The sequence below is a fragment of the Ruegeria sp. HKCCE4148 genome, from assembly GCF_017872495.1.
Taxonomy (GTDB): Bacteria; Pseudomonadota; Alphaproteobacteria; order Rhodobacterales; family Rhodobacteraceae; genus Ruegeria.
In genome coordinates, this window is record NZ_JAEDOS010000005.1 from 1 (window position 1) to 56,550 (window position 56,550).

Genomic DNA, 56,550 nt, shown 5'->3' on the forward strand with positions numbered 1-56,550 from the left:
TCTGCAATCGCGCTCGCCGCACTCGTTATCTTTTGGCTATGAGTCCTGAGCCTAGTTTCTGAGAGTTCCGATAGAGTCAGCGCTATGATAACCAAAACGAGCATCAGAGCTGCTAGTCCAATTGGCCCGTAAGTAAGAAATCTCTCTAATGCCGAAATCTGATCAACTGGCACGATAATCTCCTTTAAAAAAAGAAAAAGTTTATCACAGACTGAATTTATTTCCAAATTGTGGAGCAAGCTTAAACTTAGGACTCAATAAATTCCACCAATTACGTATATGGGAGCACCAAGGGTAGGGTAGGTTTCCAAACCATTGCTCCGAAGCGACCCAAACGCATGATGTGTTAAAACCCCATTCTGCACTACACAAAAAAATGGGCGGGTAACTCCCCGCCCTAACCTTTACCCCTTATCCCAATGGGCAATCACATCGTATCCGACCGGTGAGGGCGGGCCTTCCATGAATTCGGCGAAATGGCCCCACAGCTCGGCCACTTTGGGCGCGTTTGCGTTCGAGGTCTCTTCGCTTTCCACCACTGAGATCACATAGCCCGATCCGTCCTCGTTCATCACGTTGGTAAAGCAATGCATGCCGGGCATGCCCATGATCTCGGATTTCAATTCGTTCATTTTTGCCGTGGCGGCCTCGCGCGTGCCAGGCTTCATTTTGAATTGGGTAATACGTGCAAACATTACTTTCCTCCCTCACGTGACAGAACTGTCATGCGGCGCACCCAGAACGGCCACGCCGCGCGCATCCTAGCACAGGGGACTGGAATCTCAGATTGATACGTGGGATTTTCGGCCATTTTCAACCAAGCGCCTCACTGCGCGCAAGCATCTGACACTTCAGGGTTGCAACCTAGAGCCCCGCGGAACTTGCCTTGCCCTGTTCGGCGGCTATGTCCCCTCTCATGCGTGCAATCCTGACCTCTCTGATCTTTGCCACCCCAGCCTTGGCATGGGAGGCGACGGTGGGCGATATCTGCACGCTTTCGCATGACACAGGTGCCGCGACGATTTTCCTGACCTATGACCCGTCTGCGCCGCTCTACACGCTGACGGTCACTCGGAAAGATCAGGTCTGGGCCCAATCCCCGTGGTTTGCCATGCGGTTCGAAGGACGAAACCCCATCGAAATCGCCACCCCACGCCATGTCTTGTCCGACGGAGGGTCCGCGTTGACGGTGACAGATACCGGCTTTGGCAATGTGCTGGATGGGCTGGAGTACAATCAGGTCGCCTATGCGTTCACGCAAGACGGGATCGCAGAGTTTCCCCTGAACGATGCAGCGCCGCAGGTACGTATCTTTCGCACCTGTGCAGGCGCACAATTGTCCTGAATGCGTTGAGTAAATCCACTAAGGACGCACAAACTTGGCATTGCCGACCGCACGTTGTTGCGGCTCTGGGCGGCTTTCTGATTGCGCGGCCTGAGGTGCAGGCGTCTCGGTAAACCCACAGGCAACGCCGTCTCCGTCCGGGTCATTGCGCGTGTGGTACCCCGGCTGGCCTTCACGGAACGGCCCGATTCCCATGGCCTGCGTCGCGTCGCACCCCGCCAGCGCGATCAGGTGTATCACGGCCTCGTCCCTATTATACTCGGACACCCGTATGAAAACGCCCACCGCGATCAGTACAGTCGTAAGGGGCAGCAATAGTACCATAACCAGAATGCGCACCGGGGACAGTGCCTGTCGGCGCGCGGCCTCGGCCCGCTGGTGCCGACGGGTTGATCTTGGGTTGAGGTCAGGCGCGCCCTGCGTGGGTTTCTTGAACAGCATGACTGGGTCTTACGATGGATATGTGGCAAAGCCGAGGCAATCGGATCGAAAGGTTGGCGGGCCGCCGACTTACGCTCTAGTGTCACTGCGAAACCCTGACTGTGAGGTCTAGCCAAACCGTGACCAGTCCCTACCAAACCCCAGACGAAACGGTCCGCGCGCAGGCCAGAGAGCTTTTGGAGCAGGCGCGGTTTGCTGCGTTGGCGGTTTTGCACCCTCAGACGGGTTTGCCAACACTGTCCCGTATCGCGCTGGCTACGGATACGGATGGCCGCCCAGTCACGCTGATCTCGTCACTGGCCGAACATACTCAAGCCCTGAATGCCAATCCAAACTGCGCCCTTCTGGTCGGAGAGCCCGAAGAAAAGGGTGACCCGCTGACACACCCCCGCCTGACACTTCACGCGGTGGCGCTTTGGGTACACCGGGACATGCCAGAGTATGCTCCGCTGCGTGAGCGGTATCTAAGCCTGCGGCCCAAGGCAAAGCTGTATATCGATTTCGCCGATTTCAGTTTTGTCAGGTTCACCATCAAGGATGGTTTGCTGAACGGCGGTTTTGGCAAAGCCTATCGCCTAACAACGGTCGATTTCTGATGGTCAACGAACCACGTGGACAGCGCAACTTGCATGTCGCACGACGTGGGAAGCCGTCGAGCCCAGCAAAAGATCCTGCATCCCCGGACGGTGCGACGCCATGATGATCAGGTCGGGTTTATTGGCTTCGGCCCAGTCCAGAATGGTCCGACCAGAATGCCCTTCGATCACCAATCCGCGTGCATTCGGAACCTGCGACGCCAATTCATCCAGCTCTGCCTGAATCGCCTTTCGCGCTTCGGTCAGGTATTCGGGTGGCATGTAGGAAATCGCATAGTTCGGAATATGCTCAACCACATGCAACAACGTCACCTGGGCGTCTGGCGTGGCCAACAGCTGAGCCAGTTTCAAAGGCCCGGATGTGTCTCTTTCAGCGTCGAATGAGATCGGGACAAGAATGTTGTGATACATAGCGTGAGCCTCCGTTTTGCAGGCTCACTTTGAAACATATTGTTGTTGCAGGCTTTGATTCAGGTCAGGAATCTCAGAATGTCTCGGCCACGTCATACATGACCGGCTCAAAGCTTTTGCACAATTCGTTGATCTTGCGATTGCGGTCGCGCATCTCCGGCGTCCTCAACATGGCAAGGAAATCGTCACGACGCTCCCATTGCGAGTAATTGGCGATACGGGTTTGAGCATCGTTCACATGCAACCCTGCAGACACAAAGCCCGGCTGTTTTGAGATGAAATCGGCATAGGCTTCAGTGAGGGCTTCCAACAGATCCTGACAGGTGCCTGGCGTCATTTCAAAGGTTGTGATTACGGTTTGAACACTGGCGTTTTTGGCGATTTTCGGCATTGGGATTCTCCGTTTGTTTTCCTCAGACTAGCACACCCAACAAAAAGGTCGCCTATTTCCTGCCAGCGCAGTAAAGCAACGCCAGTTGTGCCTGGCATAGCACTAAGAATTGACCGCCCTATTCAGGGCGGCCACTGATGTCTTTATTTGTCCATCCGAATCAAAGCAGTGACTTCGCCCTTAACTTGCTCAGGCCATTTAAGGGTCAAATTAACACCAAGAGACCCCTGCTCGGGTAAAACGTGAGGTGCCGCAAAAACCTGGTTATTGAAAACCCCTGTAAGCCCACCGAGCACTGTAACACTATCGCAACTGCGCGCTTTGCCGTTGAACGGCAGTTCGCCATTTGACAAAACCGGCCAAAAACTTGCGGCCGAGTTTTGCTGACGCCGGACTCTCAGAGGATGCGCGGTCTTTTTTGTGACACCGTGATAGGTGTTGTTCTGGAACGTCACATTCGCGTGCTTGTTGTTGTTCAAATCCGCTAAAGACGTGTCGATCCTTTCCGCCCGATCTATTGAACCGCTTGTGGCCCTAAACTTGTTTCCAGTCACAGCCAAACCATTCAGGAAATGCCCGGCCCCATAGGGACGCACAATGAAAAAACTGAACCAGGACGGCGCTTGACTTGAATAAAAGATATTATCGGTGATGCTCATTGCGCTGAACGAGAATCCGCTGGTGAAAGCGGGTGAGGCATCCCGTTCGTTGGTCCATTCGATGAAACAATTGTCGACATAGTTTTCGGCAATAGTGGAACTGTTATACGTGCCGATCATGATCAACCCAGCCGTGCGAACGCCCTGCGGTATGCCATCGCCCTGGAAAAAATGGTTGCCCAAAACCATGTTGTTGTCGCCGCCCAGAACGGCAAAGTGCTTGAAACGCACTGCCTGGTTGTGACGCAGTTTTACGTCATTTGAATTGGTGTTCAGCCCAATCGAAGAACGATCCGTCACATCGAAGGATTCTTCCGCTGACAGGAACTGACAATTGTCGATCAACATCCCCTTGCACCCTGTCGCAATCGAGGTGATCCCCCGGTCTTTGGGGCGACTGACAAAACAATCCTTCAACTGAAATGTGCTGCCCGACGCCGCAAGACGGATGGCGCTGCACCTGCTGTTGCACTGGAATTCAATCTGCTCCATGCCGAACTTGCGCAACGTGTTAAATCCGCTGAAGTCCAGTAGGTATTTGAACGCGTGGAACGTGAAGGTTTGCGTACCCGACGCATCATAGATTGGTGCGTTCAGGATGATCTCACCAGCACCAACGTTTTTTGACCGCACGTAGATTTCGCGGCCAACACCACTGCCCTGCACCAAAGAGCCCACAGGAATATTCGCAACATTGGCGACATTGGTCAGTCGTGTTTTGTCCTTAGGATCATAGGTTGCCACCGATGTGAATGTCTCGGTATCCCAAGCGCTACTGCTTTTGACATCGAACTGACCGTTGCGGATCACGCGGCGTGTGGAAAACCCGCCTTGTTTGTTCGGAACCGTTGCAGCCATGTCAATCGGAGCTGTCACCGAAATTTTGCGACCGCCCAGATCCAGTGATTCATGATCGGTGTTATTCAGCAGCGCCTGAAACGCCTTTTTGAAAGCCAATTCTTCATCGCCAAAGGCCGCTATATAGCTTGGCAGATGGAAGTCTTTGGTCAGCAACAGCATCTTGTCATCTGGCATCGTGACTGTGCCTTCAAATTCCATCTCAGAGGCCATGCTGGTGTTTTCCCCAAGATGATAGGTACCTTGCGGCACATAGACTCGACGACCACCAGCTGCCTGATCTGCGGCCTCAAATGCGGTGGAATCGTCGGTTACACCGTCTCCCACAGCGCCGTAATCCCGAACGTCCACCAGGCTGATCATTTCACGAAGGAAAACACTGGTGACGTCGGTGATCTCAAGATCATCAACACGCACCAAAGCACCATTGGCCCCTTCGATGTCCAGACCGAAATGCCCGTAAAGCGCAGCAAGCTCCCAGGGCATATCAACGCCCGGACGCTGGCCGGTGCCCACAATGGCCGTGATCTCATGTACCGAGCCATAGCCCGATAGCTGCGTAGCCGGTCCTTGCTCGACAACGCCCGCAACGTGCGCGTCCCCCGCACCGCCTGCCCATGCTGCGACCCGTACAGACGGTAACGGGCCGCTAATTGCTTTCACTCGGGCTTTGACCTGCAAATAGCAGCCGGGCAATATCGGCGTCTGCCCCATAAAACGCAGCTGCTGCGTGGTGTTCACCTTCAGAATCTCAAGACATCCGCCAAAATCCGCATCTGATGGTACAAATACGCCGGTGCCGGACCCGCCGTAGGTAGGCGAACCGGGCGTCCCGTCCCCCGCAGACCAGACCGTCAGGCCATTCGCAAACTGAGGTGGCATGAACACGATGCCGTCGGTGATTGCCTTGTTCATAGAAAACCCTTTCTCAATCGCGCCGCGCCAATTTGGCGACGCGTCCAAACCTCGTGTTCAGGTCCGTCCCGAACGCGCCAGTTTGAATACCGAAAGGGGATTAATCACGGTTCATCGCACCGTGACGGTGGTGTTGCGTCAGACCGCAGGATCCGAGTTGCTCAAAAGCTGAACCCCGTTGATCTTCCAGCCACTCTCCAACGGAACCATCTGATAGTCCAGAATATGAACCAGCCCGTTTCCGTCGGTGATCATTACCTTCTGCCACAATGACCCGGCAATCTCGCGCAGTTCCAGAAAGCGTACATCAGCAGGCCGCCAAACCATTGGATACCCATTGCGTACCATCGCTCCGAAATTGTCCGGGTTTCCGAAGAGACGCTGGATATTGGGGCTGGCAAAGGTAAAGGCCGTGGCGAAATCATCCGCCTTGAAGGCCTGCATCTGGGCCGCGATATTGGCCTCGATCTCGGCGCTCTGGGCAAACGCACCTGAGGCCAGACCGGCACTCAAGGACAGGGCAAGTAGTAAACGACGCATGGGGCTACCTCCTGACGGAACGGTAGCCCCTTGCGGGATCAGGTCAAATCAGACCAGCTCTCCGGCCAGGGCCTTGTCGATCAGCGCAATCGTTTCCGGCACGCCATAGAGGGCAATGAAGCCACCAAAACGCGGGCCTTGCGAGGCACCCAACAGCACCTCGTAGAGTGCGGTGAACCAGCCACGCATCGGGTCGAACCGCTCGCGGCCGATCGAGTAGACCACCGACTGCAGCGCCTCATCCTCGGTGGGGCCATCATATGCTTCAAGCGCTGCCTTCAGTGCCTCCAGCGCCTCACGTTCCTGATCTGTAGGCGCGCGATGCTTGCGTGTCGGTTTGACGAAATCGTTGAAGTAGCGCACAGCAAATCCTGCGGCCTGATCCAAATCAGGATGGCTTTCCGCCGTCGCTTCTGGCGCATAGCGGCGAATAAAGCCCCACAGCGTCTCTTTGTCTTCCGCGCCAGACACCGATGCAAGATTCAGCAGCATCGCAAAGGGCACGATCAACGTCGATTCAGGAACGTCACCGCCGTGGATGTGCCAAACCGGGTTGTTCAACTGCGCCTTCAGATCCTGCCCCGGATAGGCCCGCAACTGCTGATGATACTCATCGTAAGCTTTCGGGATCACATCAAAATGCATCCGCTTGGCCGTTTTGGGCTTTTGGTACATGAAATACGCCAAGCTCTCGGTTGGCGCATAGGTCAGCCATTCGTCAATCGACACGCCGTTGCCGGACGACTTCGAGATTTTTTGACCGTTTTCATCCAGGAACAGCTCATAGCTGAAATGCTCGGGCGCACGACCACCCAGCGCACGGCAGATCGAGTCATAGATCTTTTCGTTCGTCGCATGCTCTTTGCCGTACATCTCAAAATCGACGCCCAACGCCGCCCAACGCGCGCCAAAGTCCGGCTTCCATTGCAGCTTCACATGGCCCCCAGTGACGGGAACGGTCCATTCCTTGCCGGTCTCATCGTCAAAGGTCACGGTGTATGTTTCTGCACAGACCTTTTTCATCGGTACATACATGACCCGCCCGCTTTCAGGGTGCAGCGGCAGGAAAATCGAATAGGTCTGCTGGCGCTCTTCACGCAAACTCTTGAGCATGATCGCCATGATCTCATCATAGCGTTCAACCGCACGCTTGAGAATTTCGTCAAACTGCCCGGACTCGTAGAACTCTTTGGCCGAGTAGAACTCGTACTCAAACCCAAATGTGTCCAGGAACCGCCGCAGCATCGCGTTGTTATGCGCACCAAAGCTGTCGTATTCGCCAAATGGATCCGGCACCGAGGTCAACGGGCGTTGTAAATGCTGCTCCAGAATCTCCGGGTTCGGCACATTGCTGGGCACCTTCCGCATCCCGTCCAAATCATCCGAGAAACAGATCAGCTTGGTCGGAATGTCAGAAAGCGCTTCGAACGCACGCTTTACCATTGTGGTCCGAGCAACCTCACCGAAGGTACCGATATGCGGCAGACCCGAAGGGCCATAGCCGGTTTCAAACAACACATACCCCTTTTCCGGAGCACTTTTCTGATAGCGTTTGAGCAACCGGCGCGCCTCTTCAAAAGGCCAGGCCTTGGACGACATCGCGGTTTCACGCAGTTCAGACATTTCAATGTGCTCCATAGGGAAAGGTGCTCTGGTTGCCCCATGCAACCGGACCGGCCCCTCCTATTGTGCCAGTGCAGCATGAGTCAATAAAGCAGTCGCCCGTTTCCTGCCATAACTGACCAGAAACCGGTGTTTCCCCATGCTCAAAGAGCTAAAGTCTCTTGCACTGCTCCGAATACTCGAACGCTTTCTTCAATAGGCCCGAGACGCAGGTTTCACAGCTAAGCCTTACTGAAGCCACAATGCTGGGACGATTGTGCTCTCCGAAACAAAAAAGACACGGGCCGCACGCTCTGGCTTGACCTGCATATTTCACGGGCTTCTCAGGCCATGTATGACTAAGGCAAGATCAGGAAGCTTACCGGACCAGAGGACAGAAGATGCGACGCGAAACCACCAATCTGATCCGCTTTGTGCTTGAGGACATCGTACCGCCAATCTTGCGCGACAGCGCCGCGTTTCACTGGCTCGCACGTCGGGTCTGGGGTGAACATATCACCCGGCTAGCGGCATTCCGCGAACGCGCGCCTTTTCTGACAGACGAAGAATACGAAACCCTGTATCGCGACCATCCGCGCGTTCATGACGGAACCGACAATTCCGAAGCCTGCATAGATCGGATTGCCAAAGACATCATCGGCGACAGCATCTGCGATGTCGGTTGCGGCACCGGCGTTCTTTTGCAGCGTATCCGTGCCCAGCGCCCAGACATAACCGCCATGACCGGCGTGGATTTTGTGGTCGACGACGCGGAAGCTCTGGACAACATCAGCTATGTCGCCGCACGGATCGAGGATCTGCCCTTTGAAGACAACAGCTTCGACACCGTTATCTGCACCCATGTGATCGAGCACCTGTTGGATTATCGCCAAGCGATTGCGGAACTGCGGCGGGTCGCGCGCAAGCGCGTCATCATTGTGGTCCCGCGTGAGAGGGAATACCGCTACAGCTTCAATCCGCACTTTAACTTCTTCCCCTACACCCACAGCTTTTTGCGCGCTGTACATCCCAGCCCGAGCGTACATGTCTGCGAAGATATCGGGCGCGACATCTGTTACTGCGAAGACCGCCCTGTGGATCAAAGCAACGAAAAGCCCGTAAAGGATCAGGCGGCATGAGCGCCACCGCGCCAACGGTTCTGATCTGGACGGGCTTGCTGTTGACGCCTGTCATGATCTCCGCCGGTCAGGTGTTGTTCAAGCTTGCAGGCGGGCGGATCGACGGGCGCGACGCCACAGGCTTAGTGGGCGTAGTACACACCCTTTTTGACCCTTTTTTGCTTGTCGCACTTGCGATCTACGGGTCCGCGACGATCCTTTGGATTTACGTCCTCAGACATGTGCCTTTGTCGCAAGCTTATCCGTTCATGGCGCTTAGCTTTGTGCTGGTTCCCCTCGCCTCGTGGCTGTTCTTTGGCGAAACGCTGGGGCTGCGCTATTGGATCGGGGCCGGGCTTTTACTGAGCGGAATGGCGGTGATGAATACCTGACCGGTTTAACCTGCCACACAAACGCGGCAAACAAGATGTTGAACCTGCCCTGCCCCCCTTCTATCCTGCGCCTTTGAAGAACCCCAAGCAGGATGCACCGAATGACCGAGCAAGTTCCCCACCCGATGTCCCCACAGGATTGCCTTGTGGCGATCATGGTTGCGATTTCGGCATCTGACGAAACGATCCGAACCGCTGAACTGGTCAAGATAGAAGTTGCGGTGAACATGCTGCCGGTCTTCGCCGGGTATGACATCGACCGGATGCGCCATGTGTCACAGATCGTTTTTGATCTGTTCGAACAAGAAGACGGCTTGGATGCTCTGTTTGGGCTGATCCGCGACAACCTTCCTGAACGGCTGAACGAAACAGCTTATGCGCTGGCCTGCGATGTTGCCGCCGCAGACGGATCGCTGGCCGAGACCGAGCTGCGTTTGCTGGAAGAAATCCGGTATGAGCTCAGCATCGATCGCTTGCACGCTGCCGCAATCGAACGCGGTGCCCGCGCGCGTCACGCCGTCTGACAACAGGCGTCGTCGGGTTTCACAGCTTAACTGCCATATAGCGAGCCCCACCGTTCAAGCAGTGCGCGTTGCAGCTTTCGCGACCTTCGGTTCCAGCTGCGCGCGCCATCCGGACGTTCACGCTGAGCACGCGGTATTTTCGCGCGTTTCGCCACGTCTGCCGTGAAGATAGCAAAGGCCAGGTCGACCCCGTCTGCTGTTGTCAGGAAACCGCCCAGCCCGGAAACAAAGTTCAGTGTCCCGGTCTTGGCGTCAACCTTAACTGGGTGGTTCTTGACGACTCGACCATTCCGATCGGTCAAGGCAAAAGGTTTCATCAACGGGCGCAATATCCCCGACTTCTGTGCGACCACCAAGGCCGAAACCAGATCTGCGGGTACAATGCGCGAAGCATCACCAAGACCGGAATGATCGACCATGGCGATACCGTTCACACCAAAGCTCTCCAAAGCCCATCGGTTCATCTCGGCCGCCGACTCTGCCAAGTTCCTGGGATAAACACCCCGTGCCTTTGTCGCCGCCAGTCCGACCATCTCAGCCGTCAGATTGGTCGAGTATTTCAGCATCCCACGCAGAATACTCTCCAGCGGATCACTGCGATGCACCACAAGATCCAAGCTCTGCGGGCGCTCTCGTGTCACCTGCACCCGTCCCAGCACGATCCCGTTTGACCGCGCCAGGGTTCGGAACACATCCCCTGCATAAAGCGCGGGTTTACGTACTGGCAACCAGCGGGCTCCGCCATTCCCCAACGCACCTTTGGCCACGGTCCAGCGATCCTGGCGCGCGCTTGGTTGATAGGTATAGATCGGCAGGCTTCGGCTCTCGACGCGCATCGAGGCTACATCCACCGCAGGCACATAGCGCGCGCTGCGCGCGTCCATGCTTACGTCATATCCTTTGCCCGCGCGCTTCCACTCAAAGTGCACCCGGTTGAAATTCAACGAAATCCCGCTGATGGCAGGACTGTACCCCACATGATCGGGCTGTCCAGGGTCGATGCTGAAAACAAATGGCAGTGCCCCGTCGTAGACCTTGAACGCACCACGCACCTCGGTAATCCCAGCCTCTCGCAGGTTGGCCGCCATCGAGGCTAGTGCATCAGTATCCAACAGTGGATCCCCACCGCCCGCCAGGATTAAATCGCCATGCAGGATGCCGTTTTCGATCGGTCCATCCGCCACCAGACGGGTTTCAAATCGGTGATCCGTGCCCAAAACGTCCAGGGCATAAAGCGCGGTCAACGCCTTGCCAACGCTGGCGGGGGGCAAGGCGGCCCCTTCTCCAAACACCTCCAGCTGCGCTCCGGTCGCTACATCCGCAACCGCAAACACAACCTCGCCTTTTAACCCGGCCGCAGCCACCAGGCGTTCGGCCCCGCTTAGCGGCACACCGCGGATCTGCGGCCTGAGAGAAACTAGCGGGGCCTGTGCAAGACCTGCTGCCGGGATTAGAGATGCCCCTAATCCCCCCAGAAACACACGACGTGAAAAACGATCAGCCATAGCTGAATTAAAATCCCACAGAATAAAATCGCACAACCTCTCGCTGAGATTATGCGCCCATAGGGGCTATTCCGGCAACACTTGTGCGCGCCACTCTCCGCGCGTTCGGATTTCGGTCGAGCTGACATCAACCATTGGCACGTTCACGAAACACCAGGCCGGGGCTTGCGCCTGACCCAAAAGATGTCGCGCCTGCCCATCGATGCGATACTTTGCATAGACCCGAGCCGCAGGTGACATCCGCGCCGAAATCCGATCCCCCGGCCGCGCGACGACGCCGACTGGCACGCTATCCATGATCAACCGCCAATCTTTCCAACGATGAAACTGCGCCAGGTTATCCGCCCCCATCAGCCAGACAAACCGAACCTGCGGGTACAGCCGCCGAAGTGCTGCCAGAGTATCCGCTGTCGCCCGCGTGCCCGTCATCGCCTCGATATCCGTCACGTCGACCTTCGGGTGCTGCATCACGGCTTTCGCGGCTTGCAACCGCCGCGCCATCGGGGCTGGTCCATGCTCCTTCAACGGATTGCCCGGCGAGACCAGCCACCACACCCGATCCAGCCCAAACGCCTTCATCGCCTCGCGCGTGACGTGCACATGGCCTTTGTGCGGAGGATCAAAAGACCCGCCGAACAGCCCGATCACCTGCCCGGGTCGCGCATATGGAATATGATAACGCTCCATCCCCTGCTGATGTTCAGAACTCAAGGGGGTTGTCAATCAACAGGTTGCACCGCATCACCCAGCTTGACACGCCCCGGGCGGAGGACTTCGGCACACCAACCCCCATGCCCGCGCACGGCAGAGTAACCGCCCTGGCCCAGAGCCTCTTCCATCCGACTGCACGGCGCGCAGATCACGGTAAAGCGCAGGATGGCCTCGCCCACCTGCACCTCACGCCCCTTGAGGGCCGCCAGATTGATCCCCGACACCACCAGATTACGCCGCAGGATTTCCGGTGCCACGGGCCTTTGCCCCAGATAAGTGCCAATCGCCGCCAGATGTTCGTGCTGGATCAGAGTCACCGCCCGCGTGCCAGCGCGGCCACGGTCGCCGTCGAGCCCGCCAATGGAGATCACGGCCTCATTCACCTTGACCATTTCCACCCGCCGCTCGGGTCGTAGCCCGATCCATTCGACACGTCCCGGCTGCGCCCAACCGGCAATCAGCTTTGCCAATTCAGACAATTTATACCCCTTGTTTGGTCAAGCCTTTTTAGGTGAAGCCGGCACTAAGCGAAATTCACAAAACCACCAGCTTGCCCCGCACGCCGCGCTCAGATATCCAGCGTTCCAACTCAATTTCCCCGACCCAGAGGACGCGACATGGCCGCCTATCAATATGTCTACCACATGCAGGGTGTCTCCAAGACCTATCCCGGTGGCAAGAAGTGCTTTGAAAACATCCACCTGAGCTTTCTGCCCGGTGTGAAAATCGGTGTCGTCGGCGTCAACGGCGCGGGTAAATCGACGCTGATGAAAATCATGGCCGGCCTCGATACCGATTTCACTGGTGAGGCGTGGGCGGCTGAGGGTGCCAAGGTCGGCTATCTGCCGCAGGAACCGCAGTTGGATGAATCGCTGACCGTCCGCGAAAACGTCATGCTGGGCGTGGCCGCGAAAAAGGCCAAGGTCGACCGCTTCAACGAAATCGCCATGGAGATCGCCGAGAATTACTCGGACGAGCTGATGGAGGAGATGACCACCCTGCAGGACGCGATCGACGCGGAAAACCTGTGGGATCTCGACAGCCAGATCGACGTCTCGATGGAGGCACTGCGCTGCCCGCCGGACGATGCCAACATCGCTAACCTCTCGGGTGGTGAGAAACGCCGCGTGGCGCTCTGCAAGCTGCTGCTCGAAGCGCCCGACATGCTGCTGCTCGATGAACCGACCAACCACCTGGACGCCGAGACTATCGCCTGGCTGCAACAGCACCTGATCGACTACAAAGGCACCATCCTGATCGTCACCCACGACCGGTACTTTCTGGATGACATCACCGGCTGGATTCTGGAACTCGACCGCGGCCGCGGCATTCCGTATGAGGGCAACTATTCCGCATGGCTGGAGCAAAAGGCCAAACGGCTGGAGCAGGAAGCGCGCGAGGACAAGTCCAAGCAGAAGACCCTGCAGCGCGAACTGGAATGGATGCGTCAGGGTCAGAAGGCCCGTCAGGCCAAATCCAAGGCCCGGATCAATGCTTATAACGAACTGGCCGAGCAGTCCGAACGCGAAAAGCTGACCCGCGCTCAGATCGTCATCCCCAACGGCCAGCGCCTTGGCGGCAAGGTGATCGAGGTCGAGGGCCTTTCGAAACACATGGGCGACAAGCAACTGATCGAAGGGCTGGACTTCGCCCTGCCCCCCGGCGGCATTGTCGGCGTCATCGGCCCCAACGGCGCGGGTAAATCGACCCTGTTCAAGATGCTCACCGGTCAGGAACAGCCCGACAGCGGCACCATCACGCTGGGCGACACGGTCGAACTGTCTTATGTCGACCAATCGCGCGACGACCTGAAAGACAACGACACCGTGTGGGAAGCGATCACCGGCGGGGCCGAGATCATTCAGCTGGGCGATGCACAGGTCAATTCCCGCGCCTACTGCTCGTCCTTCAACTTCAAAGGCGGCGATCAGCAGAAAAAGGTCTCGCTGCTGTCAGGGGGTGAGCGCAACCGCGTCCACATGGCCCGCTTGTTGAAAGAGGGCGGCAACGTCCTGCTGCTCGACGAACCGACCAACGACCTGGACGTCGAAACCCTGCGCGCACTGGAAGACGCGCTGGTCGATTTCGCCGGCTGCGCCGTCGTTATCTCACACGACCGCTTTTTCCTCGACCGGATCTGCACGCATATTCTGGCCTTCGAAGGCGACGCGCATGTGGAGTGGTTCGAGGGCAACTTCGAGGACTACGAAGAGGACAAAAAGCGCCGTCTGGGACCGGATGCGCTCGAGCCCAAGCGGTTGAAGCATAAGAAGTTTGCAAGATAGACGTTTCTATAGGCGGCAATTTTGCCGCCTTTTTTCCAACCAAAGAAACAGAAATGCAGAAAAAACTTACAGAACTTCGATTTTGGCTGAAACAAGCCCTTTGGTTTGTTCCCTTTGCCTACTTTCTCAACTTTATTTATGCTGTTTACTCCGATCAATCCGGCGGAACTTTTGGAGACACCTTTGGCGCGGCAAACGCCCTCTTCTCAGGAACAGCTTTACTCTTGTTAGTGCTTGCGGTCAGCCTTCAACGAGAAGAGCTCGAACACGTCAAAAAGGAACGAAATGACACTCTAAAACTCCTTGAAGGGCAAGAAGGTATCAATGAAGCGCAAAGAGTTGCTTTAGAAAAGCAATTGTTTGAAAGCTCCTTTTTCTCTCTATTTTCCATGATCAACGAGGAGAAAGCCCGGTTGCTAGAACAAGAGGGCGCAGCCGGAAAAGAAACAGTTCGCTTAGAGCAGTACCGCAGAGCATCCGAGTGTCTCCTCGAAAAAAAGCCATTGAAAGTGAGTTCCATCCCAGTCAGCGGCACCACTTAGATCTAGAAGCAAACAAGATTTTCAACCTCGTTAACTTAATTTCCGCAGCAGTTGCACTAGTCAAAAGCGCAGAAAACAACGAACGCGACACCGAATTTTATACTTCGTTGATTCGAGGCACAGTAGACTACGATACGGCAATTTGCTTCGCTTGGTTTCACGCTTCGATAAATGACAAAAAATCAACCGTGTCATTGGCTTACGAAACTCTTGATATTGAGCAGTCGTTAGCTCCTCTCCACACGAAATGCGTTGACCAAATTTTACGAAAGGAAGAACCGTAATCACATAGTCAGCGAGCGTAGGGTGGGTACTCGCACTCGTCACTCCTCAATTTCCGATAATTCAACCAAATCAAATGACGGGTGAAATCAACCATCTTGGGGTTCTCCGAACGCCCCTTCGTTCACGCCACTGCTCCACTCCGGCCCTACCCAACCCGAACGAATATCTCGATGGTTTGATAAACAGGGTTACGTCGCTGGACGCCATCCAGCCACTTCGAAATGCATCAAGCCCCCTCGAAGCGACCAAACTCCGGCGTCTCAGTCAAAACTCTAATGGATGATAGCAGTTGCAGGCTTTAAGCTGACTGGTTTCTGCGAAATTTGCCCAGACCAAACAGCCCGGCCAACGCGCCAACCAGCAGCAACCAACTGGCGGGAATCGGGACAGCCGCAAGGTTTGCCTGCGCCACGGCACCTTCCGTTACGCCCTGCTCTTGGTTGGGGCGTTCCCGCAATAGCTCCAACTCTTCAAGATGCCGGTCATGTTCAGAGGGTTCGGGTGCTTGGGTCAAACGGAGATTTTCCCATTCCAACTCTTCACGATGTCTTTCGCTATCAAAGCCTGATAAAAGCTCGGATGTAACTTGATCACCATCCGCAGTCGAACGTTCCGACCCTTCTGAAATGGTCAAAGCTTCTGACGCTCCGGCCCAAAACACAACCGCTAATGTGCAAATAACTCTCATATTGGCCCCCACGACACTGTCTTTAAGCATAGCATCCCAGCGTCATTTTTCAAACATCACAATAATTGAATTAAAATGAAGACTTATGAGATCAAAGGATACCGTCCTATCAAGACACCTCTGATCCTGTGCCTAAAAGGGCCGCAAGCAAAGCTGCGATTCTCAATAGTCTCATTATGCGTTTATTCGGAAACCGGGACGACCACCGGTCGTATGAGCCAGGCACGGCAATTCCCACTCTTTGATCAAAGACCCCTTGAATCACTGCAATATGCTCTGGGGCCGCTGTCCAATTCAGGCGATCATCCCTTGCCACACGGCCACCTCAATGCCATATGAAGGGAGCTTACGTTTTTCTATTTCGACCCACTGTCTCCTTTTACGGCGCTCAGTCTATCGATCCAGACAACGACGCCAGGCTGCCGCATCCACGTGGGCAGCACCAAACAGGAGACAACGGATATGCCTGCAGGCACCGTAAAATGGTTCAACACCACCAAAGGCTACGGCTTTATCGCACCCGAAGATGGCGGCAAAGACATCTTCGTTCACATCTCGTCAGTAGAGCGTTCGGGCCTGACCGGTCTGGCCGACAACCAGAAAGTCACGTACGAGCTGCGCGCTGGTCGTGACGGTCGCGAAAGCGCCGACAACATCCAACTGGCCTAAGCCGGTAAAAGGGTAAGGCGCGTCTTTGCCCTTTTCTATCCGGCCGCCTGCGTGGCGGCCGGAACACATCACGACCACGTGATGTTTGCCCCAGAATTGACCAAATATCATATCATACTGAAACTGTTCTTAAGTTTCCTTGGTCATTCGATGAGGGTTTTCCATGTTTACACGCCGTGTTTTTCTGGCCGGAACAGCAGCCAGCCTGTTGCCGGGAATCGCCAGCGCCAAGAAAGCGGTCGAATATGATCCGACGCCGCAATTCGTGCGCATCAAAAAGCAATTCGTGCCTGGGCAGCTTCTGGTCGCCCCCCGGTCGTTCTATCTCTACTACGTGACCGAACCACGCAAAGCGATCCGCTATGGTTGTGGTGTTGGAAAGGCGGGGCTGGAATTTACCGGATCGGCGACCATCGATGTGAAAAAGGAATGGCCCACCTGGCGTCCGACCGATGAAATGATCGAGCGTGACCCGGTTACCTACGCAAAATTCAAAGACAATGACTATGTGCAGCCCGGTGGCGGAGATAACCCTTTGGGCGCGCGGGCGCTGTATCTTTTCCAGAACGGCGTCGACACATATTTCCGCATCCATGGTACAACGCAGCCGCAAACCATTGGTCATGCAGTGTCAAACGGGTGCGTCCGTATGCTGAACGAACATGTCATTGACCTATACAATCGTGTCCCAATCGGAACAGTGGTCACGGTCGTCTGATCAAAGTCAGGGGGCCGCTGCCTGCCCGACAAGTTCCAGAACGGATGGGCCCAGCGCATCCACGATCCGGGCGACCCCGTCGGCATTTGGGTGAATGCCGTCGGCCTGCATGAACTGTGACACTGCACCAGGATCGCCCTCGGCTGTCAGCCCTTCAAAGAAACTGCTGGCAAACAAGACCCCATAGTCTTGCGCCAATTCGGGGTACATCGCGTCAAATGCCTGTTTGTAGTCCGTTCCGTAATTGCCCGGCGCTTGCATTCCGATCAGCAGAACAACAACGCCGCCATCCCGCGCAACCTCCAGAATTTCGCGCAGGTTGGCCCGTGAGACTGCAGGGTCGATTCCGCGCAATAGGTCATTTCCGCCTAAGGCGACGATCATTCCATCCACATCCGGCGTCAGGGTCCATTCCACCCGCGCAGCTCCGCCTGCCGTTGTGTCACCTGAAACGCCGGCGTTGATCATCTGCACATCCGCGCCCTGCGCCCGAAGCCAACGGTCAAGCTGAGGTACAAACCCGTCTTCTTCCACCAGCCCATAGCCTTGCGTCAACGAATCCCCTAAGGCGGCAATCACCACTTGCTCGGCTGTGGCCGTGAAACCGCAGAAGATAAACAGACCTGTCATCAAAGCCTTGCGCAATGTGGTGATCGCTCCATATCCCAAAGGACCGCTCCTTAATCGGGTAAACCCATGACATCTGCTGTTCTCACCCTCCAAAATGCTGCTTTGTCGCTGGATGGCAATGCCGGGCGGGTCGATATTCTGCATGACATTACGTTGTCTGTGACCAAGGGTGAAACACTGGGCCTGATCGGGCCGTCCGGTTCGGGCAAATCTTCGCTCCTGATGTTGATGGGTGGGTTGGAGCAAGCGACCAGCGGACAGATCACCGCGCTGGATCAGGACCTGACAAGCATGGACGAAGATGCACTGGCCCGCTTTCGCCGCAACAACATGGGAGTGGTGTTCCAAAACTTTCACCTGATCCCGACCATGACTGCGCTTGAGAATGTCGCAACACCGCTGGAGCTGTCAGGGCACAGGGATGCGTTCGACCTGGCCGAGACTGAGCTGGACGCTGTCGGGCTATCGCATCGGCGCGATCACTATCCGGCGCAACTGTCGGGCGGTGAACAACAGCGCGTGGCACTTGCCCGTGCCTCAGCGCCGCGCCCCAAGATTTTGTTGGCAGATGAACCCACCGGGAACCTGGATGAAACCAACGGCGCTGCGATTGTTGATCTCCTGTTTGGACTGCGTCAGAAATTTGATGCGACCCTCGTTCTTGTCACTCACAGCCGTTCCTTGGCGGAACGCTGCGATCGGGTTGTTCGCCTTCGCGATGGACGGATTGCGGAAGAAACTCGGCAGGAGGCCGCCGAATGAGCCTGCGACTGGCGGGGCGGCTCGCCCGTCGCGAGCTGCGCGGAGGCTTGCGGGGGTTTAGGATCTTTCTGGCCTGTCTGGCGCTTGGCGTCGCAGCCATTGCAGCCGTAGGGTCGGTACGGCAAGCCATTCAAACCGGATTGGCGCAAGAAGGTGCTTCGCTTTTGGGCGGCGACGCCCAGCTTGAATTCACCTATCGCTTTGCAGATGAGGCCGAGCGCGCCTGGATGCAGCAAGCATCCGAGCAGGTGTCCGAGATCGTCGATTTCCGCTCGATGGCTGTTGTGCCCCGTGCCGAAGAACCGGAGCGCGCACTGACGCAAGTGAAATCTGTCGACACTGCGTACCCCTTGATTGGTTCGGTCAGACTGGATCCTGACATAACGCTGGATGACGCCCTAAACGGGACATCCGGCTTGCCCGGAGCAGTCATGGAACAAGTTCTGATCGACCGGCTTGGGCTGGCCGTTGGTGATCGCTTCAAGCTTGGGGCGCAGGAATTTGTCCTGACAGCCGCACTGGTGAACGAACCCGACAGCGCGGCAGATGGGTTTGGCCTTGGACCGCGCACATTGGTGAGAACCGAGGCGCTACAGACGTCTGGGTTGTTGGAGCCCGGCACTCTGTTTTCGACCAAATACCGTTTGAACCTGCCAGACACGATCGTCCTTGCCGAAATCGCCGCCGAAGCTGACAAAGCCTTCGACGGCACGGGAATGCGATGGAGCGATGCGCGCAACGGTGCCCCCGGTATTTCCGAGTTTGTCAGCCGCCTGAGCGCCTTTCTGGTTCTTGTCGGCCTCTCGGGCCTTGCGGTGGGCGGCATTGGCGTTTCAGCCGCCGTGCGCGCGTACCTGAGCCAAAAAACAGAAACCGTGGCGACCTTGCGCACCTTGGGGGCTGATCGCGCAACGATTTTTCAAACTTACATGCTTCAGATCGGCGTGCTGTCTGTCATCGGAATTGCGCTCGGCCTGGCGCTGGGCGGGCTGGCTCCGCTGCTTCTGGCGCCTCTGTTGGAAAGCCAGTTACCGGTTCCGGCAGTATTCTCGCTCTATCCACAGCCACTGATTGAGGCCGCAATCTATGGGCTGCTTACCGCATTTCTGTTCACGCTTTGGCCATTGGCCAGAACCGAAGACGTGCGGGCCGCAACCCTGTTTCGCGATGCGCTGAGTACGGCCCGAGCGCTCCCACGCCCGATTTATGTCATCGCCACCGCAATTGGTCTCGCATTGCTTGTCTCCGTTGCCGCCTGGTTCAGCGGTTCCACACGATTGACCCTTTGGACAAGCGGCGGGCTTGTAGGTGCGCTGGTTTTATTAAGCCTCTCTGCCTATGCCATTCGCAAACTGGCCCGGGCCGTAGCTCCTCTGGCACGCGGCCGCCCTGCCCTGCGATGGGCCTTGTCCGCCATTTCAGACCCGCGTGAGGGCGCAGGCTCGGTTGTTCTGTCGCTCGGTCTGGGCTTGTCCGTTCTGGCCGCCGTTGGACAGATCGACGGCACGCTGCGCAACGCAATCTCAGGCAACCTACCAGATGTCGCGCCCTCATATTTCTTTGTCGACATCCAAAAGGATCAGATGCCCGGCTTTTCCGATCGCCTGACCTCGGACCCTGCCGTCAGCCGCATCGAAAGCGCGCCAATGCTGCGTGGGATCATCACGCAGATCAATGGCCGCCCTGCCCGTGATGTGGCTGGTGATCATTGGGTGCTCGAAGGAGACCGTGGTGTCACCTATTCTGCCCGACCCCCGGCAAACGCGAATGTAACCGATGGGGAGTGGTGGCCCGAGGATTATTCGGGCACACCTCAGGTCAGCTTTGCCGCTGAAGAAGCCGCCGAAATGGGCCTGCAACTTGGCGATCAACTGACCGTCAATATCCTTGGTCGCGACATAACCGCAGAGCTGACCTCGTTGCGCGAGGTGGATTTCTCAACCGCAGGAATGGGATTCATCATGTCGATGAACCCCTCTGCCCTGTCCGGTGCACCGCATAGTTTCATCGCCACTGTCTATGCAGAAGAGCAGGCCGAGGCTGCCATCCTCAGGGATCTCGCAGGTCAGTTCCCCAACATCACGGCCATTCGCGTACGCGATGCCATCGACCGCGTTTCAGGGCTGCTGGCCGGTATCGCCGCCGCCACATCTTACGGCGCAGGTGTGTCCTTGCTAACCGGATTTCTGGTCTTGATCGGAGCCGCAGCGGCAGGCGAACCTGCCCGCAGATACGAAGCGGCAATCCTGAAAACCCTCGGGGCCAATCGGGGCCGCATCCTGCGCAGCTTTGGCCTGCGCTCTGTCTTATTGGGGGCCGCCGCAGGCTGCGTCGCCTTGCTGGTCGGCATTCTGGGCGGATGGGCCGTTGCCACCTACATTTTCGAGACGGATTTTGCGATCATCTGGTCTTCGGCGTTGGGCATTGTTCTGGCCGGGATCGGCGTCACGCTTTGCGCAGGTCTTGCCTTTGCTCTGCGCCCGCTTTCGGCCCGGCCAGCCCGCATCCTGCGCGCCAGCGACTAAGCTCAGCGCACACAGGCCACGGGCTGCAAAAGCTTCAGCAACGGATCATTGTCACAAACCAAAGCATCCAGCGAAACATCATCGAGAGAGGCGTAAAACACTTCGGCCGCGTCCTGCAGCGCCAACCGCAACCGGCAGGCATCCGTCAAGGGGCAGGTATTGTCCGCATCCGCAAAACATTCGGCAATGGGCAAGGCGCCCTCAACATGCCGGAACACCGCGCCGATCCGAATTTCTTCCGCCGGGCGCGCCAAAGACATGCCGCCATTGCGGCCGCGTTGTGTGCTTAGATAGTCCAACTGGCTCAGTTGGTTGATCACCTGCGCGAGATGATTTTCCGAAATGTTACACACTTCGGCAATTTCCGACTTGGTGACCAACCTGTCCGGGTGCGCTGCGCAATACATCAAAAGGCGCACGGCAATATTTGTCCGTTTCGTAATCCGCATGAGGGCCTCCCTGAATTCAAGATGCAGCCTTATTGCATGTCCGGGAAAAAAGCGGTTTGACATACATCAATCGATCAAAAGGACGCCTTATCCATGCCTGACCCCTATTTCTTTGGCTATGGCAGCCTTGTGAACCTCGCCACACATGATTTTCCCGACCCGCGTCCGGCAAAACTGAAAGGCTGGAGGCGGGCGTGGCGTCATACCGATCTGCGCCCGGTCGCGTTCCTGACCGCAGTTCCCGACCCCGAGGCTGAGATCGAAGGAATGATCGCGCATGTGCCAAAAAACGACTGGGCCGCACTGGATCAGCGGGAATGGGCCTATGACCGGGTTCCGGCAACGAATTCGATTTCACACACCCTGACGCATGATGTCGAAATCGCGGTTTATGCGGTGCCCCATGACCGGCACACCGCGCCCAGCAATCACCATCCCTTGCTGCTCAGTTATATCGATGTGGTTGTGCAGGGATACCTGAGGGCGTTTGGACCAGATGGTGCGGACCGGTTCTTTGCCACAACCGACGGCTGGGACGCGCCTGTTGTGAATGATCGGGCCGAGCCGAAATATCCCCGTCACCAACTGCTCAAACCTGACGAGACAGCATTTGTAGATAACCGCCTGAAGCGCGCATCGGTAAAGATAATCCAGCCACATCAACAAAAAGAGGCAGACGAATTTCCTGCCTCTTTCAAATTCTAAATTCATACCGTTTCGGTACGGAGCATTCAGCCCCGTGCGCGGATCACCTGCAGCAAGGGCAGTAGAGCCGCCATTTCCGGCCCCCGCTCCATCCCGGTCAGGGCTTTGCGCAGCGGCATGAACAGGCCCTTGCCCTTGCGGCCTGTTGCCTCTTTCACCGCTTTGGTCCAAGTACCCCAGGTCTCGCCATCAAACGGGCCATCGGGCAACAAAGCGACCGCTTCGGCAATAAACTCTCGATCTTCATCGGCAATCAATGGTTCGGCCCCATCGCGGCACAGTTCCCACCAGCCTTTCAGATCAGCCAGAGTGGTGATGTTTTCGCGCGCCATTGCCCAGAAGGGTTCCGCCAAATCAGCCGGAACTCCAGCGTCTTCCACCGCATCAGCTACATCTGTCAGCGGCAGCGATTGCAGGTGCTTTGCGGTCAGAGGGAACAGGTCCTGTACGTCAAACTTGGTCGGTGCCGCACCAAACCGGTTCACATCAAACCCTTCGATCAGTTCCGCCATGTCCGAGCGCAACTCAACCGGGTCAGACGACCCCAGACGCGCCATCAGGCTCAACAAAGCCATCGGCTGCAAGCCCTGTTCGCGCAGGTCGCGCAACGCCAGCGTGCCCAAACGTTTCGAAAGGGCCTCACCCTGCGGGCCGGTCAGTAGCGAGTGGTGGGCAAAACGGGGGCACTGGCCGCCCAGCGCTTCGATGATCTGGATCTGCGTAGCGGTGTTGGTCACGTGGTCCGACCCCCGCACCACATCGGTTACACCCATTTCGGTATCGTCCACAACGGACGCAATCGTGTAAAGCACCTGACCGTCACCGCGGATCAGCACGGGGTCAGAAACTGAAGCAGCATCAATCGAGATGTCGCCCAGAATACCATCAGTCCATTCGATACGCTCATGATCCAGCTTGAAGCGCCATACACCGTTGCCACGTTCGGCGCGCAGGGCGTCTTTCTCGGCATCTGACAGGTTCAGCGCGGCCCGGTCATAGACCGGTGGCTTGCCCATGTTCAGTTGCTTCTTGCGTTTCAAGTCCAGCTCGGTCGGCGTCTCAAACGCCTCATAGAACCGACCCATCTCACGCAGCTTGTCCGCAGCTTCGGCATAGCGATCCAAGCGCTCAGACTGGCGTTCAACCTTGTCCCAGTGCAGACCCAGCCACTCCAGATCCCGCTTGATGGCATCGACATATTCTTCTTTCGAGCGCTCGGGATCGGTGTCGTCAATTCGCAGGATGAATGTACCGCCCGCCTTGCGAGCGATCAGATAGTTCATCAGGGCGGTGCGCAGGTTGCCCACATGGATGTATCCGGTGGGCGACGGGGCGAAACGGGTGGTTGTCATGGGTGTCTCCTGTTGGCGCGGCTCTTGTCATAAGACGCGTGTTTTGTCCAGTCGCAGGCCCGCTCACGCGAACGTGGAGTGGCAGCCGCCCTGTTCCGTCCTATCTATTTGACGCTGGCACCTAAAGGGAGACCCCAAAATGACTTTCAATCTTACACGCCGCGCCGCGTTGGGCGCAGCCGCAGCTTTGCCATTTGCGTCTGCCGCTTCACCGCTTCTGGCTGCAGGCTCGGGCACCAAAGCAAACTCGACCATCGCCAAGTCCTTCACGCTGGGCGACTTTACGGTAACCACACTGCTGGATGGCAGCATTGCACGCGACGGTGCCAAAGAGATCTTTGGCGGTGGAGCGACAGATGAGGAATTCGCCAAGGTTTCAGCGGACAATTTCATTCCGGCAGATGCAGCCCAGTTTTTCTTTACCCCTTCACTGGTCAACACAGGTTCTGAACTGGTTCTTTTTGACACCGGATTGGGACAAGGTGGCATTCAGGCAGCTCTGGCCGATGCAGGCGTGACGCCGGACCAAATCGACGTCGTGGTGCTGACACACATGCATCCTGATCACATCGGAGGCATGACCACCAACGACGCGCCTACATTTGCAAATGCGCGTTACGTGACCGCTGCGCCCGAATATGATTTCTGGGCGGCGCAGGAGGCGGGCAACCGCGTCGGCGATCTGGTGGCCGCCAAGGTAACCCCACTGGCAGAAAAGATGAGCTTTATCGGCGACAGTGGCGAAGTGACGTCAGGCATCACGGCAGTCGCCGCGTATGGCCACACGCCAGGTCACACCGTGTATCATCTGGAAAGCAACGGACAGCGCCTTATCCTGACGGCAGATCTGGCCAACCACTATGTCTGGTCTTTCGCGCATCCCGAATGGGAGGTCCGATTTGACATGGACAAGGCAGCAGCAACAGCCGCGCGTCGCAACGTTCTGGGGATGCTGGCGGCAGATAAGGTACCGATGGTCGGCTATCACATGCCGTTCCCCGGCGCGGGCTTTGTCGAAACCCGAGGCGACGGTTTCCGCTTTGTCCCGGTCAGCTATCAGATGATGGGCTAAGCCGTTAATACCCCGGATCCGGCCTCACTTTCGAGCCGTCGGTGAACCGCGAAAGGCGAAACGCGGCCGGATCCACGCAAGGCGTCGTTTCAGCGACAAGATCGGCGATCAACCGTCCGGCGCCCGGACCAATGCCAAATCCATGGCCAGAGAATCCTGTGCCAATGAATAGGCCCGGCAACTCATCAACACCTGAGATCACCGGAATGGCGTCAGGCGTAACGTCGATCATTCCAGCCCAACTTTGCACAACTTCGCTGTTCATAAGCGCCGGGAACCCTTTGCAGGCGCGGCTCCAAGCGTGCCGCAACACTTTCTGCGATGGCTCAGGGTCCAAATTTCGGCACTGCTCGAACGGGGTCACATCGGTGGGCAGCCAGTGCCGATCGTGTCGCGCTTCGATCGCCCAGCGTCTGGACAGGCGAAAGCGCAAGGATTTCCACTCCTGCGCAAAGGCAGGCAAGAACCGTTTCGCAAGCCGGAAGCTGTCGGGCACAATGTCCACCGTGTTTTCGTGGCCAGACGCAATGGTATAGCCGCCGTCAGCGCGCTTGCGGATCGCAAAATCGTCGGACCACAACGCGGGTCCAGGCCCATCGTGCACGGGGGATGTGCGAAGCACTGTGTTCAAAACCTTGAGTTGCGGCAGCTCGACGCCCGCGTTGCCAGCAAACAACCGCGACCAGGCCCCACCCGCCAGAACGACGCGTCCGCAAACCACTTTTCCACGCTCGGTAAAGACACCGGAAATGTGCCCATCCTTGGTTTCGACGCTGCGGACTGCACATTGCGTCATGATCACAGCGCCCCGGTCTCGTGCAGCCTCGGCAATAGCCGGAGCAGCCCATTGCGGCTCGGCACGACCGTCCTGCGGCATGTAAAGCGCTGTTGTCAAACCTGTTTGGTGCCCTTGCAGCAAATCGGAAAGCTCACCGCCGGACACTATCCTGGCCCCGGTCTGCAATCCCTCAACATGGCGCATCCACTTTTGCAGGTTGGCTGCGTCTCTTGCGCCAGAGGCCCCAAAAAGGATGCCGGATTGGGTATAGCCTGTTTCGCGCCCCAAACGCTCGTCCAGCGTTTGCCAGATGCGCAACGCCTCTTGCATCAGGGGAATTTCCCTTGGGTCTCGCATACCCAGACGCACCCAACCCCAATTGCGCGAACTCTGCTCTGCTGCAATCTGACCCTTTTCACACAAAAGAACAGAAGCGCCGCGTTCAGCTAGCTCCAATGCCGTTGAAACGCCGATGATGCCACCGCCAATAACAACAACATCCACATGTTTGGGCAGAGCCAGATCAGATTCAACTGGGGTCGGTTTGGGTGCGGTCATCAATAGGTCTTACATCGGTCGCTTGGACCAGTATGGAGACCTGCCCGCCGCGTATAGGCAATGTGAATTCCGAGCGTTGTTGCAGTATTTTCGACACCTGTGGCCCAGGTGCCGAAATCGGTGTCAGCAACGAGCGTATTAGGCCGCGCCGGACAACTCTGCCCATTTCTGGCGCAAGATCGCCGACAACCCGTTTTGTTTGGATGCCGCTTGATTTGTTACTTCCTTTTGCGGCAGCAACCTCGGAAACTCGGTTCGGAAATTGAGTGCAGCAAGCTCATCCAATTCTCGCTGTTCCTCCATTAGATTGGCGATCGCCGCATCCAGCTTTTCTTCATCCAATTCTTGCGGCTGCGTCTCTATAGACCGCCATTTCAAAGGTGTATGAAGCGAATTGTCATATTCCTTGTACATTTTACCACCACACCGTTCACTCAGACATCTAACCCGGGATGCGTCGCTCGTACCGCGAACCAATTTTACGCGTACAGATTAAATTGCGTCGCACCCGCCCCACATCGGGCAACTTCTAAGCAAAAATGTGGCAGAAAAATGTCGCGCAGGCAAGCTTGAGGCAGCCGTAACCGCCTCAAATCACAATCAATTTCTCACACTTGGGATACAATTTTGCCTAATCTATAGACACTGTTTCCAAACTGGCCGTCCGGCCCCTGGTTTTCAGGTCCGATCGCGCCATCGATTCACAATTGGATAGCGCCGATCCAGCCAGAACGCCCGCTTGCTGAGGCGCGTACCGGGGGCAGACTGGAACCGTTTGTATTCACTGATGTAAATCAGATGTTCGACCCGCCGGGCCTCGGCTACGTCATACCCGGCAGCGACGCAGTCGGCGATTGAGCCATCCTGATCGACCAAAATCTCAAGGATACCGTCCAGAACCGGGTAGTCGGGCAAGCTGTCGCTGTCCTTCTGGTCTGCGCGCAGCTCGGCACTTGGCGGTTTGTCGATAATGGACGGGCGGATCACCTCGCACTTGGGACCCATCATCCAGTCACGATGATTGACGTTGCGCCAACGGCAGGTTTCAAACACGCGGGTTTTGTACAGATCTTTGATCGGATTATAACCGCCATTCATGTCGCCATAGATCGTGGCATAGCCCACTGCGACCTCGGACTTGTTGCCGGTGGTCAACAGCATTTCACCAAACTTGTTCGAGATCGCCATCAGCAACAGTCCACGCAGGCGAGACTGAATATTTTCCTCGGTCAGTCCTTCGTCCAGCCCTGAAAACAAAGGCGCCAGAGTATTCGTTACCGCGGCCCGGCCCTCGGAAATCGGCACAAAATCATAGTGCACGCCCAGCGCCTTGGCGACGGCCTCGGCATCATCCAGCGAAGCCTGGCTGGTATATTCCGATGGCAACATCACACAGCGCACGTTTTCGGCCCCGATGGCGTCAACCGCGATGGCCGCCACCAAGGCAGAATCGACCCCGCCTGACAGACCAAGAAGCGCCTTTTTGAAACCCGTCTTGCCCATATAGTCCCGCAGCGATTGCACCATCGCGCGGTAATCCTGCTCCCATACATCTGGCTGAGGAACGATTTCGGCCGGCGTAATCCGCCAGCCATCGTCACCACGCTCAAGGTCCACTTGTGAGACAGTTTCGTCAAAAACAGGCATCCGGAAGGCCAGCTCTCCACCCGGGTTCAGGCCAAAGCTAGCACCGTCAAAAACCTGATCGTCCTGCCCGCCCACCATGTTCAGGTAAATCAGCGGCAGACCTGTTTCGACAACCCGTGCCACCATGTGATTTAGGCGCACGTCATACTTGTTGCGGAAATAGGGCGATCCGTTGGGGATCAGCAGAAACTCGGCCCCGGTTTCCTCGAGCGTTTCTGCGACGTCCGGGTGCCAGCCATCCTCGCAAATCGGGCTGCCTATACGGAAGTTTCCAACTGAATACGGCCCACCCAACGGTCCGGCATCGTACAGGCGCACTTCGTCAAAAACGGTTTCGTTCGGCAAATGATGTTTCAAAACCTTGCTGGTGATCCGCCCGTTTTTGAGGATCAGGTAGGCGTTGAACAACTTGTCCTCTTCCGCCCAAGGCGCGCCAATGGCAATCGCTGGTCCGTCTGCGCATGTTTTGGCCAACGCCTCGACCGCCGCCATGGCCGCACGGTGAAACACTGGCTTCTGGATCAGATCCTGCGTGTTGTACCCGGTGATGAACATCTCGGGGAAAGCCACCAGATCAGCACCGGCCGCCTTGCCTTGCTCCCATGCGGAAACGGCCTTGTCTGCGTTGCCTTCGATGTCGCCCACGGTTGGGTTCAGTTGCGCCAAAGTGATGCGGAAACGGTCGGCCATGCTGCCCTCTTGCCTCGTCAGTCCTATTGCCATTTAGCAGATCACCGCGCGAGTAAAAGGCCAATGCGGCAAAAGCCGTTGCCCTGCCTTCGACGGTATCCTAGTTTTGCTTTCAAAGATGCAACCAGCGATGACCCGGCAGGCAGGACCGAAAATGAACGTGATCCGATACTCGATTTTGGCAGCGGGGCTAAGTCTGTCCGCGGCGACAGCGTTTGCGCAGGACGGAACGGTCATCGTCAAAGATGACGAGGTTGGCGGCGTCTATGAAGGCACCTATGAAAACGGTTTGCGTCACGGGACGGGGACGTACAGGCTGCCCAACGGGTTTGAATACACGGGCCAGTGGGTTGAAGGCGAGATTCAGGGTCAGGGCTTGACCCGCTATCCGGACGGGTCGATCTATGAAGGCAGTTTTGCCAAAGGCCAACCCGAAGGGCGCGGTAAGATCGTTTACGCCAATGGCAGCAGCTATGACGGCGAATGGTCCAACGGGTCGATCAACGGTACGGGAGTTGCAGAATTTGCAAATGGCACGCGCTATGAAGGTGAGTTCAAAAACGCCCAGCGGCACGGCAAAGGCATTCTGACTTTTCCCGACGGATACATCTATGATGGCGACTGGGTTGATGGTCAGCGGCAGGGCAAGGCCAAAGTCACCTACGCGGACGGCAGCGTGTACGAAGGCGACGTCAGTGCAGGTTTGCGCGATGGCACGGGCACGCAAACCATTCCCGACGGCATGATATATTCCGGTGAATGGGCGCAGGATCAGATCACCGGCACCGGTCGCCTGACCTATGCCAATGGCGATGTCTACGAGGGCGAACTGGTAGAAGGGCGCCGTCAGGGCAAAGGCAAAGTGACCCACGCGCAAGGCGACGTGTACGAAGGCGACTTTGTCGATGATCGCCGCCAGGGCAAGGGCACGTTCACCGGCACGGACGGCTTTGTGTATACCGGCGACTGGAACCAGGGACAGATCGAAGGTCTGGGAGAGCTGACTTATCCCGATGGCTCGGTTTATGTCGGCGATTTTGTTGCCGATTTGGCCGAGGGTACGGGCCGCATCACCTATCCTGATGGGTCAACCTATGAAGGTGATTGGATCGCGGGCGTGATCGAGGGTCAGGGCACGGCCACTTATGCCAACGGAATGATCTACAAGGGCCAGTTCAAGAACGCGCAAAGCCATGGCAAGGGCGTCGTGACACGCGCGGACGGTTCGGTCTATGACGGCGACTGGGTCGATGGCGTTCGCCAGGGCAAAGGCAAAGCGACCTATTCCGACGGGACCATCTATACCGGTGATTTTCTGAACGGAAAACGACATGGCAAAGGGGAAATCGTGACCCCCGCTGGCTTCAAATACGTGGGCGACTGGTCCGAAGGTAAGATCGAAGGCGTCGGCGTCGCCACTTATTCGAACGGCGATGTGTACGAAGGCAATTTTGTCGATAACAAGCGCCAGGGCAGCGGAACGATGCGCTATGCCAACGGGCAGGAAGAAACTGGTATTTGGGAAAACGGAGTCTTGCCGGGCCGTGCCTCTGACCAGCAAAGCGAGTCAGACACGCCGGATCCACAGCCCGCGCCGGATGATCAGGCCGAAACGCCCGAGGCCTCCGACGGGTAAACGCTCACCAAGGAACGGGTTGCCCGGCCCAATCAAAGAAACCGCCGGTATCCTCTGGCGTCAGTCCATTGATCACGGATAACAGGTTTTGGGCGGCGACCTCCGGCTCGACGGCGGGATGCCGATTCAAGTACTTCTGAGTGAACGCAGTTTTCACGGTCCCTGGATGCAAGGCGACACAAATCGCCTGCTTATGCGTCCGCGACAGCTCGATGGCTGAGGTATGGACAACCTGATTTACCGCAGCCTTGGCGGCCCGGTAGCTGATCCAGCCGCCCATCCGATTGTCCGCGATGGATCCTACACGCGCTGAGAGAACCGCAAAAACCGACCGCCCCTTGCGGGGCAAAAGCCTGTGTGCCCGGCTCAGCACCAAAGCCGGACCTACCGCGTTGAGTGCAAATTGATCCATCATCGCCTTGGCTGAAACCGCACGAATTGTCTTTTCCGGTGCAGCGCCTTCGATCTCCAACGCTCCGGATGCGACCAGTATCAAGTCAAAGGGATCGGACAGCCCATCAATGATCGGCAACGCATGGTCAGGGTCAGTCAGATCGAACCCATCCATTGACCGCGACAGACCCGTTACCGAGACGCCTTGCGACTCTAAGGTAGTACAAACCGCAGCGCCAATGCCGCCCGAGGCTCCGATGATCAATGCTGTTTTCATCTGCATCCAGCTAGCTGCGCAGAGGGCACAATCAAGTTGGTCTGGAATGAGAAAGCCAGCGCAGGACCCCTCGGGCGCAAATTGGTCTTTTCATTCCTGCCGGGCTCTGTATAACCTCAATCCCATGATCAACCATGCAGATATCCTTTGTGCCGACACCGCCATGCGCGGTGCGTCTCTGCGTGGCCTACTGATCCTAATCCGCCTCTGAGCGTGCCATCCGGCGCGCCCGCTCAGAGGAGGACGCCAGCGCGCCAAGAAGGCTTTAGGACAGACAAGAAAGAGATTCCCATGACAAACGTGACCGACCAAGACCGCGTCTTGATCTTCGATACCACTTTGCGCGACGGCGAGCAGAGCCCCGGAGCGACCATGACCCATGACGAAAAGCTGGAGATTGCCGAGCTGCTGGACGAAATGGGCGTCGACATCATCGAGGCTGGCTTTCCAATCGCGTCCGAGGGTGATTTCAAGGCGGTGTCCGAGATCGCCCAACGCGCGAAAAATAGCCGCATCTGCGGTCTGGCGCGCGCTAACTTCGCCGACATTGATCGCTGTTGGGAGGCGGTGAAACACGCCGAGCAAAACCGGATTCACACGTTTATCGGCACTTCTCCGCTGCACCGCGCCATTCCGAATCTGACAATGGATGAGATGGCCGACAAGATCCACGAAACGGTCAGCCACGCGCGTAATCTGTGCGAAAACGTACAGTGGTCGCCTATGGATGCGACGCGGACGGAGTGGGACTACCTGTGCCGCGTAATCGAGATTGCAATCAAAGCCGGGGCTACCACGATCAACATTCCAGATACTGTGGGATACACCGCACCGGTCGAAAGCGCTGACCTGATCAAACGCCTGATCGAAACGGTTCCGGGCGCGGATGAGGTGATCTTTGCCACCCATTGCCACAACGACCTGGGCATGGCGACCGCGAACTCGCTGGCCGCAGTCGCTGGTGGCGCGCGTCAGATCGAATGCACCATCAACGGGTTGGGCGAACGTGCGGGCAACACCGCGTTGGAAGAAGTCGTGATGGCCCTGCGCACCCGCAATGACATCATGCCTTGGCACACCGGTATCGACACCACCAAGATCATGCATATCTCCCGTCGCGTGGCGACAGTGTCGGGGTTCAACGTGCAGTTCAACAAGGCCATTGTTGGCAAGAACGCCTTTGCGCATGAAAGCGGCATCCATCAAGACGGGATGCTCAAGAACCGCGAAAACTTTGAAATCATGCGCCCCGAGGACATTGGCCTGTCCGGTACTTCTCTGCCGCTGGGCAAACACTCGGGCCGCGCGGCGCTGCGCGACAAGCTTGAGACTTTGGGTTTTGAGGTTGGTGACAACCAACTCAAAGACATCTTCGTGCGATTCAAGGATCTGGCCGACCGCAAGAAAGAGGTGTTTGACGACGACCTCATCGCGTTGATGACGATGGATGATCACGATGATTATCTTCAGCTTGTCTCGATGAAAGTGACCTGCGGTACAGGTGGTCAGGCGGAATCCACGGTCGAGTTGGAAATGGACGGCAAGGACGTTATCGCCACTGAACATGGTGACGGACCGGTGGACGCGACCTTCAAAGCGATACGGGCAATCTATCCCAACACCGCCCGCCTTCAGCTGTATCAGGTTCATGCGGTCACCGAAGGCACCGATGCGCAAGCCACAGTGTCTGTTCGCCTGAGCGAGGATGGAATGATCGCCACAGGCCAGTCAGCCAATACAGACACGGTGGTGGCCTCGGCCAAAGCGTATATCCACGCGCTGAACCGCCTGATCGTACGGCGCGAAAAAGCGGGTCCCGGTGCTGATACGCGTGAGATCAGCTATAAAGACCTGACCTGAACGGCCCAAGGGCTCCCGCACCCGCGGCGGCCCGGCTTCGCCGTCCCTTCTTGGGCTTTGGGCCCGGCAGCGCGCTTATGGCGCGCTGCCGGGCCCAACTTCTTTTCAAAGCTGGTCAAACAAAGTGGACAGACGTTCCACTTCGTCTTCGATGCCAAACGGGGCGTTGATGATGAACATGCCGGAGCCGACCATCCGATGCCCTTGACGAACCGGAGGGAACGTCACCTCGTGACAGACAGCTTTGGGGTAGTTTTGCAACTTCAAAGCACGGGTCATGGGCAGGTGGCGCTTATCCGAAAGGATGGGATACCACAGCGCAATGATACCGACATTCCACTTACGGTGCAGCTTGGCGATGATCCCGGGCAGCCGGTCATAATCGGTTTTCACCTCATAACTCGGGTCGATCAGCAGCATACCCCTGCGAGGTGTGGGTGGAAGCAGGGATTGCGCCAGCGCAAAACCGTCTTGCTGGTAAACCTTGGCCCCAAAGGGCGACATGGCCAAGGCCAGAGCGGCATGTTCTTGTGGGTGAAGTTCCGCAAAATGCAAGCTGTCCTGATCCCGCAGCAGATTGGCCGCAACCAGTGGCGATCCGGGATAGGCAGAGGAACCGTGCCGCGCCTGCACGCGGTGCAAAACGCGCGCCATTGGATGATCATCCCCGAACCAACCCTCTTGCTGTGCACGCTTGATCCCTGCAGCCGCCTCGCCGGTGCGCACGGCTTCGGCCGCATCCAGCTTGTACAAACCCCGCCCGGAATGCGTTTCGATATAGCTGAGCGGCTTGTCCTTGCGTGTCAGATAATTCAGCACCCAGGCCAACAATGCGTGCTTTTGGACATCAGCCAGATTGCCGGCGTGGTAAATGTGTTGATAAGAGAGCATTTTGCCTTCTAAAGTCCCAATCAATAAGGCGGAAAGGTGCTGATTGTCGCGGAATCAGCCCTTTTACCGGGCGTGATGGCACCCTATAAGTCATCCGTCCCGGAACCGTCGAGTCGCGGGCAGTAGAAAAACCGACATACAGGATCAGGGGAAACATGGGGATCTTTGGCAATCTGGGCGGCCTGTTCACAGCGGATATGGCTATCGACCTTGGAACAGCAAACACGCTGGTTTACGTCAAGGGGCGCGGTGTCATCCTGTCTGAACCCTCGGTGGTCGCCTATCACGTCAAGGACGGTGTGAAAAAGGTTCTCGCAGTTGGCGAGGATGCCAAGCTGATGCTGGGCCGGACACCCGGTTCGATCGAAGCCATCCGCCCGATGCGCGAAGGTGTGATTGCCGACTTCGACACAGCGGAAGAGATGATCAAGCACTTCATCCGCAAAGTGCACAAGCGCTCGACCTTCTCAAAACCCAAGATCATCGTCTGTGTGCCTCATGGTGCGACGCCGGTCGAAAAACGCGCGATCCGTCAATCGGTTCTGTCAGCGGGCGCGCGCCGCGCTGGCCTTATTGCAGAACCGATTGCAGCCGCGATTGGCGCAGGGATGCCGATCACCGACCCAACCGGCAACATGGTCGTCGACATCGGCGGCGGGACAACCGAAGTTGCGGTTCTGTCGCTGGGTGACATTGTTTACGCCCGCTCGGTCCGCGTGGGCGGCGACCGTATGGACGAAGCCATCATCTCGTACTTGCGTCGCCAACAAAACCTGCTGGTCGGTGAATCCACCGCTGAGCGGATCAAGACCACCATCGGCACCGCCCGTATGCCCGACGATGGCCGTGGCCAGTCGATGCACATCCGAGGGCGCGACCTGCTGAATGGTGTACCCAAGGAAATTGAGATCAGCCAGGCTCAGGTTGCCGAAGCACTCTCGGAACCCGTACAGCAGATTTGCGAAGCGGTTATGACCGCTCTGGAAACCACTCCGCCCGATCTGGCGGCAGATATTGTGGACCGGGGTGTGATGCTGACCGGGGGCGGTGCGCTTCTGGGTGATCTGGATCTGGCCCTGCGTGAACAGACTGGTCTGGCCGTGTCGATTGCAGATGAAAGCCTGAATTGTGTGGCTTTGGGCACCGGCAAGGCGCTAGAATATGAAAAACAGCTGCGCCACGCGATTGACTACGAAAGCTAAGGCGCGCACCCTTTGCACATAGGGTAAATTCGGCACGAGCAGCACGGGAAGGTAACCTGTGGCAAAAGACCGATCACAGCGCGATGACTACACAACCCCCTTGCGGCGTTTGCTGTTGGGCATCGTTATTATGTGTTTACTGGGTATCTTTCTGGTCTGGCGTATTGATAGCCCGCGCGTGGAACGGTTCCGTGCGCAGGTGGTAGATACGGTCGTCCCTTCGATGGAATGGGCCATGGTGCCCGTTACGGCCGCCGTTAATCTAGTACGCGATTTCCAAAGCTACCAACGCCTGAGCGAACAAAACCGTGAACTGCGCAGCGAATTGCGCCTGATGCGCGCCTGGAAAGAGGCCGCGCTGCAACTAGAGCAGGAAAACGCCCGGTTGTTGGATCTCAACAACGTACGTCTTGATCCGCGCCTGACTTATATCACCGGTGTTGTGATGGCCGACAGCGGCTCGCCTTTCCGGCAATCTGTTTTGCTGAACGTAGGCGAGCGCGACGGCATCGTCGATGGATGGGCCACGATGGACGGCATCGGTCTTGTTGGGCGGATCTCGGGTGTTGGTTCCGATACAGCCCGCGTTATTCTGGTGACAGATGCCACCAGCGCCATCCCTGCTACCATCCAACCATCGGGTCAGACTGCGTTGATCAAAGGCGACAACACGCCTGCGCCTGTGGTCGAGTTCCTTGAGAACCGAGAACTGGTTCGCCCCGGAGATCGCGTCATTACTTCAGGCGACGGCGGCGTGTTTCCGGCTGGCCTGCTGATCGGCCAGATTGCAGCGGATCCGGGTGGCCGGTTGCGCGTGCGCTTGTCGGCTGATTTCGAACGGCTGGAGTTTTTGCGGGTTCTGCGATTCAACTCAGCCCCGACCATTCGGGACCCCGGTGGCATCGTCGGCCCCACCCGCCCCGAAGCCGCTCTATCTCCTGAGGAACTTGGCGATGGATAAGCCAGCCTCACATAACTTGGCCATGCGGGGCCTTTTTGCGGCGCTGGCCGTCTTGGTGCTGTTCCTGCACTTGTTGCCGCTGGATGCACAACCCAACCGCTGGCCCTTTCCTGACGTTCTGATTGCCCTGACCTTTGCCTGGGTGCTGCGTCGCCCAGATTATGTCCCAACCCTGCTGGTTGCGTTCGTGATGTTGATGGCGGATCTTCTTCTGCAACGCCCACCCGGTCTTTTGGCGGCACTGGTTGTCTTTGGATCAGCCTATCTGCGTTCGGCGGCACCCGGTATGAAAGATGCCGGTTTTGTTGGAGAATGGATGTCCGTTGGCGTGGTCATCACGGGCGTCTTTCTGGCGAACAGGGTCATTCTTTCGATCTTGTCTGTGCAACAGGCCGCGTTGTGGCCCGTCATGATCCAGCTTATTCTGACGATCGCCTGCTATCCCGCCATTGTGGGACTCAGCCAAAGCGTGTTCGGGGTCCGTCGCATGTCCGCGTCGGATGCCAGTGCTGTAGGAGGTCGGGCATGAAGCCACGCAAGCCCAAGTCTCAGGGTCTGGCCTATAAACGCCTGCCAAGGCGGGCTCTGCTTCTGGGTGGCCTGCAAGCGGCCTTTGTTGGCGGACTAGCGGCACGTATGCGGTTCATGCAGGTGGATCAGGCCGATCAATATCGCCTTCTGGCCGAGGAAAACCGCATCAACATCCGTCTAATCCCCCCGGACCGCGGGCGGATCTATGACCGGAACGGGCAGATCATTGGCCAGAACTCTCCATCCTACCGTATCGTCATTGTGCGCGAAGACGCTGGTGATGTGGACCAAGTGATCCGCAAGTTATCAGAACTGATCCCGCTGAACGAGGATGAGATCGAACGGGCCATGACCGAGATGCGCCGCTCAGCCCCGTTCTTGCCGGTCACGCTGGCCGATCAGGTCACGTGGGAAGACATATCGAAAGTCGCGGTCAATGCCCCTGCACTGCCGGGTGTCACGCCCGAAGTGGGTTTGACACGACAATATCCACGCTATGAGGACTTCGCCCACATCGTTGGATATGTCGGACCGGTCAGTGACTACGACCTCAGTCAGATCGAAGACCCTGAACCCGTTCTGCGAATCCCCCGGTTTCAGATCGGAAAGGTGGGTCTTGAGGCAAGGCAGGAAATCTCATTGCGCGGCAAGGCAGGCGCCAAGCGTGTCGAAGTCAACGCCACCGGTCGTGTCATGCGCGAGCTGGACCGGCAAGAAGGCCAACCCGGGGCCGACTTGCAGCTGTCCGTCGATGCAGACCTTCAACAATACGCCCAAGCCCGGTTGGCTAGCGAAAGCGCCGCCGCTGTCGTGATCGATTGCGAAACTGGTGATCTGCGCGCAATGGCCTCGGCGCCCAGCTTCGATCCCAACCTGTTCGTACGTGGTATCTCGGTCGCGGATTACCGTATGCTGACACAGGACAAGTATCGCCCGTTGGCAAACAAGACGGTCCAGGGCACTTACCCGCCCGGTTCGACATTTAAGATGGTTACCGCGTTGGCAGCGCTTGAGGCCGGAGTCGTCGGCCCCGGCAACACCGTTTACTGCCCCGGCCATCTGAAAGTTGGCAGCCGTCGCTTCCACTGCTGGAAGCGTGGTGGTCATGGTATGGTGGACCTGAATACCTCGCTTAAACGCAGTTGCGACGTGTATTATTACGATGTGGCGATAAAGGTGGGCATCGACAGAATCTCCGAGATGGCCAACACCCTTGGACTGGGCATCAAGCATGACATTCCCATGTCCGCTGTGCGCGCCGGACTGGCGCCCAATCAGGAATGGAAACAAAGGGTGCATGGCGAAGAATGGCTGATCGGCGACACCGCAAACGCCTCCATCGGACAAGGCTTTATGTTGGCTTCGCCCATGCAATTGGCTGTCATGACCGCGCGGATTGCCACCGGACGCGCGGTCTCACCCCGTCTGGTGCGGTCTGTCAACGGGGTTGAGCAGCCTAGCGGTGCAGGTGAACCGCTCACGATCAGCCCAACCAATCTCAGACACATCCGCGAAGCGATGTGGTCCGTTTCAAACGACCGTCGTGGCACTGCTTATCGCAGCCGTATCATCGCAGATGATCTCCGCATGGCGGGTAAAACCGGCACAAGTCAGGTGCGCAACATTACCAAAGCCGAGCGTGCAGCCGGTGTGATCCGCAACGAGGATCTGCCCTGGGAACGCCGCGACCACGCGCTGTTCGTCAGTTTTGCCCCGTACGACAAACCCAAATACGCCATTGCTGTCGTAGTTGAACATGGGGGCGGGGGGTCCAAGGCGGCAGCCCCGGTGGCGCGGGACATCATGCTTCAGGCCCTTTACAACGGCACGCCGCCACTCGACGCGTATCCCGTCGGCGACCGGGACCGTATCAAGGAACAGCAAAAACGGCTTGAAGGTGACCGTCGTCCCAAAGCGCGTCCTGACGGAAAGGACCGCGCATGAGCTATCTTGAATATGCCGTCAAATCCACACCGTCTGGATTCCGGAAATTCCTCTACATGAACTGGCCCCTGACCCTGCTGCTGATCAGCACGGCCAGCGCTGGATTCCTGATGTTGTATTCGGTTGCGGGTGGTTCGTGGACGCCCTGGGCCGAGCCGCAGATGGAACGGTTCGGTCTTGGCCTGACAGCGATGTTCATCATTGCACTGGTGCCAATCTGGTTCTGGCGCAACATGTCCGTTCTGGCCTATCTGGGCTCGGTCGCTTTGCTGGTGTTTGTTGAACTGTTTGGCACCATCGGCATGGGCGCGCAGCGCTGGATCGACCTTGGTTTCATGCGTTTGCAACCATCAGAAGTCATGAAGGTCGCACTGGTTATGGTGCTGGCGGCCTACTACGACTGGCTGCCGTCGCACAAGACATCCCGACCGCTGTGGGTTTTTATCCCCGTGGCACTGATCATCCTGCCTACCTTGTTGGTTCTGAAGCAACCGGACCTTGGCACATCGATCCTTCTGTTGGCCGCTGGTGGCGGGCTGATGTTTCTGGCGGGCGTCCACTGGGCTTATTTTGCGGCTGTTATCGCTGCGGTCGTGGGTTTGATCGCCGCTGTGTTCAACAGCCGCGGGACGGATTGGCAATTGCTCAAGGACTATCAGTTCCGCCGGATTGACACCTTTCTTGACCCCTCGACCGACCCATTGGGCGCGGGGTACCATATCACGCAGTCCAAGATCGCCCTCGGGTCCGGCGGCTGGAACGGGCGCGGTTTCATGCAAGGAACACAGTCCCGTTTGAATTTTCTGCCTGAAAAGCACACCGACTTCATTTTCACGACGCTGGCGGAAGAGTTCGGATTTGTAGGAGGTATCACGCTGTTGATCCTCTACGCGCTGATCCTTGTGTTCTGTATGGTTACGGCTCTTGCTACCAAGGATCGGTTTTCCTCACTGGTCACTCTGGGCATCGCACTGAACTTTTTCCTTTTCTTTGCCGTCAACATGTCGATGGTGATGGGCATGGCCCCGGTTGTCGGCGTACCACTGCCAATGGTCAGCTATGGCGGATCGGCCATGCTGGTGCTGATGGCTGCGTTCGGCATCGTCCAAAGCGCACATATTCACCGCCCCCGCTGATCTGAAAGGCCCACGATGCCCGCTAACGTCCTGTTTTCCGCACGCTCTGCTCTGTGGCCCGTGTACGAACCGCTGCTGACTCAGTACTTGGCTGACGCAAAAGTCGACGCGCGGCTCAGCACGGAATTTGAACCGGATCAGGTCGACTATGTCGTTTATGCCCCCAACGGCGGAGTACACGATTTCACACCCTTCACCCGTCTGAAAGCTGTACTGAGCCTTTGGGCTGGTATCGAGAAAATCGCGGACAATGAAACGCTGACCGTCCCATTGGCGCGGATGGTGGATCACGGATTGACGCAGGGCATGACTGAATGGGTGGTTGGGCACGTGCTACGCTACCACCTAGGAATAGACCGGCACATCCTCGTGCAGGATGGCGTCTGGGAACCGGAAGCGCCGCCATTGGCAAAAGAGCGTATCGTCTGCATTTTAGGGCTGGGCACGTTGGGCGAGGCCGCGGCCCGAGCCCTGACTGCGCTTAACTTTCAAGTCACCGGTTGGAGCCGCACCGCCAAAGACATCCCCGGCGTGACCTGCTTGCATGGCTCCGAAGGGCTTCGCCAAGCGCTTTCTCAGGCTGAAATCGTGGTACTATTGCTGCCCGATACCCCCGCCACGGAAAACGCGCTGAATGCCGAAACGTTGGCCTTGCTGCCTAAGGGCGCACGGATCATCAACCCGGGACGTGGCCCGCTGATTGATGACGACGCGCTTCTGGATGCGCTGAACTCTGGTCAGGTTGGGCACGCAACGCTGGACGTGTTCCGTGTCGAGCCCTTGCCCGAAGACCATCCCTACTGGACACATCCGAACGTGACTGTGACCCCTCACATCGCGTCTGAGACCCGCCCGGTCACAGCCGCGCAGGTCATTTGCGAAAACATCCGACGTGGCGAAGCCGGTGAGCCCTTTGTGCATTTAGTGGATCGCACGCTGGGTTACTGAATTCAGGCCGCGATCAAGCCGCGGCCTTTCAACAGGGCGTCCACGCCTGGCAATCGCCCCCGGAACGCCAGATACAGGTCTTCCGCCTCTCGCGACCCGCCGGTGGACAGGATGTTGTCTTCCAGCGCCTTGGCGCGTTCGGTATCAAAGGCACCGCCCGCCTCTTCAAAGGCGGCGAAGGCGTCAGCATCCATCACCTCGGACCACATGTAGCTGTAGTAGCCCGAGCTATAGCCATCACCGGCAAAGACATGGGCAAAGTGGGGCGTGGCGTGGCGCATCCCGATGGCATGCGGCATCCCGAGGTCCGCCAGAACTTCGGCCTGTTTTGCCATCGGATCTGCCGGGGCATCCCCATCATGGAAGGCCAGATCAACAAGGGCCGAAGCAACATATTCCACGGTCTGGAACCCTTGATCGAAATTAGCGGCTTTCAACACTTTCTGCAGCATCTCCTGCGGCATTGGCTCGCCCGTTTCGGCATGGGTCGCAAATTCGGCCAGAACCTCGGGCACTTCCAGCCAGTGTTCGTAAAGCTGGCTGGGCAGTTCGACAAAATCACGCGCGACCGAAGTGCCCGAGATGCTCTCATAGGTCACATTCGACAGCATCTGATGCAGGGCGTGGCCGAATTCGTGGAACAATGTCCGCGCGTCGTCATAAGACAGCAGCGCCGGATCACCCTTGGCAAAGTTGCAGACATTGATCACAACCGGCGCCTGATCTTTCGGGAACTTCGCCTGCGCCCGCATCGCGCTGCACCACGCACCAGACCGTTTCGATCCCCGCGCAAAGTAGTCACCGATGAAAACGGCAATATGCTGCCCGCCACGTGTGACTTCCCAGGCCCGGCAATCCGGGTGATAGAGCGGAACGTCCAGCGGCGCGAATTCCAGCCCGAACAGACGGTTTGCGCAGGCAAAAGACGCCTCGATCATACGATCCAGTTGCAGATAGGGTTTCAGGGCCGCCTCATCCAGATCGTGTTCCGCCTTGCGCCGCTTTTCGGCGTAGTAGCGCCAATCCCAGGCTTCCAGCGGACCGTTGATGCCGTCTTCCTGCATCATCTGCGTCAGGATCTCGGCGTCAGCATCGGCACGGGATTTTGCCGGTTCCCACACCTGCATCAACAGTTCACGCACGCGGTCCGGTGTGCGGGCCATTTCGGTTTCCAGCTTGTAGTCGGCGAAACTGTCATAGCCCAGCAGCTTGGCGCGTTGCTCACGCAAACCTAAAATCTCGGCAGCGATGTCGCGGTTGTCAGTGTCGCCCCCATTGGCACCGCGAGCTGCCCAGGCGCGATAAGCCTTTTCGCGCAGGTCCCGACGAGGTGAGAATTGCAGGAACGGTACAATCAGCGACCGCGACAGGGTCACCACTGGTCCCTGTGCCTCTTTCTCTAGCCCCGCAGCGCGGGCTGCATCCAGGACGAAATCTGGCAGGCCCTGCAGATCCTCTTCGGTCAGGTCCATGAACCAGTCCCTCTCATCTGCCAACAGGTTTTGAGTAAAGGACGTCCCCAAAGAGGCGAGGCGCGACTTGATCTCTTGCATCCGTGTATCGTCTTCCCCTGCCAGCGCTGCGCCAGCACGCACGAAACCGCGATGGGTCAACATCAGCACACGCGCCTGTTCTTCGGTCAGGTTCAGATCATCGCGCCGCGCCCACAGGTCGGCCACGCGTTTGAACAGCGCCTTGTTCGAAGAAATGCCGGAAAAATGTGCCGACAGTTTGGGGGAGAACTCTCGCTGCAACTCTTCCCGTCTGGGATTGCTGTCTGCCCCTGCAACCGTGAAAAAGACCGACAGAACCTTGTCCAACTGCTCGCCCGCAGCCTCCAAAGCCTCAATCGTATTGCCAAAGGTCGGAGCGTCAGAATTCTCGGCAATCGCAGCGATCTGATCGTTATGCGCCGTCATTGCCTGATCCAGCGCCGGGGTAAAATCATCGTCCGAAATTTCGGCAAAGGGAGCAATTTCAAACGGGGTGGTCCAGCTGGACAGGATCGGGTTGGTCATTCGGATCTCCTTTGACCCTATAGCTAAGTCGCCTAGGCCGGGTGTTCTAGAACCCACAGCCTGCGTAAAGAAAGGTTAATCGTTCGCGGTGCCGCAGACGGGGCAATCGGCGCGACGGGTCAGGGTAATCTTGCGGCTTTCGCCGTACAGAGCGTCATAGATCAACATCTCGCTACGCAACGCCATGCCCGCGCCCGTGATCACCTTGATCGCTTCGACCGCCATCATCGACCCAACAACGCCGGGCAAGGGGCCGATCACCCCAGCCTCGGAACAGGACGGGGCCAAGCCTGGGGCCGGTGCTTCGGGGAAAATACACTGATAGCAGGGGCTGCCGTTGGCCGGGTCAAACACACTCAGCTGCCCCTCCCACTGCGACAAGGCCCCCGAGATCAAAGGCTTGCCAAGCGCGACGGCCGCGCGGTTGGCAAGATAGCGCGTGTCAAAATTATCGGTCCCGTCAAGAATAAGATCGAAATCGGCAAACAGATCGGCCGCGATCTCATCGTTCAACCTGCGATGATAGGGCAGAACCACCACGTTCGGGTTTTGCGCCTCCATCGCTTGTTGGGCCGAAAAGACCTTGGGCATCCCGATATCTGCGTCACGGTGAATGACCTGCCGTTGCAGGTTGGCGTTCTCGACGATGTCGTCATCTATGACGCCGATTGTGCCCACCCCGGCTGCTGCCAGATATTGCAAAGCAGGGGCCCCCAAACCACCCGCGCCAATCACCAGCACCCGTGCTTTTTTCAGCTTTTTCTGCCCCGGACCGCCCAATTCGCGCAATACGATGTGACGGGCATAGCGGTCCAGCTCGGTCTCGGTAAATCGGTCGGAGGGCATGGTAGGTTCCTGATCTGAAACGGACTCTGCGCGATTGCGCAGGGCTTTCAGCACCCTTCCATACACCAAAACAATCGCGCCGAAACCCACAAGGATCAGCCACATTGCCGCCGAGCCGCCCGTCGCCTGACGCAGCGGATGCCCGTCTGGCAAGATCAGATGAGACAGGATCACTCCGGCCAAAAGCACACTGACCGAAACCACACGCGCTGTTTTTGACGTGCCGGCGATATAGCCAACACCCCAAAGTCCTGCGGCCAGAACAAAAACCAGCAGCATCAGCCGCGCCCGGTTGAGCCAAAGCCGCCGGACCCGCGACCAGTTTCGCCCAATTCCTCAGCCAACTCGAAGGTGGCCTGCACGACAGGCGCGACCACCAGTTGCGCGATGCGCTCACCATGGGCAATTTCGAAGCGGTCCTGACCTGCGTTCATCACGATCACGCCCAAAGGTCCGCGATAATCACTGTCGATGGTGCCTGGCGTGTTGGGCAGTGTAATCCCGTGTTTCAGCGCAAGGCCCGAGCGGGGACGGACCTGAACCTCGTACCCCTTGGGAATTTCGATACGCAGGCCAGTTGGCACGAGCGTGCGTTGGCCAGGTTCCAACACGATAGGGGTGCCACCTGGCAAGTTGGCGCGCACATCCGCCCCGGCAGCACCAGCCGTTTCGTAAGACGGAAGCGCGACAGCGGGGTCTGCACCGTCTTCTCGGATCACTCGAATTGCAACCATGCCCATGCCTTTCCTTCAGCCTGCCAATGCGTCCGCGATCTTTGCCGCCAGACGCCGGGCAACTTCGTCCTTGCCCAAGCGCGGCCATTCTTCGGTGCCACTGCCCGAGATCAGAATGACTGCATTCTCGGACCCACCCATGATGCCGGTTGCCGGGCTGACATCGTTCGCAACGATCCAATCGCAGCCTTTGCGAAGGCGCTTGGCGGTGGCGTGTTCAACCACATCGTCTGTTTCAGCCGCAAAACCAACCACCAGCGGCGGGCGGCCCACTGCCAACTGGGATACACGTTTCAAAATGTCCGGGTTTTCGGCAAATTCCAGAACCGGCAGGCCATCTCGGCTTTTCTTCAGTTTCTTGTCCGATGCGCTTGCCACACGCCAATCCGCGACCGCCGCCGCGAATACACCCGCATCGACGGGCAGAGCGGTATCGACCGCGTCAGACATCTGTTGCGCCGTCTCAACGGGTACGACCTGTACACCTGCCGGAGGGGGCACGTCGGCAGGGCCAGTGACAAAAATCACCTCGGCCCCCAAATGCGCCAGTGCCCGCGCCACAGCAGCACCCTGCGCACCGGACGACCGGTTCGCGATATAGCGCACCGGATCAATCGGTTCATGCGTCGGGCCAGACGTCACCAGCACGCGTTTGCCAGCCAAAGGTCCCGCAGTCAGCTGTGCCTCAATCGCCGCGACAATTTCCAGCGGTTCAGACATGCGTCCCGGGCCGAATTCGCCGCAGGCCATGTCACCCTCATTTGGCCCGACAAAGCGTACCCCATCGGCTTGAAGCTGCTTGAGGTTGCGTTGCGTGGCCGGGTGGTCCCACATCCGTACATTCATCGCGGGCGCGCAAAGAACGGGCGTGTCCGTCGCCATCAAAAGGGTCGACGCCATATCGTTGGCCAGCCCAGAGGCCATCTTGCCCATAAGATCTGCCGTTGCGGGGGCGACAACGATCAGATCGGCCGAGCGCGACAATTGAATATGCCCCATCTCGGCCTCATCGGTAAGATCGAACAGATCGCGATAGACTTTCTCTCCGGCCAACGCAGACACTGACAAAGGCGTCACAAATTCTTCCGCTGCACGGGTCAGAACCGGTGTCACAGCAGCCCCACGCTCTCGCAGCCTGCGGATCAGATCCAGCGACTTATAGGCCGCAATCCCGCCGCCGATTATCAGCAGAATACGTTTGGATGACAGCATGTTCAGCCCTTCCTGTGCCGGTCGGCCCTGACATTAGGCAAGGCCAGCAGGTAGTTCCAGCGATTAATTCTGCACCTGAAACGCCGCACAGGGGTCTTCACGCTCTATCGACGGGCTGTCGATTACCAAGTCGAAGTCGCCATCGATAATGCCATCTTCGGATTGCCCTACCGCAACCACTTTCCATCCTGGCTGAAGGCGCGCAAGATAAGTCGGGATACCCCGATCTGTCCGCGCGTGGCCATTGCCTGTGATAACCGCAACCGGCCCTCCGGTTTCCTCCATGGCGCGCACCACCGCACGGGCCAAAACCGCATCGCGCAAGCGTTGGATCGCAACCATCTGCGGCAGCATTTCAACTGGCAAAGCATCGCAATGAGCGGCCAGTTGATCCGCCTCCCGCGCGGATTGTTCCTCGGGCGACAGCGGCACGGTCAGACCATACCGTGCCGCGTCTGCGCCCAAAGCCGTCGCCGCACCGCGTTCCATCGCTGCGCGCGCAGCTGTGCGGGGCACCATTGCCCCATAGACGGGCGCACTTGAGGCTTGGAAAACCGGGTAATACATACTGAGCGGAGGCCACCCGCTTTCGGCCCATTTAAGGATGCGCCCCAGTTCATCAGGGTCAGACACTGCCTTTTGCGACAGCCGCTGAGCACCCTCTTCTGTCACCATCTCCCATACAACGGCCGAGGGTGACAGCGCTTCAAGTGCTTCGGCCTGTATGTGGTGGTGCCTGGGGTTGTCATGTACTTCGCCCAAAATCACCACATCGACGCCCCGCATCGCTGTCAGAACGTCATCAGGGATCAAATCCTTCGCCGCGCCTGAACGCGCGGCGAAAACCGTAAGGCCAAGAACACACACAAGAATCGCAACATGTTTCATGCGATGAAGTGTTGCACCTCGCGCGACTGGGCTTCAAGGTTCTTACGCATTTTTGAAAACGCCGCGGCTTCTAGTTGGCGCACGCGCTCCTTGGACAATCCCAGTTCATCGCCCAAGCTCTCCAACGTTCTGGCGGGTTCGCGCAACTTGCGTTCGCGCACGATGAAACGTTCGCGGTCGTTCAGCGCATTCATCGCGGTCAGCAACCACTCGCGCAGTTGAGCTGTGTCATGGCTGTGCTCAACAGAATCCGCAGCCTGTTCGCGATCATCCTCTAACGCATCGATCCACTCGCGCCCGTCTTCGTCCGCAGACTGAACCGCGTTCAGCGAAAAATCCGAACCGGACAAACGCCCTTCCATCATTTCCACGTCGCGCAGAGGAACGCCAATCTCGGTAGCAATCATCTGATGCAGCTGGTGTCGATCCAACTCCAAGCCTTCGGTCGCCGCCTCACGCTCTAGCCGTGCCTGCACCCGCCGCATGTTGAAAAACAAGGACTTTTGGGATGAGGTGGACCCAGTCCGCACCATGGACCAGTTCCGCATCACATAATCCTGGATGCTCGCCTTGATCCACCACACGGCATAAGTCGAAAAACGCACACCACGGTCCGGGTCGAACTTGTCTGCCGCTTTCATCAGGCCCAACCCGGCCTCTTGAATAAGATCATTCATCGGCGCGCCATAGCGTTTGAATTTGGCTGCCATCGAAATGGCCAGACGCATATAAGCGGTAATTAGACGGTGCAAAGCCTGTTCATCACGGTCATCCCGCCAGGCGTACGCCAGTTTGAGTTCTGTTTCCGCATCCAGCAGCTCGGCCTTCATCGCTTGCCGGGACATCGAAAAGTCTGTCGCATTATCCAGTGCCATAAACCTCTCCCCTGTTTTGCAGGCGCTGGCCGGACTTGCTTTGCCGACCTATGACCTTTACGCAAAACAGCACCAATCGGATCAACTAAAGGTAAGAATTGTGTCTCCAGATTTAACCTTGGTTCTGGGTGGAGCCTCCTCGGGCAAGTCGGTTTTCGCTGAGGAACTAGTTGTTTCCGCTGGGAAAAGCCGCGTTTACCTCGCGACATCACAAGTGTTTGATAACGAGATGCGCCAGAAGGTTGATCGCCATCTCGTGCAACGCGGCGACGGCTGGAGCACGGTTGAAGAACCCCTTGATCTGGGGCCGGTTCTGGCCCGCTTGTCCCAAGATCAGATTTGCCTGATTGATTGCGCTACAATGTGGCTGAGCAATCATCTGCTGGCGGACACGGATCTGGAAACGGCACAGACCAACCTGCTGGATGCCCTGAACGACTGCCCAGCCCAGGTTGTGATTGTCTCGAACGAGGTAGGTTACGGGATCGTCCCGGACAACGCCCTCGCTCGTCAATTCCGCGAGGCGCAGGGGCGGCTGAACATCGCCTTGGCGGCGCAGGCGGATCTGGTCGTACAGGTGACAGCCGGATTACCATCTGTTCTTAAAGGCCAATTGCCATGACACGCCTGCATCTTGTCCGCCATGGGCCGACACATGCAAAAACCATGGTCGGTTGGTCAGATCTGCCTGCGGACCTGAGCGACACAGCAGCCTTGAGACGCCTGCATGATCATCTGCCGTCCGAGGCACTTGTGATCTCTTCCGACTTGTCTCGTGCCGTGGACACTGCCTCAGCCATTCAGGGCCCGCGCCGGCGCTTGCCTCATAACCCTGACCTTCGTGAGATTCATTTTGGCAGCTGGGAACTGCGTGGTTTCGCCGATATCGAAGCAGAAGATCCGGAGCTGGCTTTCGCTTATTGGGATAATCCTGGGGATGTCCGCCCTCCGCAGGGCGAAAGCTGGAACGATGTCCGATCCCGGGTCGATGCCGCAATCGACATGCTTTTAGCCGAGTACACGGGGCGCGATCTGGTGATCGTCGCGCATTTCGGCGTGATCCTCACGCAAGTGCAACGCGCTTTGGATCTGGACGGGCAGCAGACCTTTTCGCACCGGATCGACAATCTGTCTGTCACGGACATCGGCTTGGAAGACAACACATGGTCGGTCGGCAAGATCAATCACCTTCCGTGAACTGACCCCGCACAAATCACTGTTTTACTGTGCCACCGGCCTGCGGCATCGTTCAAGCATGACTTATGATTTGTATATCGGTGACCGCCTCTTCTCCAGCTGGTCGATGCGCGGCTGGTTGATGCTTGAGAAGTTCAAACTGCCTTATCGCAGCCACATGATCGGCCTTTATTCGGGCAGCATGAAACAAGACATGGAACCGCTGACCCCGGCCCGACTGGTTCCCGCGCTGCGTCTGCCCGAAGGGACGGTTGTAGGCGAAAGCCTAGCCATGGCCGAGACGCTGGCCGAGCGTCACCCTGAAGCTGGGCTGTGGCCTGCAGATCCCGCAGCGCGGGCAACCGCCCGCTGGCTTTGCGCTGAGATGGTTGCAGGGTTCAGCGCCCTCCGCGGCCAATGCCCGATGCAATTACAGCATGTGTGGCAAGGATTTGCCCCGTCATCCCAGACGTTAGCCGATCTTGAACGGATTGAGACGCTCTGGGCGCACGCGCGGCGTATCTCTGGTGCGCAAGACGGCCCGTTGTTCGGTGATTATTCGCTGGCGGATGTGTTCTATACGCCTGTTGCTGCACGGATCATCGGCTACGGGCTGCCAGTGTCCGAGGCGAACCGGATCTATTGTTTAGACCTCCTGTCGGACCCAGCCGTCAGACAATGGCGCGCAATGGGTATGACAGTTCAATACAATCCATTCCCCTATCCGCAGGAGTTGTCATCAATGCCCTGGCCGGTCGGAGGGGACTCGAACGCCAAACCGGTATCAGGCGGCCCTTCCCTCAACGAGGCTTGTCCGTACTCCGGCAACCCGGTTGCGGATTTTATGGAATTGGATGGCCAATGCTGGGGGTTCTGCAATCCGTTCTGCCGCGACAAAACCGTGGCTGATCCCGGCGCATGGCCCAAATTCACCGCCTTGCGCATGTCCGTTAACGACTCTTAAACCACACCCATGGCAGCAACGTCCTGTTAACCAAGAACAGGACTGCCATGGTCGCCCGTGCACATACCGTTGCCTTCCAAGGGGTCGATGCCCGCCCGGTCGAAGTGCAATGCGCCGTATCCCCCGGCCTGCCCGCCTTTTCCATCGTGGGCCTGCCAGACAAGGCGGTATCCGAAGCCCGCGACCGCGTGCGCAGCGCGCTGAGCGCGATGGCAATCGCCTTGCCCTCAAAGCGGATCACCATCAACCTGTCCCCCGCCGACCTACCCAAGGAAGGCAGCCATTTCGACCTGCCCATAGCCGTCGCGCTGTTGTCGGCCTTAGAGATCATTCCAGCCGACGCCGCAGAAAGCACCGTAGCGTTGGGAGAGCTTTCGCTCGACGGATCTTTGGTCCCGGTGGTCGGTGCTCTGCCTGCGGCAATGACTGCGGCATCTGATGACCGGATGTTGCTTTGCCCCCGCGCCTCCAGCGCCGAGGCGGCATGGGTTGACGCAACGCAGGTGATCGGCGCGGGATCTCTGGGCGACGTTGTGCGCCATTTCTCGGGCCAATCCCCCCTACCAGCCGCACAGCCCGGCGAGGTAAACCTGACGCCCAGCGCGCGGGATCTGCGTGATGTAAAAGGGCAGGAGCGCGCCAAACGCGCCCTGGAGATCGCTGCCGCAGGTCGTCACCATCTGATCATGATCGGAACGCCGGGATCGGGTAAATCCATGCTGGCCGCGCGGCTTCCCGGCATCCTGCCGCCCCTGACCGCAGTCGAAGCTTTAGAGACCTCGATGATCCAGTCTTTGTGCGGTTTGCTGGACGAAGGCGGCATCAATCGCACGCGCCCGTTTCGCGAGCCCCACCATACGGCCTCGATGGCCGCAATCGTTGGGGGCGGCAAAGGCGCGAAACCCGGTGAGATTTCGCTGGCTCATAACGGCGTGCTGTTCATGGATGAATTTCCTGAGTTTCCACGCACCGTTCTGGAAACGTTGCGCCAACCCATCGAAACCGGTGAAGTTATGGTGGCGCGCGCCAATGCGCATGTGAAGTATCCTTGCCGGCTCATGCTAGTGGCCGCTGCCAACCCTTGCAAATGCGGTTATCTGACAGACCCCTCTCGTGCCTGCTCACGCGCGCCGGGCTGTGGCGAGGACTATCTGAACCGCATATCAGGGCCGTTGATGGACAGGTTCGACCTGAGGATTGAAGTACCGCCGGTGGAATTCACTGATCTTGACTTGCCGCCATCCGGCGACAGCTCTGCTACGGTTGCTGAACGGGTCGAAAACGCCCGCGCCATTCAGGCGAACCGATTTCAAGACACCCCACATATGCGCCAAAACGCGGATGCAGAAGGGAAGGTTCTGGAAGAGATCGCAACACCCGATGCAGAAGGTAAAGAGCTGTTGCTGAAAGCGGCAGACCGGTTTGGCCTGTCCGCCCGCGCGTTTCATCGCATTCTGCGCGTGGCGCGCACAATTGCCGATTTGGAAGGATCCGCAAACGTCCACAGATCGCACGTAGCCGAGGCGCTGAGCTTTCGCATCAGCGCCCGGGTCATGGCTTAGATTTTGGCTTCGATGGCCTGCCAGATTTTTTCGGCAATGTTGACGCCGTCAAAGCGCTCAAGCTCTTGAATGCCGGTGGGTGAGGTCACGTTGATCTCGGTCAGATAGTCGCCAATCACGTCGATACCGACAAAGATCTGACCTTTTTCTTTAAGCAGGGGGCCGATGGCCGCGCAGATCTCAAGATCACGCTCTGACAAGCCAATCTTTTCCGGACGCCCGCCTACATGCATGTTGGATCGCGTTTCACCTGCGGCAGGAACCCGGTTGATCGCACCAACAACTTCGCCGTCGACCAAAATCACCCGCTTGTCGCCATTGCTGACGTCCGGCAGAAATTTCTGCACGATCAGAGGCTCACGCGAGAAGCCCGTGAACAACTCGTGCAGAGACGTCAGGTTTCGATCATTGGCATCCAAACGGAACACGCCTGCGCCGCCATTGCCATAAAGCGGTTTGAGGATGATATCGCCATGCTTTTCCTTGAACGCTTTGATCGTTTGCAGATCACGCGCGATCGTTGTCGGCGGTGTCAGGTCAGGGAAATCCAGCACCAGCAGCTTTTCCGGATAGTTACGCACCCAGAAAGGGTCGTTGACCACAAGCGTCTGACCCTTGAGACGATCCAGCAAATGCGTGGACGTGATGTAGTGCATGTCAAACGGAGGGTCCTGTCGCAACCAGACCACATCGAAATCAGCCAGATCAACCTCGCGTTCGGGTCCCAAGACGGCCGGATCACCTGCGACCCGCTGCACTGTCATGTCGTGGCCACGCGCTGTGATGCGGCCTTCCTGATAGACCAGTTGATCCGGCCCGTAGAAAAACAGCGAATGCCCGCGCGCCTGCGCCTCTTCCGCCAGTCGGAATGAGCTGTCGGCGTTGATGTCCACGGCCCCGATCGGGTCCATTTGAAAGGCGATTTTCATGGCGTGTCCCTCAGTTTCACGCCAGATACATGGCCCAGCAGGCCCTGGGGTTCAATGGGGCTTAGGCGTGACCAAAGGCGTTTTCGATGATTTGAACTGCGCCAGACCCATCCACCAGAGCCGCGTCAAAGCGCGCTTCGGTGAGTTGCCCGTTTGGTTCTTTTTCTAGAAACTGAGCAGCCGAAGCGTAGATTCGATCAATCTGTCTGGCGCTGATCCGGGCCGCCGCCTTTTCAAAACTACTGCTTTTCTTGACTTCGATGAACACAAGCCCAGCCCCGTTGCGCGCGATCAGATCGATTTCACCGCCCGGGCCGCGCCAGCGTCTATGCAGAATGGTCAAGCCGCGGCGCTCATAATCCTCAGCAACCCGAAGCTCTGCCGCCTGCCCGGCGTGGTAGGAAACAGAGCCCTGATTTGTCCGCCGACCCATGTCATCATTTTCCCAGTTTCAGAGCTTTCTGGTAAATCGGTCGGCGCGGCAGGTCATACATTTTTGAAACAAGATCTGCCGCATCCCGAACCGAGTGGCTTTCCAACGCTCGCTTCAAAGCCTCTTCTACGTCAGATTCATTAACGCTTTGCGAATGGCTACGATCCACAAGCACAACGATTTCACCTTTGACTGACTTGCCTTGGTACTCCTCGGCCAAATCGGCCAGGGTTGCTCGGCGAATCTCTTCGAATTTTTTGGTCAATTCGCGGCACAACGCCGCCTGACGGTCTGCCCCCAGCACCAAGGCCAGATCTGACAAGCTGGCGGATACACGTTTTGGGGACTCATAAATCACAAGCGTGCCCGGAATGTCCTTCAATGCCTCAATCCGGGCGCGGCGTGCGCCGGCTGCATTGGGCAGAAATCCTGTAAAAAAGAAGGCATCTGTCGGAAGACCCGCCAATGTCAGCGCTGTCAAGGCAGCCGACGCGCCGGGGGCGCAGGTCACCGTGTGCCCGGCCTCAGCCGCCTGCTTGCCCAGATCATAACCCGGATCCGCAATAAGCGGCATTCCGGCCTCGGACGCATAGGCAACCGATTGCCCTTGAGCCAGCGCCTCCATGATTTTGCCGCGCGCGCCTGCACCGCTGTGGTCGTGATAGGCTTGAATCCGGCGCCCCTCGAGCGGGATGCCGTGGATTTCCATCAATCGGCGCAGGCTTCGGGTGTCCTCCGCTGCGATCACGTCGGCAGATGCCAGAACATCCAAGGCCCTGAGCGTAATGTCGCGCGCGGTTCCGATCGGAGTGGCAACAAAATACAGGCCCGCAGTCAATCTGATCTTTTGGAAATTCAAAGCTGGACCCTCACAGCGTGACGTTTATTATCGCGGCTCGACAGAACAGAAGCATTCATAGCCGTCGGATCAGGGAGTTTTCATTTAGATGTTCACCGTTTGCAAGCCCGTTAGCAAGTTGGCGAAAGCCGCCGCTGCCCTGACAACCGCGGCGTTTCTGGCCGCCTGTGAACCCGGCGGCCTTGGGGGTGGACCTTCGATCAATACTTCTGCTCCGGTTCCGGTGGCCCTGCTTGTCCCCAGCGGGTCTGGCCAGTCAGGCGATGCGGCATTGGCGCAAAGTCTGGAAAATGCCGCGCGTCTGGCAATGTCTGATCTGCCCAATGTGACAATTGACCTGCGCGTTTACGACACTGCCGGAAACCCGAACACGGCAACGGCCGTGGCCCAGCAAGCCGTTGCGGATGGTGCCAAGATCATTATCGGCCCGGTCTATGCGCAGGCCGCAAATGCCGCCGGGTTGGCGGTGTTGAGTAACAACGTCAACGTTCTTTCGTTTTCGAACAACACCAGCATCGCAGGCGGCAACGTCTTTGTCCTGGGCCCAACATTCGACAATACGGCCAACCGGCTGGCGAGCTTTGCGGGCAGTCAGGGCAAGGTCAACACGGTGATCGTGCACAGCAACGACGCCGCAGGCCAATTGGGCCAAGCTGCGATTGCCAACGCGCTGGCCAGCAGCCCGGTCAACAACGCCGGCACTGTTGGCTACGACCGCTCGCAGCAGGGCGTTATCAACTCGGTGCCCACAATCAAAGCAACAGTTGATTCGACCGGAGCCGATTCGATTTTCCTAACTGCTACGACGGCGGGTGCCCTGCCATTGTTCTCGCAATTGTTGCCCGAGGCCGGAGTTTCTCAGGCCACGACGCAATTCATCGGTCTGACACGCTGGGATATTCCTCCGCAAACATTGGAACTGCCGGGTGTACAAGGCGGCTGGTTTGCGCTGCCCGATCCGTCCAAGGCACAGGCATATCGCCAACGTTACAACGCGACATATGGCGAAGCGCCCCACCCGATCAGCGGTTTGGCCTATGATGGTATTGCTGCCATCGGGGCTCTGGTCAGCCAAGGCAAATCCGACGCTCTGACCTCTGCGGCCCTGACTCAGAACGCCGGCTTCCAGGGCGTCGGCGGCATCTTCCGTCTGCGTCCGAACGGCACCAACGAACGCGGCCTGGCGGTCGCCACGATCCAGAACAAACAGGTGGTTGTTATTGACCCTGCCCCACAAAGCTTCTCTGGCGCCGGCTTCTGATCAGCCGGGCGTCAGCCCTTTGCCTAAGAGCTCATTAATCTGCCCCGCCGAAGACATCTTCGACAGTGCCAACGTCAACGACGCGCTGGCGCTGGCGTTTGAATCATGCACAGACAACAGCAAAGTACGGGCCGAAACGGTGCGTATCCTGCGCGATGCGCAAAAAGCCGGGCGCGCGGCGATTGCCGAAGCCTTTGGCAAACAGCCTTTCGAGGCCCGCGCACTGACACGGTCCTACACCTATCTGACGGATCAGTTGGTCGGAACGGCAATGCAGGTGTCCAGCACACGCCTGCATCCGCTTGCGACACCCACCCAAGGTGAAAAGATCGCGGTTCTGGCGGTCGGCGGTTACGGGCGTGGGGAAATGGCGCCATCGTCGGATGTCGACCTGCTGTTCCTGACCCCCTATAAAATCACAGCCTGGGCCGAAAGCGTCATTGAATCGATGCTATACATTTTGTGGGACCTGCGGCTAAAGGTCGGGCATTCGTCGCGTACGATCAAAGACTGCTTGCGGCTGGGCTCCGAGGATTTCACGATCCGCACCGCCATGTTGGAACAACGCTATCTGGCAGGCGACAAGGCGCTGGCGGACGATTTGGATCAACGCCTGAAAAACGAGTTGTTCAAAGGGACCGAACGTGAATTCATCGAAGCCAAGCTGAAGGAACGGGACGAGCGGCACCTGAAACAAGGTGAGCGCTACATGGTCGAACCGAATGTGAAAGAAGGCAAAGGCGGTTTGCGTGACCTTCAATCGCTCTATTGGATCGCAAAATATGTCTATGGCGTGCAGGACGTGGCCGAATTGGTTCCATTAGGTCTGTTCACCCCAGAAGAGTTTGAGACCTTTGTTCAGGCCGAAGAGTTCCTGTGGGCCGTCCGGTCTCATCTGCATTTGGTGACGGGCCGCGCCACCGAACAGCTGACTTTCGACATGCAGGTCGAGGTGGCCGCACGCATGGGCTATGAAGACCGCGCCGGTCGCCGCGCAGTCGAGGTGTTCATGCAGCGCTATTTCCGCGAGGCCACCCGTGTGGGCGAACTGACTCGGATTTTCCTGACCAAGCTCGAAGCGCTCCACATGAAAAGCGCACCGTTGCTTGAGCGTATTTTCCGCAGAAGCCCAAGAGTAAAGGCCGGGTACAAAGTGATCCACGGACGTCTGGACGTGGCGGACCCGGAAACATTCCTGCTGGACAAGGTAAACCTACTGCGTCTGTTCGAAGAAGGGCTGCGCACCGGCATGTTGATCCATCCCGACGCGATGCGGCTGGTTAGCGCCAACCTGCATCTGATCGACGATGAAATGCGCAACGACAAAGAAGCCAAACGCATTTTTCTGGATCTGATGCTGAAACATGGCAACCCGGAACGTGCCTTGCGCCGGATGAACGAACTGGGCGTCCTATCAGCCTTCTTGCCCGAGTTCGAACACATCGTAGCGATGATGCAGTTCAACATGTATCACAGTTATACGGTGGACGAGCATACCATCCAGTGCATCGTCAATCTGGCCCAGATCGAACGCGAAGAACTGGTGGAATCCCTGCCTCTTGCCTCTTCGATCCTTAAACGTGGTGTCAACCGAAAGGTGTTGTACGTCGCGTTGCTGTTGCATGACATCGCCAAAGGTAGCCCCGAGGATCACTCGATTCTGGGCGCGCAGATCGCACGCAAGGTGGCCCCGCGGCTGGGGCTGAGCAAATCGGAATCCGAAACCGTTGAGTGGCTGGTGCGGTATCACCTGCTGATGTCAGACATGGCGCAAAAACGCGACATTTCAGACCCACGAACCGTTCGGGACTTTGCCAAGGCTGTTCAGACGGTCAAACGGCTGGACCTGCTGACGGTTCTCACCGTTTGCGACATCCGCGGCGTGGGCCCCAACACTTGGAACAATTGGAAAGCCACATTGCTACGCGCCCTTCATGCGGAAACCAAGCGCGCGCTGGAAACCGGTATGGAAGATCTCAACCGCGCCAATCGCGGGGCTGAGGCAAAGAAAGCCCTACGTGCGGAACTGGCGGGATGGACCAAGGCGGACCTAAAAACGGAAACAGCGCGCCACTATGATCCCTATTGGCAGGGTCTCAACTTGGCGACGCATGTCGAATTCGCTGAGATGCTGCGCGCACTGGAACACGGCGGCGATCCGGGCGCGATGGAAATCAGGCTTGAACCAGACGAAGATCGTGACGCAACGCGAGCCTGTTTTGCGATGGGCGATCACCCTGGCATCTTTGCACGTATTGCCGGGGCTCTGGCTCTTGTCGGCGCAAACGTCGTGGATGCCCGCAGTTACACAACCAAGGACGGATACGTCACAGACGCGTTCTGGATTCAGGACGCCGAAGGACGCCCCTTCGAAGCCGCGCGCCTGCCCCGTCTGACACAGATGATCCACAAGACGCTGCGCGGGGAAGTGGTTGCCAAGGAAGCCCTGAAATCACGCGACAAGATCAAGAAACGTGAACGGGCTTTTAACGTGCCGACCCATATCACTTTCGACAATGATGGGTCCGAAATCTACACGATCATCGAAGTTGATACGCGCGACCGCCCCGGCTTGCTGTATGACCTGACCCGGACACTGGCGGCGGCGAATGTCTATATCGCAAACGCCGTGATCGCGACGTATGGAGAAC

General features: G+C 57.7%; 55 protein-coding genes (1 of these 55 only partly in view). 27 read left to right on the forward strand and 28 right to left on the reverse strand.

What is annotated here, in order from left to right; genetic code table 11:
- Positions 1–404 precede the first annotated feature (404 nt).
- Positions 405–695: a hypothetical protein gene (locus I9187_RS14795; protein ID WP_171093500.1), complete on the reverse strand. Its 291-nt coding sequence runs from the start codon at positions 693–695 to the stop codon at positions 405–407.
- Between the two features lie 221 nt (positions 696–916).
- On the opposite strand from I9187_RS14795, the gene I9187_RS14800 reads away from it, so the two are divergent.
- A complete protein-coding gene (locus I9187_RS14800; RefSeq protein WP_171620930.1) occupies positions 917–1,345 on the forward strand; it encodes an excinuclease ABC subunit B in 429 nt (142 codons plus the stop codon).
- 18 nt (positions 1,346–1,363) lie between these two features.
- On the opposite strand, the gene I9187_RS14805 is transcribed toward I9187_RS14800, so the two are convergent.
- On the reverse strand, positions 1,364–1,786 hold the full coding sequence (locus I9187_RS14805) for an excalibur calcium-binding domain-containing protein (protein WP_171179312.1): 423 nt from the start codon (positions 1,784–1,786) through the stop codon (positions 1,364–1,366).
- 119 nt (positions 1,787–1,905) lie between these two features.
- Between I9187_RS14805 and I9187_RS14810 the strand changes: the two genes are divergently transcribed.
- A complete protein-coding gene (locus I9187_RS14810) occupies positions 1,906–2,382 on the forward strand; it encodes a pyridoxamine 5'-phosphate oxidase family protein (RefSeq protein ID WP_171179310.1) in 477 nt (158 codons plus the stop codon).
- 3 nt (positions 2,383–2,385) lie between these two features.
- On the opposite strand, the gene I9187_RS14815 is transcribed toward I9187_RS14810, so the two are convergent.
- The 5 genes from I9187_RS14815 to I9187_RS14835 form a co-directional block, all read right to left on the reverse strand.
- Positions 2,386–2,793: a universal stress protein gene (locus I9187_RS14815; RefSeq protein WP_171179308.1), complete on the reverse strand. Its 408-nt coding sequence runs from the start codon at positions 2,791–2,793 to the stop codon at positions 2,386–2,388.
- A gap of 73 nt (positions 2,794–2,866) precedes the next feature.
- The gene (locus I9187_RS14820) at positions 2,867–3,184 is read right to left on the reverse strand and encodes an antibiotic biosynthesis monooxygenase family protein (RefSeq protein WP_171179307.1); all 318 of its coding nucleotides are present in this window, start codon (positions 3,182–3,184) and stop codon (positions 2,867–2,869) included.
- Between the two features lie 143 nt (positions 3,185–3,327).
- Positions 3,328–5,616 carry a glycosyl hydrolase family 28-related protein gene (locus tag I9187_RS14825; protein ID WP_209940230.1) on the reverse strand — a complete coding sequence of 763 codons (2,289 nt, stop codon included), beginning with the start codon at positions 5,614–5,616 and terminating at the stop codon, positions 3,328–3,330.
- A gap of 138 nt (positions 5,617–5,754) precedes the next feature.
- Positions 5,755–6,156 (reverse strand): DUF4864 domain-containing protein, encoded by a 402-nt coding sequence (locus tag I9187_RS14830; protein WP_171179302.1) that lies wholly within the window; start codon positions 6,154–6,156, stop codon positions 5,755–5,757.
- 48 nt (positions 6,157–6,204) lie between these two features.
- Positions 6,205–7,779 (reverse strand): lysine--tRNA ligase, encoded by a 1,575-nt coding sequence (locus tag I9187_RS14835; RefSeq protein WP_171179450.1) that lies wholly within the window; start codon positions 7,777–7,779, stop codon positions 6,205–6,207.
- Positions 7,780–8,159: 380 nt separating this feature from the next.
- Here I9187_RS14835 and I9187_RS14840 point away from each other — a divergent pair, with 380 nt between their 5' ends.
- The 3 genes from I9187_RS14840 to I9187_RS14850 all read left to right on the forward strand — a co-directional run bounded on the left by I9187_RS14840 (position 8,160) and on the right by I9187_RS14850 (position 9,792).
- Positions 8,160–8,897, forward strand: coding sequence for a class I SAM-dependent methyltransferase (locus tag I9187_RS14840; RefSeq protein ID WP_209940231.1), 738 nt, complete (start codon positions 8,160–8,162; stop codon positions 8,895–8,897).
- The gene (locus tag I9187_RS14845) at positions 8,894–9,268 is read left to right on the forward strand and encodes an EamA family transporter (RefSeq protein WP_171093518.1); all 375 of its coding nucleotides are present in this window, start codon (positions 8,894–8,896) and stop codon (positions 9,266–9,268) included. The genes I9187_RS14840 and I9187_RS14845 overlap by 4 nt, the downstream gene beginning before the upstream one ends.
- A 101-nt stretch (positions 9,269–9,369) precedes the next feature.
- Positions 9,370–9,792: a tellurite resistance TerB family protein gene (locus I9187_RS14850; protein WP_171093520.1), complete on the forward strand. Its 423-nt coding sequence runs from the start codon at positions 9,370–9,372 to the stop codon at positions 9,790–9,792.
- Positions 9,793–9,818: 26 nt separating this feature from the next.
- On the opposite strand, the gene dacB is transcribed toward I9187_RS14850, so the two are convergent.
- The 3 genes from dacB to I9187_RS14865 form a co-directional block, all read right to left on the reverse strand.
- Positions 9,819–11,297, reverse strand: a complete 1,479-nt coding sequence (gene dacB / locus I9187_RS14855) for a D-alanyl-D-alanine carboxypeptidase/D-alanyl-D-alanine-endopeptidase (protein WP_171179298.1) — start codon at positions 11,295–11,297, stop codon at positions 9,819–9,821.
- Between the two features lie 66 nt (positions 11,298–11,363).
- On the reverse strand, positions 11,364–11,984 hold the full coding sequence (locus I9187_RS14860; protein WP_171179448.1) for a nicotinate-nucleotide adenylyltransferase: 621 nt from the start codon (positions 11,982–11,984) through the stop codon (positions 11,364–11,366).
- A gap of 32 nt (positions 11,985–12,016) precedes the next feature.
- Positions 12,017–12,487, reverse strand: coding sequence for an MOSC domain-containing protein (locus I9187_RS14865; RefSeq protein ID WP_171179296.1), 471 nt, complete (start codon positions 12,485–12,487; stop codon positions 12,017–12,019).
- A gap of 138 nt (positions 12,488–12,625) precedes the next feature.
- On the opposite strand from I9187_RS14865, the gene ettA reads away from it, so the two are divergent.
- A complete protein-coding gene (ettA, locus tag I9187_RS14870; RefSeq protein WP_010442471.1) occupies positions 12,626–14,293 on the forward strand; it encodes an energy-dependent translational throttle protein EttA in 1,668 nt (555 codons plus the stop codon).
- A 53-nt stretch (positions 14,294–14,346) separates the two neighbouring features.
- Complete coding sequence (locus I9187_RS14875) at positions 14,347–14,835, forward strand: hypothetical protein (protein ID WP_171179294.1); 489 nt, start codon at positions 14,347–14,349, stop codon at positions 14,833–14,835.
- Positions 14,836–15,418: 583 nt separating this feature from the next.
- On the opposite strand, the gene I9187_RS14880 is transcribed toward I9187_RS14875, so the two are convergent.
- Positions 15,419–15,808, reverse strand: a complete 390-nt coding sequence (locus tag I9187_RS14880; RefSeq protein WP_209940232.1) for a hypothetical protein — start codon at positions 15,806–15,808, stop codon at positions 15,419–15,421.
- Between the two features lie 462 nt (positions 15,809–16,270).
- Here I9187_RS14880 and I9187_RS14885 point away from each other — a divergent pair, with 462 nt between their 5' ends.
- Positions 16,271–16,477 carry a cold-shock protein gene (locus I9187_RS14885; protein WP_050604132.1) on the forward strand — a complete coding sequence of 69 codons (207 nt, stop codon included), beginning with the start codon at positions 16,271–16,273 and terminating at the stop codon, positions 16,475–16,477.
- A gap of 163 nt (positions 16,478–16,640) precedes the next feature.
- Positions 16,641–17,195 (forward strand): L,D-transpeptidase, encoded by a 555-nt coding sequence (locus tag I9187_RS14890; protein ID WP_171179290.1) that lies wholly within the window; start codon positions 16,641–16,643, stop codon positions 17,193–17,195.
- 6 nt (positions 17,196–17,201) lie between these two features.
- Here the strand turns inward: I9187_RS14890 and I9187_RS14895 are convergent, their stop codons facing one another.
- Entirely contained in the window at positions 17,202–17,825 is a 624-nt protein-coding gene (locus tag I9187_RS14895; protein WP_171179446.1) for an arylesterase, read from the reverse strand.
- A gap of 66 nt (positions 17,826–17,891) precedes the next feature.
- On the opposite strand from I9187_RS14895, the gene I9187_RS14900 reads away from it, so the two are divergent.
- Both I9187_RS14900 and I9187_RS14905 read left to right on the forward strand, forming a co-directional pair.
- A complete protein-coding gene (locus tag I9187_RS14900) occupies positions 17,892–18,587 on the forward strand; it encodes an ATP-binding cassette domain-containing protein (RefSeq protein ID WP_171179288.1) in 696 nt (231 codons plus the stop codon).
- A complete protein-coding gene (locus tag I9187_RS14905; RefSeq protein WP_209940233.1) occupies positions 18,584–21,112 on the forward strand; it encodes an FtsX-like permease family protein in 2,529 nt (842 codons plus the stop codon). The genes I9187_RS14900 and I9187_RS14905 overlap by 4 nt, the downstream gene beginning before the upstream one ends.
- A gap of 2 nt (positions 21,113–21,114) precedes the next feature.
- Here the strand turns inward: I9187_RS14905 and I9187_RS14910 are convergent, their stop codons facing one another.
- On the reverse strand, positions 21,115–21,561 hold the full coding sequence (locus I9187_RS14910) for an Rrf2 family transcriptional regulator (protein WP_171179277.1): 447 nt from the start codon (positions 21,559–21,561) through the stop codon (positions 21,115–21,117).
- Positions 21,562–21,654: 93 nt separating this feature from the next.
- On the opposite strand from I9187_RS14910, the gene I9187_RS14915 reads away from it, so the two are divergent.
- Positions 21,655–22,266, forward strand: coding sequence for a gamma-glutamylcyclotransferase family protein (locus I9187_RS14915; protein ID WP_171179275.1), 612 nt, complete (start codon positions 21,655–21,657; stop codon positions 22,264–22,266).
- 26 nt (positions 22,267–22,292) lie between these two features.
- Here the strand turns inward: I9187_RS14915 and gltX are convergent, their stop codons facing one another.
- Positions 22,293–23,618: a glutamate--tRNA ligase gene (gltX, locus tag I9187_RS14920; RefSeq protein ID WP_209940234.1), complete on the reverse strand. Its 1,326-nt coding sequence runs from the start codon at positions 23,616–23,618 to the stop codon at positions 22,293–22,295.
- A gap of 139 nt (positions 23,619–23,757) precedes the next feature.
- On the opposite strand from gltX, the gene I9187_RS14925 reads away from it, so the two are divergent.
- Positions 23,758–24,690, forward strand: coding sequence for an MBL fold metallo-hydrolase (locus I9187_RS14925; RefSeq protein WP_171238482.1), 933 nt, complete (start codon positions 23,758–23,760; stop codon positions 24,688–24,690).
- A 4-nt stretch (positions 24,691–24,694) separates the two neighbouring features.
- On the opposite strand, the gene I9187_RS14930 is transcribed toward I9187_RS14925, so the two are convergent.
- The 3 genes from I9187_RS14930 to I9187_RS14940 form a co-directional block, all read right to left on the reverse strand.
- Entirely contained in the window at positions 24,695–26,026 is a 1,332-nt protein-coding gene (locus I9187_RS14930; protein ID WP_171179269.1) for an FAD-binding oxidoreductase, read from the reverse strand.
- 138 nt (positions 26,027–26,164) lie between these two features.
- Positions 26,165–26,440, reverse strand: a complete 276-nt coding sequence (locus tag I9187_RS14935) for a hypothetical protein (RefSeq protein WP_171179267.1) — start codon at positions 26,438–26,440, stop codon at positions 26,165–26,167.
- Positions 26,441–26,704: 264 nt separating this feature from the next.
- Positions 26,705–28,363 (reverse strand): NAD+ synthase, encoded by a 1,659-nt coding sequence (locus I9187_RS14940; RefSeq protein ID WP_209509647.1) that lies wholly within the window; start codon positions 28,361–28,363, stop codon positions 26,705–26,707.
- Between the two features lie 154 nt (positions 28,364–28,517).
- Here I9187_RS14940 and I9187_RS14945 point away from each other — a divergent pair, with 154 nt between their 5' ends.
- Positions 28,518–29,999 carry a 2-isopropylmalate synthase gene (locus tag I9187_RS14945; RefSeq protein WP_171179262.1) on the forward strand — a complete coding sequence of 494 codons (1,482 nt, stop codon included), beginning with the start codon at positions 28,518–28,520 and terminating at the stop codon, positions 29,997–29,999.
- Between the two features lie 4 nt (positions 30,000–30,003).
- On the opposite strand, the gene I9187_RS14950 is transcribed toward I9187_RS14945, so the two are convergent.
- A complete protein-coding gene (locus tag I9187_RS14950; protein ID WP_171179260.1) occupies positions 30,004–30,669 on the reverse strand; it encodes an SDR family NAD(P)-dependent oxidoreductase in 666 nt (221 codons plus the stop codon).
- 291 nt (positions 30,670–30,960) lie between these two features.
- Here I9187_RS14950 and I9187_RS14955 point away from each other — a divergent pair, with 291 nt between their 5' ends.
- Positions 30,961–32,529: a 2-isopropylmalate synthase gene (locus tag I9187_RS14955; RefSeq protein WP_171179258.1), complete on the forward strand. Its 1,569-nt coding sequence runs from the start codon at positions 30,961–30,963 to the stop codon at positions 32,527–32,529.
- 105 nt (positions 32,530–32,634) lie between these two features.
- Here the strand turns inward: I9187_RS14955 and rlmJ are convergent, their stop codons facing one another.
- Positions 32,635–33,420: a 23S rRNA (adenine(2030)-N(6))-methyltransferase RlmJ gene (gene rlmJ / locus I9187_RS14960; protein WP_171179256.1), complete on the reverse strand. Its 786-nt coding sequence runs from the start codon at positions 33,418–33,420 to the stop codon at positions 32,635–32,637.
- A 155-nt stretch (positions 33,421–33,575) separates the two neighbouring features.
- Between rlmJ and I9187_RS14965 the strand changes: the two genes are divergently transcribed.
- The 6 genes from I9187_RS14965 to I9187_RS14990 are packed head-to-tail and all read left to right on the forward strand — an operon-like array spanning position 33,576 to position 40,142.
- Positions 33,576–34,622: a rod shape-determining protein gene (locus I9187_RS14965; RefSeq protein WP_039523195.1), complete on the forward strand. Its 1,047-nt coding sequence runs from the start codon at positions 33,576–33,578 to the stop codon at positions 34,620–34,622.
- A gap of 58 nt (positions 34,623–34,680) precedes the next feature.
- Positions 34,681–35,583 carry a rod shape-determining protein MreC gene (gene mreC / locus I9187_RS14970; RefSeq protein ID WP_171179254.1) on the forward strand — a complete coding sequence of 301 codons (903 nt, stop codon included), beginning with the start codon at positions 34,681–34,683 and terminating at the stop codon, positions 35,581–35,583.
- A complete protein-coding gene (locus I9187_RS14975; RefSeq protein ID WP_171179252.1) occupies positions 35,576–36,112 on the forward strand; it encodes a rod shape-determining protein MreD in 537 nt (178 codons plus the stop codon). The genes mreC and I9187_RS14975 overlap by 8 nt, the downstream gene beginning before the upstream one ends.
- Positions 36,109–38,058: a penicillin-binding protein 2 gene (gene mrdA / locus I9187_RS14980; RefSeq protein ID WP_209509645.1), complete on the forward strand. Its 1,950-nt coding sequence runs from the start codon at positions 36,109–36,111 to the stop codon at positions 38,056–38,058. The genes I9187_RS14975 and mrdA overlap by 4 nt, the downstream gene beginning before the upstream one ends.
- Positions 38,055–39,194 (forward strand): rod shape-determining protein RodA, encoded by a 1,140-nt coding sequence (rodA, locus tag I9187_RS14985; RefSeq protein WP_171179247.1) that lies wholly within the window; start codon positions 38,055–38,057, stop codon positions 39,192–39,194. Before mrdA ends, rodA begins: the two co-directional genes overlap by 4 nt.
- A gap of 15 nt (positions 39,195–39,209) precedes the next feature.
- Positions 39,210–40,142, forward strand: coding sequence for a glyoxylate/hydroxypyruvate reductase A (locus tag I9187_RS14990; RefSeq protein ID WP_171238483.1), 933 nt, complete (start codon positions 39,210–39,212; stop codon positions 40,140–40,142).
- A gap of 2 nt (positions 40,143–40,144) precedes the next feature.
- Here the strand turns inward: I9187_RS14990 and I9187_RS14995 are convergent, their stop codons facing one another.
- The 6 genes from I9187_RS14995 to I9187_RS15020 form a co-directional block, all read right to left on the reverse strand.
- A complete protein-coding gene (locus tag I9187_RS14995) occupies positions 40,145–42,160 on the reverse strand; it encodes a M3 family metallopeptidase (protein WP_171179243.1) in 2,016 nt (671 codons plus the stop codon).
- A gap of 75 nt (positions 42,161–42,235) precedes the next feature.
- Positions 42,236–43,285 carry a molybdopterin-synthase adenylyltransferase MoeB gene (gene moeB / locus I9187_RS15000; RefSeq protein WP_171179241.1) on the reverse strand — a complete coding sequence of 350 codons (1,050 nt, stop codon included), beginning with the start codon at positions 43,283–43,285 and terminating at the stop codon, positions 42,236–42,238.
- Positions 43,285–43,740, reverse strand: a complete 456-nt coding sequence (dut, locus tag I9187_RS15005) for a dUTP diphosphatase (RefSeq protein ID WP_171179239.1) — start codon at positions 43,738–43,740, stop codon at positions 43,285–43,287. Before dut ends, moeB begins: the two co-directional genes overlap by 1 nt.
- Before the next feature lie 15 nt (positions 43,741–43,755).
- On the reverse strand, positions 43,756–44,952 hold the full coding sequence (gene coaBC / locus I9187_RS15010; RefSeq protein ID WP_171179237.1) for a bifunctional phosphopantothenoylcysteine decarboxylase/phosphopantothenate--cysteine ligase CoaBC: 1,197 nt from the start codon (positions 44,950–44,952) through the stop codon (positions 43,756–43,758).
- 63 nt (positions 44,953–45,015) lie between these two features.
- On the reverse strand, positions 45,016–45,840 hold the full coding sequence (locus I9187_RS15015) for a ChaN family lipoprotein (RefSeq protein ID WP_171179235.1): 825 nt from the start codon (positions 45,838–45,840) through the stop codon (positions 45,016–45,018).
- On the reverse strand, positions 45,837–46,715 hold the full coding sequence (locus I9187_RS15020; RefSeq protein WP_171179233.1) for an RNA polymerase factor sigma-32: 879 nt from the start codon (positions 46,713–46,715) through the stop codon (positions 45,837–45,839). Before I9187_RS15020 ends, I9187_RS15015 begins: the two co-directional genes overlap by 4 nt.
- A gap of 100 nt (positions 46,716–46,815) precedes the next feature.
- Between I9187_RS15020 and cobU the strand changes: the two genes are divergently transcribed.
- The 4 genes from cobU to I9187_RS15040 are packed head-to-tail and all read left to right on the forward strand — an operon-like array spanning position 46,816 to position 50,417.
- Entirely contained in the window at positions 46,816–47,337 is a 522-nt protein-coding gene (cobU, locus tag I9187_RS15025; protein ID WP_171179231.1) for a bifunctional adenosylcobinamide kinase/adenosylcobinamide-phosphate guanylyltransferase, read from the forward strand.
- Positions 47,334–47,912, forward strand: a complete 579-nt coding sequence (locus I9187_RS15030) for a histidine phosphatase family protein (RefSeq protein WP_171179229.1) — start codon at positions 47,334–47,336, stop codon at positions 47,910–47,912. Before cobU ends, I9187_RS15030 begins: the two co-directional genes overlap by 4 nt.
- 58 nt (positions 47,913–47,970) lie before the next feature.
- Positions 47,971–48,855, forward strand: a complete 885-nt coding sequence (locus tag I9187_RS15035) for a glutathione S-transferase (RefSeq protein ID WP_171179227.1) — start codon at positions 47,971–47,973, stop codon at positions 48,853–48,855.
- A 47-nt stretch (positions 48,856–48,902) separates the two neighbouring features.
- A complete protein-coding gene (locus I9187_RS15040) occupies positions 48,903–50,417 on the forward strand; it encodes a YifB family Mg chelatase-like AAA ATPase (protein WP_171179225.1) in 1,515 nt (504 codons plus the stop codon).
- Here the strand turns inward: I9187_RS15040 and gshB are convergent.
- The 3 genes from gshB to rsmI all read right to left on the reverse strand — a co-directional run bounded on the left by gshB (position 50,414) and on the right by rsmI (position 52,638).
- Entirely contained in the window at positions 50,414–51,346 is a 933-nt protein-coding gene (gene gshB, locus I9187_RS15045; protein WP_171179223.1) for a glutathione synthase, read from the reverse strand. The genes I9187_RS15040 and gshB overlap by 4 nt on opposite strands.
- Before the next feature lie 61 nt (positions 51,347–51,407).
- Positions 51,408–51,779: a YraN family protein gene (locus I9187_RS15050; protein ID WP_171179221.1), complete on the reverse strand. Its 372-nt coding sequence runs from the start codon at positions 51,777–51,779 to the stop codon at positions 51,408–51,410.
- A gap of 4 nt (positions 51,780–51,783) precedes the next feature.
- A complete protein-coding gene (gene rsmI, locus I9187_RS15055) occupies positions 51,784–52,638 on the reverse strand; it encodes a 16S rRNA (cytidine(1402)-2'-O)-methyltransferase (RefSeq protein ID WP_171179218.1) in 855 nt (284 codons plus the stop codon).
- 88 nt (positions 52,639–52,726) lie between these two features.
- Here rsmI and I9187_RS15060 point away from each other — a divergent pair, with 88 nt between their 5' ends.
- Positions 52,727–53,899 (forward strand): penicillin-binding protein activator, encoded by a 1,173-nt coding sequence (locus tag I9187_RS15060; RefSeq protein ID WP_171179216.1) that lies wholly within the window; start codon positions 52,727–52,729, stop codon positions 53,897–53,899.
- Positions 53,859–56,550 carry the 5' portion of a [protein-PII] uridylyltransferase gene (locus tag I9187_RS15065; protein ID WP_209509641.1) on the forward strand. It continues 128 nt past the right edge of the window, so the window shows 2,692 of its 2,820 coding nt (coding positions 1–2,692); its start codon is at positions 53,859–53,861; its stop codon lies off the right edge, out of view. The genes I9187_RS15060 and I9187_RS15065 overlap by 41 nt, the downstream gene beginning before the upstream one ends.

Excerpts from the sequence above, each read along its gene's own strand:
- I9187_RS14880 (WP_209940232.1), bottom strand. The coding sequence starts at position 15,808 with ATGAGAGTTATTTGCACATTAGCGGTTGTGTTTTGGGCCGGAGCGTCA.
- I9187_RS14935 (WP_171179267.1), bottom strand. The coding sequence starts at position 26,440 with ATGTACAAGGAATATGACAATTCGCTTCATACACCTTTGAAATGGCGG.
- rlmJ (WP_171179256.1), bottom strand. The coding sequence starts at position 33,420 with ATGCTCTCTTATCAACACATTTACCACGCCGGCAATCTGGCTGATGTC.
- I9187_RS14965 (WP_039523195.1), top strand. The coding sequence starts at position 33,576 with ATGGGGATCTTTGGCAATCTGGGCGGCCTGTTCACAGCGGATATGGCT.
- I9187_RS14895 (WP_171179446.1), bottom strand. The coding sequence starts at position 17,825 with ATGACAGGTCTGTTTATCTTCTGCGGTTTCACGGCCACAGCCGAGCAA.
- I9187_RS14910 (WP_171179277.1), bottom strand. The coding sequence starts at position 21,561 with ATGCGGATTACGAAACGGACAAATATTGCCGTGCGCCTTTTGATGTAT.
- I9187_RS15050 (WP_171179221.1), bottom strand. The coding sequence starts at position 51,779 with ATGGGTCGGCGGACAAATCAGGGCTCTGTTTCCTACCACGCCGGGCAG.
- I9187_RS14940 (WP_209509647.1), bottom strand. The coding sequence starts at position 28,363 with ATGGCCGACCGTTTCCGCATCACTTTGGCGCAACTGAACCCAACCGTG.
- I9187_RS15015 (WP_171179235.1), bottom strand. The coding sequence starts at position 45,840 with ATGAAACATGTTGCGATTCTTGTGTGTGTTCTTGGCCTTACGGTTTTC.
- gltX (WP_209940234.1), bottom strand. The coding sequence starts at position 23,618 with ATGACAACCACCCGTTTCGCCCCGTCGCCCACCGGATACATCCATGTG.
- I9187_RS15020 (WP_171179233.1), bottom strand. The coding sequence starts at position 46,715 with ATGGCACTGGATAATGCGACAGACTTTTCGATGTCCCGGCAAGCGATG.
- I9187_RS14990 (WP_171238483.1), top strand. The coding sequence starts at position 39,210 with ATGCCCGCTAACGTCCTGTTTTCCGCACGCTCTGCTCTGTGGCCCGTG.
- moeB (WP_171179241.1), bottom strand. The coding sequence starts at position 43,285 with ATGCTGCTGGTTTTTGTTCTGGCCGCAGGACTTTGGGGTGTTGGCTAT.
- I9187_RS14825 (WP_209940230.1), bottom strand. The coding sequence starts at position 5,616 with ATGAACAAGGCAATCACCGACGGCATCGTGTTCATGCCACCTCAGTTT.
- I9187_RS14860 (WP_171179448.1), bottom strand. The coding sequence starts at position 11,984 with ATGGAGCGTTATCATATTCCATATGCGCGACCCGGGCAGGTGATCGGG.
- I9187_RS14905 (WP_209940233.1), top strand. The coding sequence starts at position 18,584 with ATGAGCCTGCGACTGGCGGGGCGGCTCGCCCGTCGCGAGCTGCGCGGA.
- I9187_RS14900 (WP_171179288.1), top strand. The coding sequence starts at position 17,892 with ATGACATCTGCTGTTCTCACCCTCCAAAATGCTGCTTTGTCGCTGGAT.
- mrdA (WP_209509645.1), top strand. The coding sequence starts at position 36,109 with ATGAAGCCACGCAAGCCCAAGTCTCAGGGTCTGGCCTATAAACGCCTG.
- I9187_RS15060 (WP_171179216.1), top strand. The coding sequence starts at position 52,727 with ATGTTCACCGTTTGCAAGCCCGTTAGCAAGTTGGCGAAAGCCGCCGCT.
- I9187_RS14995 (WP_171179243.1), bottom strand. The coding sequence starts at position 42,160 with ATGACCAACCCGATCCTGTCCAGCTGGACCACCCCGTTTGAAATTGCT.
- I9187_RS14800 (WP_171620930.1), top strand. The coding sequence starts at position 917 with ATGCGTGCAATCCTGACCTCTCTGATCTTTGCCACCCCAGCCTTGGCA.
- coaBC (WP_171179237.1), bottom strand. The coding sequence starts at position 44,952 with ATGCTGTCATCCAAACGTATTCTGCTGATAATCGGCGGCGGGATTGCG.
- I9187_RS14875 (WP_171179294.1), top strand. The coding sequence starts at position 14,347 with ATGCAGAAAAAACTTACAGAACTTCGATTTTGGCTGAAACAAGCCCTT.
- I9187_RS14950 (WP_171179260.1), bottom strand. The coding sequence starts at position 30,669 with ATGAAAACAGCATTGATCATCGGAGCCTCGGGCGGCATTGGCGCTGCG.
- I9187_RS14885 (WP_050604132.1), top strand. The coding sequence starts at position 16,271 with ATGCCTGCAGGCACCGTAAAATGGTTCAACACCACCAAAGGCTACGGC.
- I9187_RS14955 (WP_171179258.1), top strand. The coding sequence starts at position 30,961 with ATGACAAACGTGACCGACCAAGACCGCGTCTTGATCTTCGATACCACT.
- I9187_RS14845 (WP_171093518.1), top strand. The coding sequence starts at position 8,894 with ATGAGCGCCACCGCGCCAACGGTTCTGATCTGGACGGGCTTGCTGTTG.
- I9187_RS14850 (WP_171093520.1), top strand. The coding sequence starts at position 9,370 with ATGACCGAGCAAGTTCCCCACCCGATGTCCCCACAGGATTGCCTTGTG.
- I9187_RS15040 (WP_171179225.1), top strand. The coding sequence starts at position 48,903 with ATGGTCGCCCGTGCACATACCGTTGCCTTCCAAGGGGTCGATGCCCGC.
- I9187_RS14945 (WP_171179262.1), top strand. The coding sequence starts at position 28,518 with ATGAACGTGATCCGATACTCGATTTTGGCAGCGGGGCTAAGTCTGTCC.
- I9187_RS14805 (WP_171179312.1), bottom strand. The coding sequence starts at position 1,786 with ATGCTGTTCAAGAAACCCACGCAGGGCGCGCCTGACCTCAACCCAAGA.
- gshB (WP_171179223.1), bottom strand. The coding sequence starts at position 51,346 with ATGAAAATCGCCTTTCAAATGGACCCGATCGGGGCCGTGGACATCAAC.
- ettA (WP_010442471.1), top strand. The coding sequence starts at position 12,626 with ATGGCCGCCTATCAATATGTCTACCACATGCAGGGTGTCTCCAAGACC.
- I9187_RS15030 (WP_171179229.1), top strand. The coding sequence starts at position 47,334 with ATGACACGCCTGCATCTTGTCCGCCATGGGCCGACACATGCAAAAACC.
- I9187_RS15035 (WP_171179227.1), top strand. The coding sequence starts at position 47,971 with ATGACTTATGATTTGTATATCGGTGACCGCCTCTTCTCCAGCTGGTCG.
- I9187_RS14795 (WP_171093500.1), bottom strand. The coding sequence starts at position 695 with ATGTTTGCACGTATTACCCAATTCAAAATGAAGCCTGGCACGCGCGAG.
- I9187_RS14915 (WP_171179275.1), top strand. The coding sequence starts at position 21,655 with ATGCCTGACCCCTATTTCTTTGGCTATGGCAGCCTTGTGAACCTCGCC.
- I9187_RS14975 (WP_171179252.1), top strand. The coding sequence starts at position 35,576 with ATGGATAAGCCAGCCTCACATAACTTGGCCATGCGGGGCCTTTTTGCG.
- I9187_RS14820 (WP_171179307.1), bottom strand. The coding sequence starts at position 3,184 with ATGCCGAAAATCGCCAAAAACGCCAGTGTTCAAACCGTAATCACAACC.
- dut (WP_171179239.1), bottom strand. The coding sequence starts at position 43,740 with ATGGTTGCAATTCGAGTGATCCGAGAAGACGGTGCAGACCCCGCTGTC.
- I9187_RS14890 (WP_171179290.1), top strand. The coding sequence starts at position 16,641 with ATGTTTACACGCCGTGTTTTTCTGGCCGGAACAGCAGCCAGCCTGTTG.
- I9187_RS14925 (WP_171238482.1), top strand. The coding sequence starts at position 23,758 with ATGACTTTCAATCTTACACGCCGCGCCGCGTTGGGCGCAGCCGCAGCT.
- I9187_RS14830 (WP_171179302.1), bottom strand. The coding sequence starts at position 6,156 with ATGCGTCGTTTACTACTTGCCCTGTCCTTGAGTGCCGGTCTGGCCTCA.
- dacB (WP_171179298.1), bottom strand. The coding sequence starts at position 11,297 with ATGGCTGATCGTTTTTCACGTCGTGTGTTTCTGGGGGGATTAGGGGCA.
- I9187_RS14815 (WP_171179308.1), bottom strand. The coding sequence starts at position 2,793 with ATGTATCACAACATTCTTGTCCCGATCTCATTCGACGCTGAAAGAGAC.
- I9187_RS14835 (WP_171179450.1), bottom strand. The coding sequence starts at position 7,779 with ATGTCTGAACTGCGTGAAACCGCGATGTCGTCCAAGGCCTGGCCTTTT.
- rodA (WP_171179247.1), top strand. The coding sequence starts at position 38,055 with ATGAGCTATCTTGAATATGCCGTCAAATCCACACCGTCTGGATTCCGG.
- I9187_RS14840 (WP_209940231.1), top strand. The coding sequence starts at position 8,160 with ATGCGACGCGAAACCACCAATCTGATCCGCTTTGTGCTTGAGGACATC.
- I9187_RS14930 (WP_171179269.1), bottom strand. The coding sequence starts at position 26,026 with ATGACCGCACCCAAACCGACCCCAGTTGAATCTGATCTGGCTCTGCCC.